Below are 47,483 nucleotides of genomic sequence, written 5' to 3'. Positions count from 1 at the left end.
CCGTAGTAGTCGGCCAGGTCAAAGCGGATGTCGTAGCGGTCTGTCCGCTCGTCGAAGATCAATGCGCCCTGTTTCATGTTCGGGGCCTCCTTGTCAGATTAGATTTTTCCCTCCGCCATATCGTGGGCGACAAGGGCGGTATAGTAACTTCCCATTGTGCTGGGAGCGTTGAACAGCACCGCCAGCAGATATTTCTTGATGTTGCGGATTTTCGTAGTGTTCTCCCGCATACAGTCCATGACAAATTCAATATGGCCGCTGTTCAGCTTCAACAGCTTGGCCTTTACCAGCTCGGCGGGGTAGTCGTCACCAGCGACACGGATAGTCTTACGGGCCGTGCAGACGGTTTCCACCAGCAATTCCACGATGCCGTCCAATTCCTCCGGGTCAATCTTGGAGTGGTGCAGGAGGTGGTCATACTCGATATTCTCTTTGATGATGTCCCGATAAATCTCAACGGCGCTCTGTGTGGCCGCTTCCTTTCCTTTCCGGCGGCGAAGCCGCAACAGCCCCAGCGGGAGGGGGTGAAAGGGAGGGAATGGAATGGGTAATTGATGGGTCAGTAATTCTTGGGTCTTTACTTTGTATATCTTTATTTAATTGCGTTGGATTTTCCAACGTAGGTTTTTCCTGCGTAGGATTATCCAATGTTGGATTTTCCAACGTAGGTAAATCCAATGCAGGCGGCGTCTGCGGCTGTTCATAGATCACATAGTCCGCGCCCCGCAGCCGTCCCCGTTCGTCACGCTCCCGCGAACGGACGATGTACCCCGCCTGCTCCAATTCCCGGATAGCCTGCCGGATGGCGTCGATCTTTTCCCGGTTGATAAGGGCCAGGCCCTTTAACGTATAGTCCCAATCTTCCGGGAGTGACAACATTTGCGACAGCAGGCCCTTGGCTTTCAGGGTCAGGTCTTTGTTCCGCAGGTGATGGTTCGACATCACCGTGTACCCTTTGTTCCTCTCCACGCGGAATACTGGCATGGTTCTCCGCTCCTTTCGGTGTCTGGACATGAAAAAACGCCGCAGACTTTTTCAAAATCTGCGGCGTTCGCCGGGGCGCAGAAACGGGCGGTGTCTTGCCGACATCGCCCGCTTTCTGTGCTGTTGTTCACTTGTTTGCGCCGCCCCGTTTTCCGCTGCCCTTAAAAAACATTGATTTTACTGGGTTTTCTCATGTTTTCTTATGACACCACGGCAAACAGGACGGCCATTTTTTGAAGCGGCTGACTCAGCGCCGCCGGTTGCCCAGAAAGCGCAGCAGGTACAGGAACAGGTTGATAAAATCCAAATAAAGCTGGAGGGCGGAGAAGATGGAGGCCTTGGCCAGCATCTCGGGGGAAGCGGAGTAGTAGTGGTAGAAGGCCCGGATCTTCTGAGTGTCGTAGGCGGTCCAGCCCAGGAAAATGGCAATTCCCACCAGGCAGATCACGTGGTCGAAGGCGTTCAGACCGGGGATAAACATGGAAAGCAGGCCAAAGACAATCAGGAAAATGGTGCCGGAGAACAAAATGGTCCGAATGTTGGACAGGTCCCGCTTGGTGAGAAATCCGTAGGCCGCCAGCGCACCGAAGTACAGCCCGGTGGCCCCAAAGCTCAGCACCAGACTGGACACATCGTAGGCCAGCAGGATGGTGGACATGGACAGTCCGAACAGCGCGGAGAAGGCCACAAACATGGCGATGGCCGTCCCTACCTGCATCCGCTCGATCCGGCGGCCCATGGTAAAGGCCAGCACCAGCGTGGCGATCATCGCCCCCAGATGGACGATCTGGAACATACCGCTGTAAATCAGGTAGAGGGTCAAATTGCTGACCCAGCAGCCCAATGCCACCCCAAAGGTGACCAGCAGGCCCAGCAGCATCCACAGGAAGGTCTTGGCTGTGTACTGCCCTAGCGTGTCCCCTTGGTTGGAGGCATAGCCGCGGTCAAATTCATAGGGATCAAAACTCATAAAAAGCACTCCTTTCAGGCTGAACCGTTTTTAATGATATCCTGCCCAGCTTGGATTATTTTTATTATACTGCAGCCCGGAGAAAAAATCAACTGTTTTCAATTGGCGGCCGCCGCGGTCCTGTGTCATCCAAATACCACGTCATAAAAATCGTTCTCTACAATGAGATATGTGGAGTCCAGCTTGTAGCCCACCAGCTTCTTCATGGCGGAGACGTAGCTGTCCTGCTCCTCAGCGGTCATGGCGACCCCTTCCGCCGGGCTAAACTCGCCGGTGAAGCGGTTGTAGAAGCCCCGGTCGCTCTTCCAGCACCGGGAGGTGAACACCACCAGCCCTTCGCTGTCCGACAGGATATCGCTGCCTGCCAGCATTCGGGAGTCGTACTCCAGCCCCAGCAGGTTGGACACGGTGGGCAGGATATCCACCTGACAGCACACCTTATCCACCTCCACCGGCTCCTCCATGGAGGCCGACCAGAGAATGAGGGAGTTTTTGTACACGTCGAAATCGATGCTGCCCTCCCGCAGACGCTCCAGGTCGTCAGAGCTGCCGAACTTCTTCCCCGCCAGCTCCTCCAGGGTGTCCACATTGAAGTAGGGAATGTGGTCGCCGGTGGCCACAATGAGGGTCTGATCCAGCTTGCCTGCCGCCTCCAGCTTATCCAGCAGCAGCTTCAGGGCCCGGTCCACCTCCATGCAAGTGGCGATATAGTTCTGGGTGGTCTCGCTGTACTGAGTCAGGGCCCGGACTGTCTCCCGGTAGGGGGCCACGGCCCGGTTGTCGGAGTAGGGCATATGTCCGCTGATGGTCAGGTAGTAAACGTGGAACGGCTTGTCGCTGTTGATATAGTCGTCAATGCTTTTCTCCACCATCACCGTGTCCTTCTGGGGCCAGAGCAGCTTGCCGCTGTCGTTGACGTCCAGGCCCTCGAAGCCCGCGCCGAACTGGTGCCAGTCGTAGCCCAGATTGGTGTGGGAGGCCAGGCGCCCGTACATATCCCCGTTGGGGTGGTAGCCCGTCACCAGATAGCCCTGGCGCAGCAGCTGCTGCGCCAGAGAGAAGTAGACATTGGTCTTCTTCTCGCCGGTGCGGGTCATGGTGGCGGTGCCGCCGTTCCGGGGGTACAGCCCCAGCAGGGTCTGGCACTCGCCGTTGGAGGTGCTGGTGAAGTGGAGGGCGGTGTAGTAGTTGTGGAAGACAAAGCCCTCATGGGTCAGCTTGTAGAGGGTCGGGGTGAGCTCTGGGTCGATGGCGTAGCCGGAGAAGCCCTCCAGCACCAGCTGAATCACGTTGTAGCCCTCAAACATGCCGGTATACTCGTTCTTTCGGGTTGGGGTCACGCTGTTGAAGTATTCCGCCAGCCACTTGATATCCTTGTTGCTGGTACTCTCGGCCAGGGCGGCCAGATCCACATCCATCACATTGGGGGAGGTGTCCACCACCGGCTGGGGGTCCGCCGCCTGGGAGGCATCCCCGATGGAGCTGGCGTCCCCCGTGCCGCCGGAGGAGGCCTCGCCGCCGTTGAGGGCGCCCAGGCCGCTGAAGTCGGCGTCCAGGTTGTTCGCCGGCGGGAAGATCATGTGCTTGGCATCCAGCCGGAGCATGGTGGCCAGCCCCAGCTGCTCCACCTGGTCGTCTCCGTTGCTGTTCATATGATAGAGCCGCCCGGGGGTCAGGTCCCCCTTCCAGGGCAGGCGGAGGACCCCCAGCCCCACAATGTGGAACACCACGCAGCCCCCCAGCACCAGCCCGGCAAAGCGGATGTCCAGCCGGTCAAAGCACAGCAGCTGGTCCCCCAGGAGACACAGCAAAATGGCGGGCAGCAGGATCACCAGCAGGATAGGGATGGAGTGGAGGACCGTGGAGATAATCACCTCGGAGTAGTCGGTGAGCTTGTTGCCCGCCGCCATTTTCAGGGCACTGATGCCGTAGTAGGACTGGAGGATGGTTTTGGCCACCAGCTCGGCCCCGAAGATGACGCTGACCAGCACCGCCAGCACCTTGGCCGCAATGCTGTTGACACCCCGTCTCCAGGGCAGTGCCAGCGCAGACAGAAACAGGCCCCCTGCCAGGGAGAACAGCAGATAGACCGGGACATAGGCCAGGGAGTTTTTCATATGGATATGAAGCACCAGCTCCAGATAGAACAGCAGCGCCGGGAAGAGCACCACCCGGCCCATGGTCTGGAACAGCGCCTCATCTCCCCTGCGCCGGGAATATCCCCGCTTTCCTTTATAACCCATTGGAATCGACCTCCAAATCAAAGTACCTTTTCCTACCTTACTTTACTCACTTGCTCCCCGGCAGTCAAGGGATATTTTTTTAAGTTTTCTTAAATTCTTCCAGCGGCAAAAAGGCAGACGCCTTTCGACAGCATCTGCCCTTTTTTGAATATCTTTTGTGCAGCTTACAGGCTCAGAGAGGGGGCGGAATAGGTCCGGCCGGCCATTTCGCTGTTGAGCATGTACAGGCTCTTGGCATCGTCCCCGAAGAGCTTCATCTTCTTCACCATGTCCTCGGCGTTCTTCTCCTCCTCGCCCTGCTCCTTGACAAACCAGTCCAGAAACTGCATGGATCGGAAGTCCCGCACATTGTACGCCGCGTCATAGATGGCGTGGATCAGGCCGGTGACATACCGCTCGTGCTCCAGGCCCAGCTCCAGCACCTGAAGTCTGTCCTTCAGCTCCTTGTCGGGCTTAGCGATGGCCTTCAGCTCCACCTTCTCCCCGTTGTTCTGAAGGTACTGCATCATCAGCAGGGCGTGGTCCCGCTCCTCCTGGGCCTGGATCTTATACCAGTTGGCAAAGCCGTCCAGCCCGACATCCTCATAGAAAATGGAGAAGTCCAGGTAAAGATATGCGGAGTAGAGCTCCTTATTCACCTGGTCGTTCAGCAGTTCACTGACCTTTTTATCCAGCATTGGAATGCACCTCTATCTATGTAATTTCCCGTCACCGGGCACAGTCTATCTTAGCACGAATCTCCCGCCTCCGCAAGAGCAGAAATATCCTGTCTGCGGAAAACAGGAGCGGTACCGCTCTTCCGGCGCCGCTCCTGTCCGTCTCAATTCTATCCGCCGGGGGCTGCCCGGCTGTGACCCGCGGTCCATTCTGCGGGCAGATTCAGGTTTTGGGCTTGGGCTTACAGATCAGGGCCACCAGGAACCCGAAGAAAATGGCGGCTGTAATGCCCCCCGCCGCCGCGGTAGAGCCGCCGGTGAGGGCCCCGATGAGCCCGTCCTGGCCCACCGCCTTTTTCACTCCCTTGGCCAACAGGTGGCCGAAGCCAGTGAGGGGGACGGTGGCCCCCGCGCCCCCCCAGTCCACCAGGTACTGGTAAACTCCAACGCCGCTGAGGATCACCCCGGCGGTGACGTAGGCGACCAGAATCTTGGCCGGGGTGAGAGGGGTCTTGTCAATGAGAATCTGTCCAATAACGCACAAAGCGCCGCCGCAGAGAAAGGCTTTTAAATAATCCATAAAATCACCCTATTTTGATGTGGAAATGGCAATGGCGTGGCAGATCCCGGGGATGCTCTCCCCCTGGAACGCGGAGGTGGGAGAGTGGAGGGCCCCGGTGGGACAGAAGAGGATATTTTTCCATTTGCCCGCCTTCATGTTGTTGAGAATGTGCCCAGTAAGCACCGAAGCGCAGCACCCGCAGCCGGAACCGCCGCAGTGGACGTCCTGGTTCTGGATATCAAAGAGCATCACCCCGCAGTCGGCGTGGTTGTGCAGGTTGACGCCGTCCTTGCGCAGCAGCTCAAGGAGCAGCTCACTGCCCAGCAGCCCCAGGTCGCCGGTGACGATCAGATCGTAGCTGTTGGGGGAGCGGCCCGTGTCGGCAAAGTGGGCGGTAATGGTGGCATGGGCCGCCGGGGCCATAGCCGCCCCCATGTTGTTGGTGTCGGTGACCCCCTTGTCCACAATTTTGCCTACCGTGACGTGGGTGATATAGGGACCTGGACCCTCCCGCGCCAGCACCGCCGCCCCAGCCGCCGTGGCGGTCCACTGGGCGGTGGGGGTACGCTGGCCGCCGTACTCCAGGGGGGTGCGGTACTGCCGCTCCGCCGAGCAGAAGTGGGAGGAGGCCGTCACCGCCGCCCACTCCCCAAAGCCTCCATCCAGCGTCATAGAGGCCAGAGCCAGCCCCTCTCCCATGGTGGAGCAGGCCCCATACAGACCGAAAAAGGGGATGTCCTGTCCCCGGGCGGCAAAGGAGGAGCTGATACACTGGTTCAGCAGGTCCCCGGCAAAGAGCCAGTCCAGCGACGAGGCCGCCTGCCCCGCCTTGTTCAGCGCCAGCCCCAGGGCCTGCTTCTGCATGGCGCTCTCCGACTTCTCCCAGGTAGATTCGCCAAAGGTGTCGTCCCCATCAATATAGTCAAAGGTATCTGCCAGGGGACCCTCCCCCTCCTTTTTGCCCGCCACGTTGGCCCAGCCGGCAAAGGAGGGGGGATTGGCCAGCGCCGCCGTCTGGGTCCCGATTTTTTTGGTTGTCATGTGTTCACTTCCCGTCTTGGAGATTATGGCTAGTTTTCCGCCGGACGGGGAAAATATGTTTGACGTAGAGGATTATTTTTCGTATAATGGGGCTATCCCAACAAAAGGAGACCTGCCTATGGACCATGAAGTCTGCCTGGAGGCCCAGGTAGAGACGCCTCTGGTGGTAGAGGCACAGATCACCCGCTCCGTTCTGGCCGCCCTGGAGGCGGAGGACGTGGGCGTCCCCTGTATGGTGGGGGTATGCGTCACCAACGATGAGGGCATTCACCAGACCAACCTGGAGACACGGGGGGTTGACCGGCCCACCGATGTGCTGTCCTTCCCCATGTTTGAGCTGTCCCCCGGGGAGAAGCCCCGGGCGGCCTGGGCGGAGCCCGACACCCACAAGGTGTATCTGGGTGACATGATGATCTCCCTGGAGCGGGCCCGGGCCCAGGCGGAGGAGTTCGGCCACAGCCCGGAGCGGGAGGTGTGCTATCTGGCCGTCCACTCGGTGCTCCACCTGCTGGGCTACGACCACCTGGACGAGGGCCCCATGAAGGCCCAGATGCGGGCGCGTGAGGAGGCCATCCTGGGCAAGCTGGGCATAACGCGGGGAGCGCCGGATGAGGTCTAGGGCTACGTGCCTGCTGTTGTGTACCCTCCTGCTGGCCGGCTGCCAGGCGGCCCCCTCCGCCCTGCCGGCCAAGACCGCCCAGGAGCTGCTGGCGGAACAGCCCATCGACGACACCCACGACGCCTTCCTGGTGGACACCGGCGGGCAGCTGGGTACTCTGCTGGTGACTCCGGAGCTGGGAACGGAGCGGGAGGGGCGGGAAGTTTCCATGCGCCTGTCCGTCTGGAATCCGGCGGACATGAGCCAGCCCATCCAAACCCAGGACTGGACAACCGTGAGCTTCGGAGTCCATGAGATTGTGGACGTAAATTTTGACGGCTACTCGGATTTCACCTATCTGTATACCCAGGGCGTCCAGGTGGGGGTCTACCACTGTATGGTCTGGGACGAAGAACAGGGCCTGTTTACCGAGGTGCCAGCCTATTTCCAGATCCCCTCCCCCCATTTGGATGCGGAGACGGAGACCATCTCCGGCTGGAGCCGTTCCAGCGGCGCCGGCGACGGCTGGACTCCAATCTACCGGTGGATTGGCGGCGAGCTGGTCTGTGTACGGCAGATTGAGACGTTTCTCAAGGAGCGGAGCGATCCAAATACGCCCTTTGTGCTCACTGTGGAGGACCGGGTAGACGGGCAATTGACAGAGGTATACCGCGCTGAATTTCCCACGGGTTCCAGCGCGTATTTGACGGAACAGTTAAAGTGGGAAGACTTGGACTACCATGGAGCGCCCACTGAACATGAAACAAGAAAGGAGAAATCACCATGAAAAAAATCAAGCTGATCCCTGTGGAGGTTGAGGACGAATTTGACGACTACGAGGAGGAGGCCACCGGGAGGGAGTGGAACTTTGAGTTTGACCTGACCCCCTACCTCACCACCTGCGCCATCGCCTGTGGGATGCTGTTTGCCATCCGCTTTGTGGAGAAGCATTTTTTGAAGCCGTAATCACTGGACCTTGGAGCAAAACAGCAGAAGGGGCACGGCGGACAAGAGGGGCCGCCGGGTACGCCTTTTGGTCCTGACAGCAGTCCTTGCCGCGGCGGCGGCGTGGGCTTACTGCACCTTTTTTCGTGTTCAAAACGTGTTTGACCAGATGTATTACAGCCGTGTTCATTCCGACTTCGTATGGTCCATGCTCAAAAACCCACGGTATCTGTTTGAGGACATTCCCCAGCTGCAAACCCCCGCCCGAGACGCCGACCGCGGTTCCATTTGGATGGGGAACAGTGTATATGAGCACTACGACAGCCGTTTTCTAGAGGAGGGGCACAAAATCATCCTCGACTTTAATATGTCCAACCGCATTCTGTATATTGATTATCTGATTACGGTCGATGGAGCGCAGGAGTGGTACGAGTATGTCTACCGCGTGGACGACAGAACGCTGACCTACCAGACGTCAAACCCCGAGAATACGGAAATGAAAAATTTCCTCTCTGAGCGGGTCTTATCCGATTGGTTTGCTGCAAATCGGAAAAAAACACGCTTCTCCCCCCAAAACTGGGGGCATTATACCTTGATTGACGCAAGCTGAACAGTCCGGGCAACTGCTCACCCCCGGAAAGAAAGTGAGGATCACCTAATGATTCAAAAATCAGGCATTATTACCATCTGCGGCCGCCCCAATGTGGGCAAGTCCACCCTGACCAACGCCTTTGTGGGGGAGAAGGTGGCCATTGTCACCAACAAGCCCCAGACCACCCGAAACCGCATCTGCGGCATCAAAAACCGTGGGGAGTGCCAATTTGTCTTTGTGGACACCCCCGGCCTCCACCGGGCCCGAACCCGCCTGGGGGACTACATGGTCCATGTGGTGAAGGAGTCGGTGGCCGATGTGGACGCGGTGCTCCTGTTGGTGGAGCCCATCCCCAACGTGGGGGAGCCGGAACAGCAGCTGATTGCCCGCATCAAGACCCTGGGCTGTCCGGCGGTGCTGGCTATCAACAAGGCGGATACCCTGGAGCACAAGGAAAAGCTGCTGGAGGTCATCCAGGTCTACAGCGCCGCCCACAGCTTCGACGAGGTGGTCCCCATCTCCGCCAAAACCGGTCAGGGGGTTAAGGAACTGCTGGACGTACTGGAGGGCTACCTCCCCGAGGGCCCCCAGCTCTTCCCCGAGGAGATGACCTCTGACCAGCCCGAGCGGCAGATGATGGCAGAAATCATGCGGGAAAAGCTGCTCCTGCTGCTGGACAAGGAGATCCCCCACGGCACCGCAGTGGAGATCACCCGTTTTGCGGAGCGGGACGACGAGCTGGTCGAGGTGGAGGCCACCATCTACTGCGAGAAGAACAGTCACAAGGGTATTATCATCGGCAAAGGGGGCGCTATGCTGAAAAAGGCATCCACCCTTGCCCGGCAGGACATGGAAAAATTCATGGGGACCAAGGTGTTCCTCAAAACCTGGGTCAAGGTGAAGGAGAACTGGCGAGACAACCCGGCGGCCATTCAGAACTTTGGCTACCGAAAGGAGTAGTATGGATTTTTCAAAGGAGGAGCTCACCGAGGCAAAACGACAGATCGACTCCACCCTGCACAAGCTGCGGGCGGCAATCCGCACCCTGCGGGCCAAGGAGAGGCCGGAGCGGTATCGAGCCCAGATCACGTTGGCAGAACGCAGAGTGAAGGCCTTTGAGCTGGCGGGCGCTCTCATTGACAGGGAGCTGGACCATCGGGCAGACTAAAAATTCCCGCTCATAGTTCCCGGTGAAAACAGCCAGCCTAATCCCAGAAAGAAAGGGAGGGCTGCGCTGTGGAAGAGCGGGGACTTTGGAGATTGTTTTTTGCCACCGGCCTGCCGGAGGTCTATCTGGCTGTCGCGGGCCAGCGTCTGGAGGAGAACGCCCGCTGGAAGGAGCTGGCCAGAACGGCGTTCCGGCCCAGAATAGAGAAGCTGTAGAACAAGGGGGACGCCGGCCCCGCCTGAGCCTTGGGCGGGGTGTCCTCCTGCGCCCCTGTACATTTAGGAGTGTGGCCATGCACATCACCACAAACGCACTGGTCCTGCGGGCGGTGGACTACAAGGAGTCGGACAAAATCCTGACCCTATTAACCCAGGAGCAGGGAGTACTCACCGCATCCGCCCGGGGATGCCGGAAAAAAGGGAGCGCCATCGCCGCCGGCTGTCAACTGCTTGCCTGGTCGGAGATGGTGCTCTACGACTATCAGGGCCGCTGGTCGGTGAAGGAGGCGGCAACTCAGCGGCTGTTTCAGGGGCTGAGGACCGACCTGGAACGGCTGGCCCTGGGCTGTTACTTTGCCGAGGCGGCAGAGCTGCTGGCGGTGGAGGGTCTGCCCAGTCCGGAGCTGCTGTCTCTGACGCTGAACAGCCTCCACGCCCTGGACAAAATGACAGACAAACCCCTGCCCCTAGTCAAGGCGGCCTTTGAGTGGAAGGCGCTGGCGCTGGCGGGCTATGAGCCGCTGATTGACGGCTGCGCAGTATGCGGGGTCACCCCCCCGGAGGCCCCCCGCTTTCACCTGCGGGAGGGAGTTCTCCACTGCGCCCGGTGCAAGACCGAGGTAGGCGAGGGCATCTCTATGCCCCTCTCCCTCCAGGCCCTGTCCGCCCTGGACTACATCCTCCACGGAGACCCCAAAAGGCTCTTCTCCTTCCGCCTGGAGGGGGAAGAGCTCCAACAGCTGTCGGACACCGCCGAGGCCTACCTCCACACCCAGCTGGAGCGGGGCTTTTCCACCCTGGACTACTACAAGAGTCTGAACCCGGGACCATAGATCATTTCAGCGGCAGATCCCAGGGCAGGCAGTAAGGGCTGTCAGGGCGGGTCCACAGCGCCTTGTGGACGGCCCGGCGGCGGTCCGCACCCACGGAGGGGTCCTCCATCCATTGCAGGCAGCGCTCCAGAAAGCTCTCGCTCATCTCCTGCCAGCCGGAGAAGGTAGTTTGAATCAATCTGCCCACCTGGCAGGAGCGCTGGACCATCTCCCTTCTGCTGATCCAGCCCAGACGAAAGGCAATGGCAAGCAGCTGGGTGCAGCGGCACAGCTCCCAAGCCTGATCCGCCTTGGTGCGGCACTTCCGAAATCCGGGACCCACGCTCATGTACTCCACCGTCTCCAGCAGGTCCTCCTTGCTGTAGATCCCCCAGGGACTGTCCAGCATATCCAGAAAGTACTGCCGCTGCTCCCCGCTGTGATAGGGCCCCCGGCGTCCGCCCAGAAGGATGGGGGCTGTTTCATAATTGGGCTCCAGAAGGCTGTGGCCGGGGTCATATTCATAGTTATACAGCGCCCAGTTGGCGTAAGTGCCGAAAATCCACCTCTCCACGCTGTTCCTGGGCTTCAAATCCTGGTCGCGCCTGTGCAGCGTCTGCCGGAGGACGAAGGCCAGGACCGCCAGCAGGAGCACCAGCCCGGGAAGGCCGGTCCGGACAGCGGCGGCCAGGGCAATCCCCAGGAGCAGGGCATACAGGTACATCATAACAATCTCTCCTTTGGTATAGAGTAAAAAGAAGAAGCCCCCCGGCGTCACCGGAGGGCTTATCAAAGGTGCTTACTGCTGGGCCTCGACCTGGCCGAAGGAACGGCCGTTATAGGTCAGGCAATTCTTGCACATACGGTGAGGCAGCCGGTAAGCCCCGCACTTGGGGCAAGTCACGATACCGGGAGTTTTCAGCTTCCAATGGGAGCTGCGCCGCTTATCGCGCCGGGCCTTGGATACTTTTCCCTTGGGGACCGCCATGGGTGACACCTCCTTCGGCTGTGCCGGTCAGGGCACATTGAGTACTCACTCAGCTTCCTTATCCAACAGCTGCGCAAGGGCCGCCAGTCTTGGATCGACATCAGGTCTGCACCCGCAGGGGCCGGGGTTCAAGTCGGCTCCACACTTGGCACACAGCCCTTTGCAGTCGTCTGAGCAAAGGTTTTTGGTATCCATTGCAAGGATGAAGGCAGTCGTAACTGCACCGTCCAGGTCCAGCTCAGTGCCGTCCAGCAGGAGGATGTCATCGTTTTCCTCGTCCTCCAGCTCCTGGGCCACCAGGTTGTCCAGAACTACCACCTTTTCCCGGGAAAATTCCTTCCCACAGCGGTCGCAGACCAGATCCAGCACAGAACAGGCCGTCCCCTCCAGCACCAGAGCGCCGGCATGGTTAGTCACGCAGCCCTCCACCTGAACAGGACGGACAATGGGCCTGTTCCCATAGAACTCCTCCTGGGACAGGTCCAACTGAAACTGGAACGCCTTCTTTGCGTCCGGTACGTGGATGATATCTCGCAGCTCCAGACGCATAGCGCTCCTCCCCGGGGGTACGCTCCCCCATACTCGCAGAATGGTACGCAGGATATTATAAAGAATTTTTCCCAAAATGTCAAATACTTTTCGGAAATTTCTCCACGAAATTTATTGACACGGGGACGGGAATATGGTGAAATATTCTTGGTGATCCCCGGCGCCGTCTTTCGGCGGAGACTTATCTTCCCAATCCCCTCCGCGCCGGGGAACAGAAAGGGCCGCTATGAAAGAATTTACCATTGGAAAAAATGACGCCGGACAGCGCCTGGACCGCTGGCTGGCCAAGACTATGCCCCTCCTCCCCGCCCCGCTGGCCCAGAAGTATATCCGTCTGAAGCGGGTCAAGGTGAATGGAAAGGGCAGCAAGCGGGATGTACGTCTGGTGGCGGGGGATGTGCTCCATCTGTACATCAATGATGAGTTTTTTGACAGGCCAACTCCGGAAAATGCTTTTCTCTCCCTCTACCAGCCCAAGCTGAACATACTCTACGAGGACGAGCACATTATGCTCCTGGACAAGCGGCCCGGCCTGGTGGTCCACCCCGACGAAAACGAGCGGGTGAATACCCTGCTGACCCACATCCAGGCCTACCTCTATCGGAAAAAGGAGTGGTCCCCCTACCGTGAGAACTCCTTTGCCCCCGCCCTGTGCAACCGCATCGACCGGAACACCGGGGGCATCGTCATTGCCGCCAAAACCGCCGAGGGTCTGCGGATCATGAACCAGAAAATTAAGGACCGGGAACTGACCAAGCTCTACCTGTGCGTGGTCCAGGGGAAAATGGTCCCCCCTGCGGGCAAGTTGGAGGGCTACCTCTTTAAGGACGAGAAGAAAAAGCAGGTCTACGTCCGGAAGCGGCCTGAGCTGGGAGCCAAGTCTGCCGTAACCCTCTACAGGACCCTGGCGGTAAGAAACGGCCTGTCTCTGGTAGAGTGTGATCTGATTACCGGACGGACCCACCAGATCCGTGCCCAGTTCGCCGCCGCCGGCAATCCCCTCCTGGGAGACGGTAAATACGGAAGTGAACGGGAGAACCGCAAGTATGGCCGCCACGGTCAGGCGCTGTACTCCTACAAGCTCACCTTCCGCTTTACAACCCCCGCCGGACCGCTGGAGCACCTCAGCGGAAAAACATTCCAGGTGGAGCACGTGGATTTTGTGGAAGAATTTTTTCCGGCTATTGAGCAAAAGGACTGAACTATGGTAGGATAGAGACACAATGTTACAAAGGAGGCTATCTGCGAATGAAACAGGACATGATTGTAGTACTGGACCTGGGCAGTGAGGAAAACCCTAAAATTGCCCGGGAGATCCGCGCGCTGGGGGTCTACTCCGAAATCCACCCCCACGACATTACACTGGCCCAGCTGAAGGCCCTGCCCAACGTAAAGGGCATCATCCTCAACGGCGGCCCCAACCATGTGGTGGACGGGGTTGAGATTGATGTGGCGCAGGAGATTTACGACTGTGATATCCCCGCCCTCCTGGTGGACCACCGGGGAGACGCCCCCTGGCCCGCCGGCGACGCCCAGCGGAAAACCGCCCTGGAGAACTTCGTCTTCTCCATCTGCGGCGCCGAGGCCAACTGGAATATGGACAACTTCATCGCCGACCAGGTGGAGCTTATCCGCCGCCAGGTGGGGGACAAAAAAGTGCTGCTCGCCCTCTCCGGCGGCGTGGACTCCTCTGTGGTGGCCGCCCTGCTCATTAAGGCCATCGGCAAACAGCTCACCTGCGTCCACGTGAACCACGGCCTGCTGCGCAAGGGCGAGCCTGAGCAGGTGGTGAAGGTCTTCCGGGATGAGATGGATGCCAACCTGGTCTATGTGGACGCCGTGGATCGCTTCCTGGACAAGCTGGCCGGTGTGGCCGACCCGGAACAGAAGCGAAAGATCATCGGCGCTGAATTTATCCGGGTGTTTGAGGAGGAGGCCCGCAAGCTGGACGGCATCAAATTCCTGGGCCAGGGCACCATCTACCCCGACATCATCGAGAGTGGTACCAAGACCGTCAAGGCCGTCAAGAGCCACCATAATGTGGGCGGCCTGCCCGAGGATTTGGACTTTGAGCTGGTGGAGCCGCTGAAGATGCTCTTTAAGGATGAGGTCCGCGCCTGCGGCAAAGCTCTGGGTCTGCCCGACAGCATGGTGTACCGCCAGCCCTTCCCCGGCCCCGGCCTGGGGGTGCGCTGCCTGGGGGCCATAACCCGGGACCGCCTGGAGGCCGTCCGGGAGTCGGACGCCATTTTGAGAGAGGAGTTCGCCAAAAATGGCCTGGAGGGCAAAGTCTGGCAGTACTTTACCGCTATCCCCGACCTGAAATCGGTGGGCGTCCGGGACAACCGGCGTACCGACGAGTGGTGCGTGATTATCCGCGCTGTCAACACCGTGGACGCCATGACCGCCACCGTGGAGAACGTGCCCTTCGACCTGCTCCAGCACATTACCGCCCGCATTACCAGCGAGGTCAAGGGAGTCAACCGGGTTCTCTTCGATCTGACCCCTAAGCCCACCGGGACCATCGAGTGGGAGTGAATTTTCAGCTCTTGAACCCGTTGCGGCACAACGGATAGACGGTTTTGTACCCCTCCCTTGATAACAATTTGATAACGCTTCCCATAGGCCGTATCACTCTGTATCTCCGGTGGATTGCAGGTGAAAAGTGCTCCTTTGCGGCTTGTGGATTACAAAATCCATATTAAAAAGCCCTTACCGATGGAAACGTTGGTAAGGGCTTTTTACTGTAATACCGTTGGACACATTGTCCCGGTCCGCTTGGTCAAAGTAGGTTTCCATAGCGTGGCTCAGGGTATCAAAGGCTTTGGACATGACCTTCGCAAAGGGAACAGACATGGTATCGTCCGGGTCCAGCACAGCAAAGCGGGGGGGCGGCGGCAAAAATGCCGGTTTTAATTTTCTTTTCCCCATGGGTTATCACCGCGCCGCCGTTCATCTCGGCCCCGGTGCCAGAGGCGGTGACCACCGCTCCCATGGGGATGGGCGGCAAGTTGAGGATTAGCCTCAACCCGCCCGCTGCATGGAAGAAGTTGAGCTACACTCTGCTGTGGAGGGGACAAAAACTGAATGTGACCGTCACACCTAGCAAAAGGGTTTTGAACCCTTTTTTCCTTCGGCGGTGGCTATCACAAAACGGATTCCCTTGTCACTGGAAAATTCTACACCGAAAATAACACCTGTGTCCTCTGAAAATGCTTCTTCAGTCAATGGATTTACAAGTTGTTCAATTAGGTCTAAATGATACAAATCATCGCCTGCAATAATCAAAAGAACGGTAAGCAGTAGCACACGGTTTGGCGCTGGCCTCATCTTCTTCACCGCTCTTTTTACCATTGCTATCGCTTCTTCCGCAGATGCGGCAAGAGGGCTTTCATAGAGGAACACGGCCTCGCCGCATTTCAATTGCAGTATGTCTGATTCGTCCACATAGATGGGACCGGATTGTTCCAGTATCCTGAGCGCATGAAGCAGATATTCATAATCTTTTTCCTTGCTCATGTTGATCCGGCGTTTTCTCGGACGCTCTCTAAAAAGCGATTTCAACTGTTTCCACATAATTCCAATCAATCCTCTCCGGTGGATTTTTTAGCTGCCGGTAAGCTCTCCACATCATGTCCGCAACCAGTTGGGGGCGCACCCCGCCCGTTGAACCGCCAAACATGGGAATAACGATACTTTCGATATTGTGCTCCGCTGCACACATTAGAGTCGCTCGCATACATTGATAGATGACCCGCGGGTCTAAAACCCGCTGAGGTGTGCGCATGGTGGGCGTATGGATCAGCGACTGGCCGTCTTTTCCTGCGTCAATCAAAAAGCTGGTCCCCACCGGCTGTTCACCGTAAAAATGATGGATGATATGCTGCTGTACTCGCTCTTGCAGCTGGTCCCCAAACCACTCGGTAATCGCCAGGTCATACCCGCCGTCCATCAGTCCGAAAGCATTGGCTGGAGATACCACACACTGCACCTGACACGTCTTCATAAAATGCTGGAAATCATCGCAAACAATTTCCACCCCCGGCGTGGAATCAAAATACAACTCCAGCAATTTGCATTTTCGCAAATCACGTTCCAGCAGGCAAATCTTTGACGGAATCGGGCCGCCTGGGATGGGATACAGCTGTTTGAGAAACAGGGGAATATACTCCATTCCCAATACTGTAAGAAGTCCCTGCCGCTTGCGGTCCATCAACAGATCGGACAATAGCCGTTCCGTTTCCGGTTTTCCGCCGATGCTCTGGACTTCCGACAGCGTGAAATACGGAACCGTACGCATACGCGCCAGGAACGCGCCGTTGTCATCTTTCCGGATGTCCTGTATGATCGCCATCATAAAATCGCTGGCGCTTTGGAAGTTGTCCATTTGCTGTTCCCGCTCCAGCCGGGTTCCACCCACCAGCAAGGTCAGGCAATCAATGGTAATACGCCGCATAGAAACGCCTCCACATTTCGGGTTTTCCGCTGATCTGTTCCAAGTATAGCACACTCCCCTGTACCAAAATAGGTACAGGGGAGTGATTGCTATTTGTGCTGGGGACTGGTAGAATAGGCTATCAGGAAAACGGAGGTATTTTCATGGTCAATCTTCACATCTTTCACAGTATTTCCGCGCAGGAGTTACTGGCAGGAAACAATATCCCCTTGGAGGCCAGCGGCCTGGGCGTATATTTTCACGTCTATCAAGATGCGGAGCGGCCCTTTTATATCGGCATTTCTGACGATATGGCGGACAGGAACCGGAATCACCTGGTCAATTACCGAGAAAAGAACTATTGGATGGTCAAGAATCCCCACCGACTGACCGATCTACGCTGTTTCGTGGATGACGATTTTTATTCCACTTATGACTTTTACGCACCTGGGAGAGACGCGGTGTGCGGGGAGTGGGACCAAGCCGTGGAGTGCCTATTCAGCCATATGACCATCCTGTTCGGCAAAGTCACTCTGCTAAGGGATGGGACCCCGATAAAACAGTCCTCAGAAGAGGCCCGCCGTACGGTGGAACAGGTAGAACGGCAGCTGCAAGACAATATGGTCCTGCGGCTCAGCCTTGACCCCAGCTGGATTGGCCGAACCGGAAGCAACCGGGGCGGAGGATTGGATGATGTGGCCCACCGGCTTTCCTTGACTTATGCGGACAATATCTCTGTGCGGCTGGATGAAAGGATTTTGCTGTGAACCTTCCGCCCTTCCGCGTCTATTCAGATTCTTTCTGAATACACCGACGGAGACCATGCCCTGGCTATGGAGGAGTTACTACGCCTGTTGCGGACAGAATATGGTCTGCGATGCGACCACTGGGCGGTATATGCCGCCTTGGACAAACTTCGGGCCGTCGGGTGTCTCATTCCGGAGTACCAGGACGACGGCGAGGGCTACCGTCTGCTGTCCCGTTCTCTGGAGCTATCTAAAGATCTGTCTGCTGTTTTCCTGCAAATACATAAGCGTCTTTGCCAGCTCTTTGAGGTTGAAAATCTTGCCCACCACTCAAAAATGTCAATCAGCAAATTGGGCTTGGATTGTGCCGCCGCTTTTGCTTTGGGAGCGACTGCCCACTGCCATCCTGTACCGTTATTAACATCAAAGACCTGTCCTACCACCTAAAGGAATGAAAAGAATTTATGCGCCAGAAACAGCAAATCGTAAACACACTATTTCAGCAAGGCCGGTGAAACCACGCCTTCATCGTGTCAAAAATCTTCACCAGCTCCTCCTCCTGAATGATGTAGGGGACCATGGAGTACATATATTTCAGGAAGGGGCGGCTGAATACGCCCCGTTCATAGGCAAATTGTTGAAATCCGTCCAGAACACTGCTGTCAATCACCTCCACACAGGTGCATCCACCCATAATGCGGACCTCTTGAATACACGGGTCGGAGAATCCCCCCATCTCCCGGCGGGAAATCTCCTCAATATGGCGGATCTTCTCCATATAATTCTCCCGCTCAAAAATCTCAATCCCCTTCAGCGCGACAGCACAGGCCAGGGCGTTGCCCATGAAGGTAGGGCCGTGCATCAGAGCCATACGGTCATCGTCACTGTAGAAGGCCTGGTAGACCTTGCGGTTGGCCACTGTGACCGCATGGCCGATGCAGCCCCCGGTCAACGCCTTGCCCAGCACCAAAATGTCGGGCAGAACCAGGTCGGCCACAAAGCGGTTTCCTGTACGGCCAAAGCCGGTGGCCACCTCGTCAAAGATCAGCAGTACGTCGTACTGGTCACACAGCTGCCGCGCCCGCTTCAAAAAGGAGATGTCATACATCCTCATGCCGCCCGCGCCCTGGAGCAGCGGCTCCACAATCAAGCAGTTCAGCTGGTCATGGCAGCGCTCAAAGACATCCTCCAGGGCGGACAGCTCTGTGGGAATGTGAACCACATCCCGCTTCTGTTCAAAGGCAAAGTGATAGTCCTCGTCATCCCCCACCTCCATAGCCCGGAAGGTATCGCCGTGGTAGGCGTGCTCCAGCGCCAGCACGGTGGGACGTCTGCGGCCCAAATTGGTGTTGTATTGCAGCGCCATTTTCAGGGCGACCTCCACCGCCACACTGCCCGAGTCGGAAAAGAAGCAGTAATCCAAATCGCCGGGCAGAAATTCCTCCAGCTTTTTCGCCAGTCTCTGCACCGGTTCGTGGGTCAGGCCGCCCAGCATAACGTGGCAGAAGCGGCCCGCCTGCTCCTGAATGGCAGCGGTCAGCTCCGGGTTCTTGTAGCCGTGGATGGTACACCACCAGGAGGAGACCGAGTCAATCAGCTTCTGGTCCTGGGTGTACAGGTATACGCCGTCTGCATCTACGATTTTGTAGGGCGGCCGCAGGGTTTTCATCTGCTGATAGGGATACCAGATCATATCCTTCTCTCCTTTATTCGTATAACGCACACAGCACGTCTGCGTCCATCTCCAGTTCGGCGTCTCCGTCCTTCACCCTTGCCAAAATAGGCAGGCCGGTCCTGAGCTGGCACATGGCAAGGTTGTCCTCCTCCATTCTGTCACCTGGGTGAAAGTGGTTGAATATCATACCTTTGACCGGCAGTCCCTGCGCCCTCATGTACTCCGCCGTCAACACCACGCTGTTGATAGTCCCCAGCCCCGCGCTGGCCACAATAACCGACGACAGGCCCAGCTCTTTTACAACATCCTCCAGCCATAGCTGGGTTTCGTCAAACCGGATGGGGCAGAGGATCCCGCCGCTGCCCTCCACGGTCACATAGTCATACCGGGCACACACCGCCCCATAGCCCCGCTTCACCACATCCAGAGAGACCGGATTGCCCTCTGCCCGGGCGGCCAGGTGGGGCGACCAGGCGTTTTCATAGACATAGGGGCACATCTCCTCCAGCGGTTGGGCAATGCCGGATACCTGCCGCACATACAGGGCGTCCCCAGGGATGAGGCTTCCGTCCTCCTGGCGGGCATTTCCGCTCATAGCCGCCTTATAGTAGCCCGGATTTCTCCCGGCCTGGGCCAGCTTTTTCACCATCAGGCCAGTAACATAGGTCTTTCCCACATCCGTCCCTGTTCCGGTGATAAACAGCGCACGTCCCATGTTACACATCTCCTTCCCTGTACGTCCGGGGCACTTCTCGCCCCAGCCCCTCAAGCATCTCCCTGTCACTGCGGATGGTGGCGCAGGCGGCGGTGGTCAGCATATTGCCGGTGATGGTGGCAGACGCTCCCGACTGAAAGGCAAACTCGCCGTCGCGAGTCAGCAGAGCCCGGCCCGCCGCCAGCCGAATATCGGCCTGGGGGTTGATATAGCGGAAGCAGGCCACGGTCCGCAGAATTTCCTCCTCCTTCAGCCTGGGCAGCTGCTCCATCGGTGTCCCCTTGATGGGCATCAGCACATTGATGGGAATGGAGCGGATACCCAGCTCAGCCAAGCTGACCGCCATGTCCAGACGATCCTCCCAGGTCTCCCCCATGCCGATGATACCCCCGGAACAGACGTAAAGCCCCTCCTCTTGGGCCCGCTTTATCATCTCAATCTTCTGGTCGTAGGTGTGGGTGGTGCAGATATTGGGAAAGTTCCGCCGGGAAGTCTCGATGTTGTGGTGATAGCGGGTCACACCGGCCCGGCGCAGCCGGCGCAGCTGCTCTGTATCCAAAAAACCCATGGAGGCGCATAGGCCGATTTGGCACTCCCGGCTCATCGTCTCATATGCGTGAATAGCCTGGTCAAATTCCGAGCCTGTCAGGGCGCGGCCCGACGTAACGATAGAAAACCGGGACACGCCTTCTTGCTCATTCAACCGGCACAGGTCCAGAATCTTCTCCTCAGGCAGGAAGTCGTACACCTCACAGCAGGTGGGGTTGTGCGCCGACTGGGCGCAGTATTTGCAGTCCTCCGGACAGCGGCCGCTGCGTCCATTTATTATGGAACACAGGTCCACCCGATTCCCGATGAAGTGGGCGCGAATGCGGTCGGCCCCCTGGCACAACTGCCGGAGATCCCAGGTGAGGAAACCAGACAGGTCGTCCTCTCTTATGATTCTCCTGCCATCGATGATTTCTCGGGCCAAGGTCAGTGGGTCCATATGTAGTCCTCCCTATATCAGTTTGCCGCTGTGCGGCTGGTCGAAAACTGCTCCAGCAGTTTTTCCATCAGCTTTGTCATCATTGGCGCTGTTACTGCGGTAAAGACCATACCGGGCGCCGCAAACAGAAGCAGCGCTCTCACGTCAGTCTGCAAAAGCAGTCCCAGCACCACCCGGCTGGCAACAGAGCCGCAGGGCCCGCTCACCGCCACAGCCGCCTTGCTGTTGGGAAAAAGGGCGACAACAGCCCCCGCCACCACCCGGTACACCATAGCGGTAATCACGTTGTAGATGTTCTGCATCCCCAGGCAGAGGCCCACAGCGCTGGCCGCAATGCCGATCAGGAGGTACCTGACAAATCCCCGGGTCTTGGCAATGGCCACCGCATAGGGCGCGGAGAGCTGAAATTCTGTCCCCGGAAGAAAGGATGGGAGCTTAAAAAGGCCCACCACGAACAAAACTGCGGCCATCATACCGTCGATAGCCAAATTTTTAACCCGCAAGCTGTCCTTCTGTTTCATGCCGCACCGTCCTTTACAACAACATTTTTTCCCGCAGTACGCCGGCAATGGCGTCTGCCGCGGCCTGAAGCTGCTCCCGGGTGTGGGTTGCCATCAGCGCCGCCCGCAGTCTGGCGCCCCCCTTTTCCACTGTGGGATACCGGATGGCGGAGAGGAAAAAACCCGCGTCAAACAGAGCTTGGGAGACCTCCATCGCCGTCTGCTCATCCCCGATGAGAATGGGGACAATGGCGGTCTCCGAGCAGGCATTTACCCCCTGCTGCTTGAGACAGCCGCAGAAAAATTTAACGTTTTCCTGTAGTGCCCTGACTCGCTCCGGGTGCTCCTCTATGTACTCCAGGGCCTTAATGGAAGCCGCTATGGTGACAGGCGACAGGGCGGTAGAAAAGATAAAACCCCTCGCCCGATTGACCAGATAGTCGATGAGCGTTCTGCTGCCACAGACAAAGCCGCCCTCGCTGCCCACGGATTTGCTCAGCGTCCCCATCAGTATGTCAGGTTTACAGCTGCCGCCGTAATACTCCACAATCCCCCGCCCCGCTGCGCCGATGACCCCAGTGGAATGGGCCTCGTCCACCATGGACAGCAGACCATACCGGTTGGCCAGCTCCACAAACCGGGGCAGGTTTAAAATATCGCCGTCCATGCTGAACACACCGTCGCTGACCACCATGCCCCTGCCGCAGGGATTTTCCCACAGCTTCCGCTCCAGGTCGTCCATATCGTTGTGCCTGTAAACCACTACCTCCGCCCGGCTCAGCCGGCAGCCGTCAATGATGCTGGCGTGGTTCAGCTCGTCGCTGAAAATCACGTCGCCCCGGCCCATCAGGGAGGATATAGCGGCCAGATTGGCAACATAGCCGCTGTTGAAGACCAGCGCAGCCTCGGTGCCTTTAAATTCGGCAATCCTCTGCTCCAGCAGCTCGTGGAGCTCGGTATTCCCCGTGGTCAGGCGGGATCCGCCCGAACCCGCGCCGTACTGCCCCAGGACCTGCGCGGCATAAGACTTGACCTCATCCACGCAGGCCATATCCAGATAGTGGTTGGAAGCCAGCATCAGCAGCTCCCTTCCCTGGCAGCACACAGTGGCCGATTGGGCCGACTGAAGAGGCGTCATCCTTCGGTACAGGTGATTGTTCTGGATACGCTCCAGCGCCTCGTCCAGAAAAGCAAGCTTGCCGCAAAGGGGCTGCGGCGGCGCGAGTACGGGGACATTTCTCACAATGACCGGCTGCTCCTGCAAAAAGGATATGGTCCGGTCCACCTGGCTCTGATCGCCCCGGTACAAAAAAATTCTTCCGCCCTGTTCGCTGCCCAGTGGCTTCAGCTTGGTGATGCGGAGGTATCCCGTTGTCAGAGAGGCCGCATACCCTGTGACATACTCTGGGTCGTCGGAGATACACAGCTCCCCTATGATGTTCGGCGCGTGGGCGACCTTGGTGGCCAGCACAATGGCCTCCGCAAAATGATTCTTCTCTGCTCCAGCTGGCAGACCCGCCCGCTGAGCATCCATGCAGGTGGCGCGAACGCCCCGCTCCCAGTCCGGCTCCAGACGCTCCAGGGTGTCCACATCCAGCAGCATAGCCCCACGCATGGCATAGGTCTTGGGGAGCAGCGCAATGATCTCCTCCACCCGGGAGATTTGCAGCCTGCGGAGAAACTCCCGGACCTGTTCCAAGCCGGAGCGGCAGTTGTCCACCTCTAGGGTACGCACAGGGAGGGCGTCCAGAAAAAGAATACCCGCCTCCTCCAGCTTCTCGATTTTTATGTGGAGCTGGTCCGGTTCCCCCTTGGCATGGCTCATGGCCCGCTGAATCAACCGGGCCGCACAGGGGGCGATCTGGTGGGGAGGGACGATCTTCTCCGCCCCTGAGATGTGTTGATCGTCTGCGCTTGCGCGCATTTTTACGCTATACAGCGGCATGGCAACCCGTCCTTTCTTGCGCAGCTCCACCCCGCTGGAGCGGCTTACAAGGTCCATTATAATCCTCAGACGACAAATGTCAACTATTCTTTTTTATGGTTTACAATGCGAAGAAACGTACCCTGCCCCACTGCGCCCTGTGTGCCATTTGACTGTCAGCCCTGGGCAATATATATTTTTGTCGGCCCCCTCTGGCACCGCAGTCTTTCGCCCAGCATAGACTAAGGCGTAAATTTGTTAACATGGAGGGTCGTTTATGACTGCTTTACCACATATTCACTACTTTCTGGGGGCCAACTCCCCCACCGGCTTTTACTCCCTGTACGACCACCTGCTTTCCCCCGAGGAGGCCAGAGCCATCTACATTTTAAAGGGCGGCCCCGGGTGCGGAAAGTCCACCCTGATGCGAAAAATCGGCGCCTGGGCTCAGGAGGCCGGACTGGAACCGGAATACATCCTCTGCTCCGGCGATCCGGACTCTCTGGACGCCGTCGTCCTCCCAACCCTGAGTGTGGCCATCGTGGACGGAACCGCGCCCCACGTGGTGGAGCCCAAATATCCCGGGGCGGTGGAGCGCTATGTCAACATGGGAGACTGCTACGATCAGGATGCCCTTTGGCCCCTGCGCCAGGAGATTATGGACTGTATGTCCGGCTACAAGGGCTGTTATCAGAGGGCCTACCGCTGCTTGGGGGCGGCGGCGGAAATTATGGAGGACCAGCGCTCCGCTCTGCTCACCGAGGCCCTGTCCCAGAAGCTGGCTAAGCGGGCCCAGGGCATTCTGGTCCGAGAGATCCCACGGCGCAAGTCGGAAATCCCGGGCCGGGTGAAGCTGCGCTTCCTGGATGCGGTCACCCACAAGGGATTTGTCAGTCTATACGGCACAGCTCTTGCCCAGTGCAGTCGGATTTACGCCCTGTCAGACAGCGCCGGTCTGGCTCACGAGCTGCTCATCCATCTGCTGGCTGGCGCCACCGCCAACGGCTATGATGTGGTGGCCTGCCCCGACCCCATGGCGCCTGACCGGCTGGCCCATCTGCTCATTCCCCAGTTGGACCTGGCCTTTCTCTCCGCCTTCGGGACCCAGCCAGAGAAGGCCTACCGCCGGCTTCGACTGGACGCTGCGGCGGACAGCGAGCTTCTGCGGCGTAATCGTCCCCGGCTGCGGTTCGCCAAAAAGGTATCCGCCGCCCTGGTGGAAGAGGCGGTTTCCTCACTGGCTCTGGCCAAGGAGATGCACGACGATTTGGAGGCTATCTATAATCCCCATGTGGACTTCGGTCTGGTGGATGGGATGGCCCAGGATATCTGGGAGGAAATTGTCGCACTTTAATTAAATTTTCCTAAAAAAGGAAAAAGTGCTTGTTGTCCGGCAATTGCGGACAGCAAGCACTTTTGTTTGGCTTTCATCAGGCGGTTGTGTTGGAAATATAAATGGCGGTAAGTTCCGGCCTGAGGCTGTTTCAGGTCTTTTCCTTGAGAAGCTCAGCTTCCTAGATAGCCGCCGTCCACGGGGATAACGGCCCCGTTCAGATAGGCGGAGGCGTCACTGGCCAGGAACACGCAGGCGCCCTTCATGTCCTCACCGCTGCCCCAGCGGCGGGCGGGGATCCGCCTCACCACCTCGTCATAGAAGGACTGGGAGGCACGGGTGTCCACGTTCATGTCGGTGGCCATATAGCCGGGGGCGATGGCGTTAACGGTGATCCCGTGCTGAGCCCACTCATTGCTCAGCGCCTTGGTCAGCTGAGCGACTCCGCCCTTGGAAGCGGAGTAGGCTGGGACATTCTGGCCGCCGAAGAAGGAGTTCATAGAGGCGATGTTGACGATTTTGCCATAGCCCTGTTTGACCATCTCCCGCCCCGCCAGCTGGCACAGCTGGAAACAAGCCGTCAGGTTGACCTCCAGCACGGTATCCCAGTCCTCCATGGGGAACTGGGTGATGGGGTGCCGCCGCTGGATTCCGGCGGCGTTGACCAAAATGTCGATCCGGCCCCCCAGGAGCTCCAGGCTTTTCTCAAAGCCCGTTCTCAGGCTGTCCCGGTCCTTCAGGTCCGCCGCTATGCCGTGACAGGCAAAGCCCCTCTGCCGGAAGGCGTCCGCCACCTCTATGGCCCGCCCGGTGGTGCCCCAGATGACCACCTCCGCGCCGGCCTCCAGCAGTCCCTCCGCCATAGCGTGGCCAAGGCCCCGGGTTCCGCCGGTTAAAATTGCCTTTCTGCCGGTCAAATCAAACATAGATGTCATAGAAATGAACCCCCACAATATATTTCCCAAGAAATTATGGTACCGCGCGTTAATAGCGCCGGACCACCGCCACAACCCTGCCGATAATCTCGGCGCGGGCGCCGTCAATGGGCTGGTAGTCCGGATTCTCCGGCATCAGCCACACGTGGCCGTCCTTCAGGCGGTAGGTTTTCACGGTAGCCTCGTCCTCGAAGAGGGCCACCACAATCTCGCCGCTGTAGGCCTCCTGCTGGCGGTGGACCACTACCAGGTCGTCAGGAAGGATCCCAGCGTTGAGCATGGACAGTCCCCGCACCCGCAGGGCAAAGTGCTCACCGGAGAGGCCCTGGGTGTCGAAGGTAAGGTAGTCCTCGATGCACTCCTGGGCCAGGATGGGGGAGCCGGCGGCCACATTGCCCACAATGGGCACCTGATTGGCGCGGGCATTCTCCTCCTCGGCCACCTGGTGCAGGGCGGCCCGGGGCAGGGAGATGGCCCGAGTTTTGCCCTCAGCCTTGACGATGACCCCAGCCTCCTCCAGCCCCTTGATGTGGAAGTGAACGGTGGAGGGGGATTTCAGGCCCACAGCGGCGCCAATCTCCCGTACGGAGGGGGGGTAGCCGTGTTCAGTGGTGAAGGACAGGATGTAGTCATAAATCTGCTGCTGTTTGCGGGTCAGGTTAGCCATAAGCGGCTCCTTTCAACGGGTGGTGGCCTGGGACGGTTTCGTTGTTCCTATTGTAGCATAAAAGCTTGCAATTGTCAAACTAACGTTCCAAAAACTTGAAAAAGCTGGGCACTCTGAACGATCAGTCCAGCAGGGTTGTCCAGTGGTCCGCGTGATATGCATCGAAGCACATTTTGATCTGCTCCTCCGTGACCTTGTTTGTGGACAAAGGGGGCAGCGCGTCCAGGGGAAAATATCCGCTGTCCACCGTCTCCAGATTGGGCTGGAAGGAGCCGCCTACCAGGGAACACAGCACAAACACCTTGCAGATGCCGTAGAGGTAAGGGGGCTCGTTGTGCAGGTCCCGGTTCTGGAGGGCGATCACAAAGTCGGCGGTGACCTCCAGCCCGGCCTCCTCCCGCACCTCCTTGACGGTATTTTCGCCCACGGACAGGTCCACATCCACCCAGCCCCCGGGCAGAGACCAGCGCAGGTCGCTCTCCTGGACCAGCAGGATCTTCTCGCCCTGGAAGATAGCGGCCCGGGTGTCCAGCTTCGGGGTTTGATAGCCTGTCTCGTTGCAGAACAGGTCCTGGACTCTCTCCAGGGGCAGGCCGGTGTGGAGGGCGGCCATCTCAGCGGCAATATCCCGAATACGCTGATAGCGCTCCAGGTCGAACTTGTCGCGGCCATAGAAGAGTCCGGCCTGGGCCAGGGCCTGGAGCTCCATGGCCCACTTCTGCCACTGTGCCCGGTCTGTCATGGCGGTATTCCCTCCTTTACAGCGGGGGCAGCTGCCCCTGCTGGGAGGCGGCCAGTATCCGGGCGTCATAAAAACCCGCCCGGGCTGTAGCGCGGTAGGGCAGCAGCCACAGATCAATTGGCACGGTGACCAGGGTGCTGAGGATGACCACCGGTACGGAGTTGACGATCTCCAGACACTGGATGCGCCATGTGGGGTCGGTCAGGCTGGCCGCCGAGAGCAGACCAGCCCGGAAGAGGAAGAAGATCATGACAGCCGTGGACAGGGCAATGTTAACGGCGTCGTAGCCAATGAAGGAAAATTCCAGCTTGAACAGCTCCATTTTCCACCCCTGCATCAGGGAAACGCTGCGGTAAACGGGGAGGGTTGGGCCGTCGTCAGGCCGGTCGGCCAGCAGGTAGGGGGCCATTGCGTAGCGCAGCTGGAGAATGATAAGGGCGGTCAGCAGGGCGATGGAGTAGCAGAGAATGATCACCATCCCCAGTGCCCCTCCGGCGCCGGACAGGAGCAGGACAAAGACGGGGATGGACAGGCCCAGCGCGGTGAGGAAGTACCACCCCAGAACCCGAACGTAGACGTTCAGCTGCATGAGAATGACCCGGCCCGCCACCGAGAAGCCCTGCATCAGGGAGTTGACGCCCGGGTCCAGCTGGCGGTAGGTCCACAGAGCCCACAGACACAGGCCAAACTGGACCACGGTGGTGTACAGGTTCAGCAGCAGGCGGAGGAAGAGCTGGATAGTGTCAATTTCCGGGACAGGGGAGGCCCCCGAGGGCAGAGGGATCAGGCTGATAACCCAGGACACCCCGGTGGTCATGGCAATGTAGGTCAGAGCCACGACCCAGAATTTGGGGTCGGTGAGGGCCATGCGCTCCCGGGCCTGTAGCTTCAGTTCCTTGCGGTCGATTTCCATAGATGTTCTCCGATCTTGAATTTGGCGGAGGGGACCTCCGCTGACAACCATTATAAGTCAAAAAGCCGGCGGGGGCAAGCCCCCGCCGGATGAAAATCAAGCCCACTTTTCCATGATCTGTCGCAGCTGGTCGGCCAGCTTGGACAGATCCTTGTTGGGGCGGCCCCGGCTGCGGCCAATGAGCTCCAGCAGCTCCTCGGACACATCCTGGAGCTTGGCATAGGCAGCGGAGGGGACGGCGGCAGAGCCGACCGTTTTCTTGACCTCCAGCACCACGCCCTTGGCCAGCATACAGTTGGTGGACAGGTCATAGACCTCCTCATAGAGGGGGGCGTGAGCGGGGATGCCCCGCATATTCAGGTCGTGAGCAAAGAGCTCGGTGACCTCGCTGTCTCCATGCACCACAAACACCTGCTGAGGCCGGGGGGAGAAGTGTTCGATCCACTCCAGCAGGTGGTCCCGGTCGGCGTGGGAGCTGAGACCCTTGAAATTGACGATCTTAGCCCGGACGGAGATATCCTCCCCAAAGAGCTTGACGGAGCGCGCCCCCTCCAGCAGGTAGCGGCCCAAGGTGCCCTCCCCCTGGTAGCCCACAAAGACCACGGCGCACTCCGGACGCCACAGGTTGTGCTTCAGGTGGTGGCGGATGCGGCCCGCGTCGCACATACCGGAGGCGGAGATGATAACCTTGGGGGTCCTGTCGTCGTTGAGGGCGCGGGACTCCTCGGTGGACTGGGTGAGGGTGAGGCCGGGGAAGGTGAACAGATTCTCGCCCCCCTGAATCAGGCGGATGGCGTCGTCGTCCAGGTAGCCCTTCAGGTTGCCGGAGTAGATTTTGGTGGCCTCGGAGGCCAGGGGGGAGTCCACATAGACCTTGAAGGAGGGCAGAGACTGGACCAGGCCGTCCCGCTTGATCTCCCGCAGGTAGTACAGCAGCTCCTGAGTGCGGCCCACGGCGAAGGAGGGGATCACCACATTGCCGCCCTTGGAGAAGGTCTCGTCAATGAGGGCGGCCAGCGCCCCGGTGTAGCTCTTGGGCGGCTCGTGGTTCCGGTCGCCGTAGGTGGACTCCATCACCACATAGTCCGCTTCGTCCACGAAGGAGGGGTCGCGGATAATGGGCTGGGAGCAGTTGCCCAAGTCGCCGGAGAAGACGATCTTTTTGGTCACGCCCTCCTCGGTGGCCCAGACCTCCAGGATGGAGGAGCCCAGCAGGTGGCCCGCGTCACTGAAGCGGATGCGGACCCCCTCGCACAGATCAAAGAGCCAGCCGTACTCCACCGACTCCAGCATTTGGATGGCCTCCTCAGCGTCCATCAGGGTGTACAGGGGTTCCACCGGGGGCAGGCCGGCGCGCTTGCCCTTCTGGTTGTGCCAGTTGGCGTCCCCCTCCTGGATGTGGGCGGAGTCCCGGAGCATTACCGACATAAGCTGGGCGGTGAGGCCGGTGGTGAGGATGCGACCGTTGAAGCCCTGCTTCACCAGCAGCGGGATACGTCCGGAGTGGTCGATGTGGGCGTGGGTGACCAGTACATAGTCGATGTAATTGGGGGCGAAGTCCAAAACGTTTTCGTCGTGCTCGTCCTTACCCTGCTGGAGACCGCAGTCTATGAGAATCTTTTTTCCGTTGACCTCCAGGCAGTGGCAGCTTCCTGTAACTGCGTGGGCGGCGCCGAAGAATGTCAGCTTCATGGGATGTCCTCCTTTGTGTAGGGATTCTTGTCCCTATTGTACACCATTCCCGGAAAAAAAGCTATACCAATTTGTGAATAATGTGTAAAGCCGTGGAGCTATATCAGGCCGAAGTGGAGCAGAGCGGTAAGGATGCCGTCCTCGTCCACGCTGCCGGCAACATAGTCGGCCTGGCTTTTCACCAGCTCGTCGGCATTGCCCATGGCAACTCCGATGCCGGCGTGGCGGAGCATGGGCAGGTCGTTCTCTCCGTCGCCAAAGGCCATGGATTCCGACAGATCAAAGCCAAAATGGTCCAAAATGGCGTCTATGCCCCGGTCCTTTCCTCCGTTCGGGGCGATGACGTCCACAAAGGCGGGATGCCAGCGCATGACCTCCAGCCCCGGAAAGAAGCGCTCCCCGGCGGCCTGCTCCTCTTCCTTGGTGAAAAAGGCGGTCATCTGATAAATATTTTGCCCCAGTACCTGTTGGGGCAGGATGGGGGCGGGCAGAGGAAAGGCCAGCTGATTGGGGAAGATCTCAGCCCGGGGACCTGGATTGACATAGAGGTTGCCCGTCTCGTTCAGAAACAGACAGGGGGCGCCGGTGGCCTCCAACAGCGCTACCTGCTCCTTCACGGTCTCCTGGGGGATGGTGCAGCTGCGCAGGACCTTGCCGCCAGCGAAGCAGTACTGCCCGTTGATGGTGACAAAGCCGTCAAAGGGGAAGACGTCGGCGGCAATCCCAATGGAGGCCCGGTGCCGCCCCGTGGCAATAAACAGTTTCACTCCCTTCTCCCGCAGACGGCGGAGGCCGTCAAGCACCCCCGGGGAGATGCAGTGGGTCTTGAAGCTGACCAGAGTTCCGTCAATGTCAAAAAAGATTGCTTTTATCATAGGTGAACCTCCGAAAAGCCGAAGCGGCAGATATCGGCTCTGAATTTTCCTAAGTCTGGGAATCGCTCTTGCAATAACGACGAATTTGTGATATAATCGACAGGAAAACAAAAAGCGGGGCTTACGGGTGTTGGCGCACCCGCAAGCCTGCACAGGTGAAAGCACCACCTATACAACGGCCTAAGACCGTTTCCGCAGGAACATTATACGATATTTCCGCTTTATAATCAAGGTTTAATTTTCTGTCGTAAAATTTAGCGGAGAAAGTCTTTATTGTATCTGTTTATGCGATCGTTTTTTGTAAGGTGGAGTCTGTTTTCACGTTGTGCGGGTTTGACTGCGCAACGTTTTTTGTTTCCCCCAGCAGCCTGGGGGCGGCAGCGCCCCTGGGTTGTTGGAAGTCTCAATGGCAAGGATTATATATCTAAATTTAGGGGGCCTTGGACATGAATGGACTGACAGAAAACACAGGAAAAGTGATAGCAATTATAAAAGCTAAGCGTGGATTGATTAGTTCAGTGCTTTTGATAGCGTTGATTGTGATAGCGGTTTTGGCAGTACAACGTACGTGGAATTATTCAAAACTCGCAAAGGAAAATAAAGTGTTGCAGGAATCGTTGTCAGAGGCAACAAGCAAATTGGATGAATTAGCAAAAACTCAGGAGGAGTTGGCGTATTCGGAAGGACAGGTAAAACTGTTAAAAGAATCTACCAATGCCTTAAAGGAGCAGGTAAGCAGTCTGAACGTAGAAAAGGAAGAACTCAACAATAAGCTGGAAGAACTGCTAAATGTAAAAGAAACCGTTCCTGTTATAACGAGGGAACTTTTAGACCAAGAAATCAGTTCTCTTAGTGAACTGGTAACCAAAAAATATTGGTATAGAAACGCGACTCAAAAAGATGAAGCCAAAGAATGGCTCTGGGGAACTGCTATGCCTTTTAGTGATATCCAGTTTGTTGCTTTGTATGATGGCTATATCAAAGCAGGTATAGACCTGCAAGATGTTAAATTCAACATAGATCAATCCTCCAAAACAATTACCATAACCATGCCAAAAAGCAAAATTCTTGACCATAATATTCCACAGGAAACAATCAATGTTTTGCAGGTAAAAAACAACTTGTTTAATTCGGTTAGCTTTAATGATTACAATAGATTTATAAGCGCAGAAAAGAGTGTGATGGCAGAAACTGCCGTTGGGCAAGGAATTCTTGAAGAGGCAGACAAGGAAGCCAAAATGGTTATAGAATCCTTTCTTGAAAATGTACCAGGAATCGAGACCTACACACTGAAATTCAATTGATTTTTTAATGGAACAACCCTGCTAACGAGTTTGGGAATTGTAGTGAGAACGGCGATAGAGAAACAAGGGCCTTCTATCGACAAATATAATGGTTAATCCCCCGCCTTCTGGTTACAAAAGGTGGGGGATTCTTACAAATATTCCTTGGTTACCCCAGTTCAACTGAGGATTCTGATTAAGAGGGAGCCTGAAGGACAATTTCTGCAACGAGCAAGAAGAACAGACCAGTTCTATACCGCTATGTTTTGACCATCACGTCCAATGTCTGGGAAACACTATAAAACGTCTTTCAAGTGTAAAGTTTCGGGTTGTCTTTTTGCTCGAATTATGATACATTGCTTATTAAGTAGGATTTACCTTGAAGTGGAGGTGCTCCGGTGTCTGATCGCGGCCCTGTTTATGGCACCGGCGGGCGGTCAGCTGCCACCGGGACAACCGTGTTCCACTGCCGCGGGCGCAATATGTCGTGCGGCTATTTTTGCATATGGCGTGGAATAATTGGTAGATTTTAATTCAAAAGGAGTGAAAACCGCCTATGAAGCTGCTGCATACCTCTGACTGGCACTTTGGAAAGCCGGCGGGGCTGGGGACCTATGAGGAGAACCAGCGTTGCTTTTTAGACCAGCTGTATGAGCTGATCCAGCGGGAAAAGGTGGACGCCGTTTTGTGCGCCGGGGACGTGTATGACAGCGGACTGGCCAACGCCGCTGCTATTGAGCTGTACAACGACGCGGTGACTCAGCTCTGCGGCCGTTTGAAGGTCCCCATGGTCCTCATCGCCGGCAACCACGACAGCGCCCCCCGTCTGTCCGCCTGCCGGGAGCTGCTGCGTGGGGCGGGGCTCTATGTCACCGGGCGGCTGACGCGGGATGTGGAGCCAGTACTGCTGGGGGACGATGTGGCTGTCTACCCGCTGCCCTGGTTCAATCGGGACGAGGTGTGCGCTCTGTTCCCGGAGCGCCGCCAGGAGATCCGCTCCCTGGAGACCGCCTTTCAGGTGGTGTGCGGCCACATCCGGGAGACCATGGACCCCAACCGGCGAAACATAATCCTCTCCCACGCCTACGTGGTGGGGGCGGAGCTGTCCGAGTCCGACCGGTCCGCCCGGGTTGGCTTCGCCTCCGCCGTGTCCAAGGATGTGTTTGAGGGCTTTGACTACGTGGCCCTGGGGCACATCCACAAGCCTCAGGCGGTGGCCCCCCACATCCGCTACAGCGGCAGTCCATTAAAGTACTCCTTCGGGGCGGAGGAGCGGCAGGAGAAGGGGGTCGTACTGCTGGACACCGATACCATGGAGCAGACCTTTGTCCCCATTGTCCCCCGCCGGGACCATATCACTCTGCGGGATACTTATGAAAACATCATCTGCCGCACCGACCTGACGGAGCACTATCTCTTTCTGGACGTCACCGACCGCTATGCCGGGCTGGAGCTGATGGCCGACCTTCAGGAGCGGTTCCCCTGGATGCTCAGCGTCCGGGGCAAGTCCCTGGAGGAGACCGGCGAGGGAAAGGCTCTACTGGTGGAGGAGCTGGAGCGCATGGATGAGATGGACATTATGAAGAAATTTATGGCGGAGAACTTTCAGTATGAGCCTACGCCAGCCCAGACGGCCCTGTTTCAGGAGATACTGGCCTGGAGTGAAGAGGAGGATGGACAATGAGACCGGTAGAGCTGCGCTTTCAGTGCTTCGGGCCCTATGTGGAGGAGCAGGTCATTGACTTTACCAATCTGACCGAGAGCGGCCTGTTTCTCATCTGCGGCGAGACGGGGGCGGGCAAGACCACCATTCTGGACGCCATGTGCTGCGCCCTCTACAACAAGTCCAGCGGCGGACTGCGGGACGGCCTGGAGCCCATGCGCTGCAAGCTGGGGGGCAAGGAGGACGAGACCCGGCTGGAGTTCACCTTTGACGTGGACCGCCGCCGGTACCGCTTTACCCGGTCCCTGAAATACGCCCGGAAGAATCTCAACGATTTCCACAACTGCATGGTGCTGGAGGACGGGGTCTATGTGCCCCTGCTGACCAACCCCACCATGACCAAGGTGAACGAGCAGGCCCAGAAAATCATCGGCCTGACCTATGAGCAGTTCCGTCAGGTCATGATCCTCCCCCAGGGGCAGTTTGAGAAGCTGCTAGTGTCGGAGGACGATGAGAAAGAGGCGGTGCTGGTGAGCCTGTTCCACGCCCAGCGGTGGCAGCGGCTGACCGACGAGCTCCAGCGCCGGGTTGGCGAGCGGGACCGGGCACTGAAGCAGGAACTGGCCGCCATCCAGACCAAGCTGGAGGAGTACAGCTGCGGGAAGCTGGACGAGCTCTCCCAACTGCTGGCGGAGCAGCGGGAGGAGGCCGCCCGGCAGGAGACCCTCCACGCCGGGGCCGCCGTCCAGGCCGGGGAGGCCCAGAAGGTCTACACCGAGGCGCTGCTGGAGGACCAGGAGTTTCAGGAGCTGCTGCGCCGCCGCCGGGTGTTGGAAAAGCTGTTGCAGCAGGAGCTGGCCCAAAATCAGGAGGAGGCTCTTCTGGTCCAGGCCGCTCAGGCGGAGACCATTGTTCCCGCCTACGAGCTGTGCCGGGAGAGGCGGACCCGGGCCCGGGAGGCGGAGAAGCGGGTCCAGCAGGCCGCCGGCAAGGAGCAGACCGCCCGGGCGGCCCTGGAAAAGACGAAGGGGGAGCAGGCGGCCCACGACGCCCTCCGCCCTCAACAGGATGAGAAGCTGGCCGCTCTGGCCGTCCGCCGCCAGGCTCAGGGGCTGTACCGAAACCTGGCCGAGAAACGGCGGGAGGCACAAAACGCCGCCCAGGCCCTGACCCAGGCGGAGGGGAGCTGGAAAAAGGCGGAGGAGGATTATCAGAAGGGGGACCACCGGTGGCAGGCGGCTCTCCAGGGAAAGGATGAGGCAGCCCGCGCCCTCCAGGAGGTGCAGGAGCGCAGCCCTCTGCCCCAGTGGCGGGAGACCCGGCCCCTGTACCAGTCCCTCCAGCAGCGCCGGCAGGAGGCGGAGGCGGCCAAAACCGCCCTCCATAAAGAGGAGCAGACCTTTTCCACTGCAGAGAAGGCGTATCAGAAGGCGGATCAGAACTGGAAGCGGGCAATGGAGGAACAGGCCCAGGCTACAGAGGAGTATCAGCGGGCCCAGAGGGACTATTTGCAGGGCATTGGCGGCGTGCTGGCCCGGGAGCTGAGGCCGGGCTGTCCCTGTCCCGTCTGCGGCAGTCTGGACCACCCCGCTCCTGCCCCCGACGGCCAGGTGCAGGTGACGGCGGAGGACCTGGACCGGCTGAACCAGACAGCGGTGGCCCTGGGCCAGCAGGTGAACCGGGCGGCAAAAGCGCGCAGTCAGGCGGAGGAGCAGCGTAACACCTGCCAGGCCCGGCGGGAGGAGTGCCGCCAGCGGGATGCGTCCGCCCGGGCCGGTTATGAGACGATCCTCCAGCGGAGACTGGCTGGCATTGAGACACTGGAGGAGCTGGACCGGCACATCAAGGCCGGCGAGGAGGAGCTGGAGCGGGCGCGTCAGGCGGTGACCCAGGCGGAGGAGCGCATTGCTGCCAGCGCCCAGGTCCGGGCCCAGGCCGATGATCGCCGGCAGGAGACCCAGAGGTGGTATAACAGCCGGGTCCAGGAGGAGGCCGCCGCCCGTGCCTCTCTGGAGGAGCTGACCAAGGGGAAAATCCCCGGCATTGAGAATGAGGAGCAACTGCACGCCAGCCTGAATCAACTTCAAAGGGAGACAGAGGCCTACAAGCAGGCTGAGGCCGCCCTGAGCCAGCGGCGGCTGGAGGCCGAGGGAGACGTCAAGGGGGCCCGGACCGAGCTGGCCGGCGCCCGGGCGGCCCTCCAGGAGGCGGGAGAAGCCCTGGAGGAGGCATCCCAGCGCTGGCAGGAGGCCCTGAGCCAGTCCGGTCTGCCCGACGAGGCCCAGTTCCTGGCCGCCCGTATGGACCACGCCCAGCTGGACCAGCGCCGGGAGGCCCTTGCCGCTTACCGCGCCGACCTGGCCCGGGCCCGGCGGGACTGGGAGGAGCAGCAGGAGAAGCTGGCCGGGCGGGAGGCTCCGGCGCTGAAGGAGCTGGAGGCCCAGGCCAGCGCCGCCAAGGAGCGGGAGGCGGAGCTGGCCAAGGCTCTGGCCCTGGCCCAGGACGCCCTGTCCCGGATGGAGGGGGACCACGACGCCCTCACCAGGCGGAAGGAGGCCCACGACGCGGCCAGAATCGAGGCGGATGCAGACCTGGAGTTTGCTGCCCGCCTGGGGGGCCGCACCGGCGTCAGCTTGCAGCGGTATGTGCTGGGGGTGATGCTCACCGCCATTACCACCGAGGCCAACCGTATGCTGGAGAGCGTCCACGGAGGGCGCTACCGCCTGTTCCGCACCGACAAGCGCACTGGGGCCGCCCGCAAGCGGGGGCTGGGGCTGGAGGTGCTGGACGCCCAGAGCAACGAGTGCCGCAGTGTCAGGACTCTGTCCGGCGGCGAGAAGTTCCTGGTGGCCCTCAGTCTGGCCATTGGGCTGTCTACGGTGGTCCAGGCCCAAGGGAGCGGCATCCACCTGGAGGCTATGTTTATTGACGAGGGCTTCGGTTCTCTGGACCAGAATTCCATTGGAGATGCCTTCGAGGTGCTCCAGGGAGTCCAGCGCAGCCACGGTCTGGTGGGCATTATCTCCCACGTGGACCAGCTGAAGGAGACCATCTCCAGCAAAATCGAGGTGGTAAAGAGCAGCCGGGGCAGCAAGTGTGTCATCTCCACATAACAATACCCTCCGGAATTCCGGAGGGTACTTTTTAAGCCGTTTTAGGCAGTACATCCCCCACTGGCAGAGAGGGGGGCGCCGCTTTTATATCTCACCGCTCCCAGGGCGGAATGGGGTCAAAGAGAATCCATTCGTTGTCGATCAGCACCACCAGCCCCTCCGGGATTTGGGCGTACTGGGCACTCAGATCCTGGGAGAAGTTGGTCTGACCGTCCATCTGGGGCACGGTGTTGATGTAGGAGTTAACGGTGCGGATATCCCTCTCCTCCACCTCCACGGAGGCGGGGGTGCCGGTGGACCAGTAGAGGGTCCCATCCACCATAATGGCGGCGCAGTAGTCCATATCGCCCCCTTCGTTGGGGGGCTGGAGTTCATAGTTTGGGGGTGCTTCCGGGGCGGGCGACTCGGTCCCGTTGAACTGGGGGTGGTAGAAGGAGCTGTCAGCGGGCGCGGAGGCCGCCCCGCCGCTGTTCTCCGCCCCGCCGCTGTTCTCCGGCGCGGCGCTGTTCCCACCGCCCATGCCCATGTGGGTCAGGCCGTAGCCCAGGACCATGACCACCGCGAAGCAGGCAGCCAGGGTCATCCAGGGTCGGAGGGACGGGCGGCGGCTCCGGGGACGGTAGGCCTCCGCCTCCTGGATCAGCTGGTCATCCAGCAGGCCCATGGCGTCCAACAGGTGTTCTGCATTCATACCGCAATCCCCTCCCGCTCCAGCTCCAGCTTGAGCCGCTGGCGCATCCGGTGAAGCCGGGATTTGACCTGTCCCGTGGTCATCCCAAACTGCTCCGCCAGCTCCCCCAGGGGGGTCAGGGAGAAGTACCGGCGGACAAAGAGGGCCCGGTCCTCCGGGGTCTGGCGGCGGAGGAAGGCGGAGATGAGGGCGGCGGTCTCCGCGGCCTCCAGCGCCTCATCGGGGCGGCGGCGGTCGGGGAGACAGTCCTCCAGCTCGTGGAGGGCCACCTCCACCTGACTGCCGCCCCGCTTGGCCGCCTTGGCCCGCCGCCACCGGTCCAGGGACAGGTTCCGGGTCAGCTTGCCGAAAAAGGCGGACAAGATGCCGGGGCGCTGGGGCGGTATGGCATTCCAGGCCCGGAGCCAGGTGTCGTTGACGCACTCCTCCGCGTCCTCCTCCCGGTCCAGAATGCGCCGGGCAATGGTGTGGCAGTAGGGGCCATATTTGCGCTCACTTTCTGAAATGGCCTGCTGAGACCGGGCCCAGTACAGGTCGATGATCTTGCCATCCTCCATAGGTGAAGCCTCCTTCTCTCTGTGCGCTGCTGTTTCTTCCTTTTTTGTAAAAAAGGAAGCGAAAAAACTCTTTCCTCGCTCTGACGGTCTGACTGATCCTTGGCCCGGCTGGCCGCTGATTGATATGTAATATAGAGCCGCTGGGACCTTCTCCACTATATAGACGCAGAACCGCGCCAAAGGGTTTCCACTTTGGCGCGGTTTTTTGGAAAAATTTTTAGGCCAGGGGCTCAAAGTCGGAGGCGGGGTGCTTGCACAGGGGGCAGATATAGTCCTCGGGGAGGAAATCCTCCTCGTAGACGTAGCCGCAGACCTTGCACACCCAGCGCTTTTTCTCGCTGGCGGGGGCGGCGGCAGGCTTGGGCTTGATGTGGGCCTGGTAGTAGGCGTAGGTGGCGCTGGGGGCGGAGGAGAGCACCCCGCCGTCCAGCACGTCGGCCAGAAACAGGGTGTGGGTGCCCAGGTCGGTGGCGGAGACCACCTTGCAGCTCAGCCAGGCGTTGGTCCCCTGGGTCACGTAGCGGACTCCGTCGGCGTCCTTGGCGGTGTGGACCTCAAAGCCGGCGAACTTGTCCGCGTCCCGGCCCGACTGGAAGCCGAAGCGCTGGAACAGGTCAAATTTGGCCTCCTCCGACAGAATGGAGACGGTGAATCGTCCAGTCTCCTTCACCATGTCGTGTGTGTAGTTGCTTTTGTTCACTGCGATGACAATGCGGTTGGGGTCGGTGGTCACCTGGATGGCGGTATTGGTGATGCAGCCGTTGTCCTTCTCCCCCTGGCGGGCGGAGAGAATGAACAGGCCGTAGCTCAGGGAATACATGACCTTATTGTCCATAAAAAGCTCCTTCTCATTGTGTGGATTGGAATAAAATCAGTTTACCACAGTTTTTCCCAAAAGTCCACCGGATATCCGGGAAAACTTTCCTGAGCGCTCCAGGTCTGTTCCGCCCTGCGCCACCAATGCAGCCCCCACAAGCGGCAATAGCCTGTCTGTCATCGAAAATCCGAAGCCCGCAGCACATGGCTGGGCGAAAAGCTGCCTGCTGTCCGGGGAAATCCGGATCAGATCATTGACGCCGCTCCGACCGGTTGTAAAGACCTTGACAATTTCCCAGCGGCGCTGAACGCGGCTGGGCAGGAGGTCAAACAGGGCAAGTACCTGGCGTTCAAAACAGCCCGATATCAGACTTCTTTACATTGGGCTCTGGTGATGCTATAGTGTAAATATTCTAAACCAGGAGGAGATCGGAACAAAATGAAATATCTTGCGCATATTTCCCAAGATAATCGCAAACAAACGATTCCAGAGCATCTGAGCGGAACGGCGGACCTGTGCGCCGGTTTTGCCGCAGCCTTTGGCGCAGGGGATCAGGGACGGCTTACCGGTCTGGCTCACGACTTAGGGAAGTATTCCGCCGGGTTCCAACGCCGGCTTCAGGGGAGCGCAGAACATGTGGATCACGCCACTGCCGGGGCGGCAGAGTGCTGCAAGTTGAATCAAAGCAGCGCCGCCTTTGCCGTTGCGGGGCACCACGGTGGCTTGCCCGACGGCGGAAGCCAGGGAGACCACTGGGAGGATAAGACCTTCTGCGGCCGCATGAGGAAAGCCGCCTTGGGAAAGCTGGAGCCCTATGAGGCCTGGCAGGAGGAGATCAGGCTGCCGGCAGTTCTGCCGCCGGTATTTTCCGGCCAGCCAGAGGAGATGTTTTTCACTCGGATGCTCTACTCCTGTTTGACCGATGCGGATTTCCTAGACACCGAAACCTTTATGGCAGGTGCAAAACAGGACCGGGGCGGCGGAGACCCGATGGAAGTCCTGGAGAACAGGCTCCAGGGCTATATTTCCGGTTGGTTTCCAGCCAAAACAGAGTTGAATCAGGAGCGGTGCGCAGTGCTGGAGCGGTGTATGGAGCAGGGAGAGAACCGCTCCCCGGGACTGTTCACCCTCACCATCCCCACCGGAGGCGGCAAGACAGTGGCCTCTCTGGCCTTTGCCCTGCGTCATGCCCGGGCCCGCGGTCTGCGCCGGGTGATCTATGTGATTCCATATACCTCCATCATTGAGCAAAACGCCCAGATTTTTCGGGATATTCTGGGAGATGAGAACGTGCTGGAGCATCACTCCGGCGTCTTGTATGACATAGAAGACGAGGCAAGGCCGGAGAATGCCAGGCTGGCCAGAGCTACCGAAAATTGGGATATGCCAATCGTAGTGACCACGGCGGTGCAGTTTTTTGAGTCCCTCTTTGCCAACCGGTCCTCCCAGTGCCGTAAGCTGCACAATCTGGCCAAAAGCGTCATTATCTTTGATGAGGCACAGATGCTTCCTGTCCCTTATCTCCGCCCCTGCGTCTTTGCCATTGCCCAGCTGGTGAAGCGCTATGGCGTCTCCGCCGTGCTATGTACCGCTACGCAGCCGGCACTGGATGGCGTGTTCCGGAAATTTCTGCCGGACAAGCCCGCTGTAGAGCTGTGTCCACCGGAAGTATTCCATCCAGAGATTTTCAGGCGCGTCACCTTCCGGCAGGAAGGAAAGCTGTCTTGGGAAGCTGTGGCAGAGCAGATCAGCGGGCAAACACAGGCCCTGTGCATTGTCAATAGCCGGAAAAGCGCGCAAAAGATATACAGCCTGTTGGACCCGGAGGGGGCCTTCCATCTGTCTACCCTCATGTATCCCGCCCACCGGAAAGCTATCCTGGAGGAAATCCGGAGGCGTCTGAGAAGCGGCTTGCCCTGCCGGGTGGTGTCCACCTCTCTGATCGAGGCCGGAGTGGACGTAGACTTTCCTGCGGTGTTCCGGGAGGAGGCGGGGCTGGACTCCATCCTCCAGGCAGCGGGCCGGTGCAACCGGGAAGGAAAGCGCTCCGCCGGGAAGAGTATCGTCACCATCTTCCAGAGCGAGACCCCGCCGCCCTCCCTGTTTGAAATTCCGGTGGCTGCGGGGCGTCAGGCGCTGAACCGCTATGACCAGCCGGACAGCCCGGAGGCCATCCGGTGTTATTTCCAGGAGCTGTTGGACCTGAAAGGCCCGGAAGCACTGGACCAGAAGAACATCCTTCCCATGATGGAGCGGGAGTACATGCCTTTCCGGAAAATTGCGGAGCGGTTCCACCTGATCGACAGCGAGACCAAAACCATTTACATTCCTCGAAAAGACGGAGAGGAGCTGGTCCGGCGGCTCCGCTCCGGCGAGCGCAGCAGGGCTCTGTTCCGGGCGTTGGGCCAGTACGGCGTGTCTGTCTATCCCCAGCATTTTGAAGCGCTGGATCTGGCGGGAGACTTGGAGGTGCTGGAGGGTGGAGCGGCAGTTTTGACCAACCCGGCAATGTATGATAACGACATAGGACTGTCGTTGACGGCAGACAGCGGAAAAGCATTATTTATCTAAAAATATTCCCCTAAAGTACGAAGGTACTTTAGGGGAATACACTTTACTGATACATTCTTTGTTTCAATCCTCACTTTTTAAAGTGACATTTATGAATTATATCACAATTTTATGAAACATCAATCAAAAAAGTTTCACTCTATTTTACTAATACTTTCTTTGAAATCTATATTGACTTTCGACGCAGTATAGCATATAATAACAATTACCATACGGAAAGAAGGGATTTCAATGCTGCTTTACTGGCGTTGCGAGATTGCCTTACAAGCACAGGGCGGATTATTGTCCGCCACATGGGCAGTGAAGAGCCGGGAATATAGAATGATCTAAACAGGGCCTTAAATGTCCGTTTTATTGGACAGATTGTATGCTATTATCATTCAAATTGAGGAAAGGAGTGAACGCCATGCCAATTTCATTGGAGGTCTGGGGAGATTATGCTCTTTTTGTCAGGCCAGAGCTTAAGACAGAACGGGTCAGCTACGATGTGATGACCCCCTCCGCTGCCCGGGGACTACTGGAAAGCATTTACTGGCATCCTGGAATGCGCTGGGTTATAGACCGTATCCACGTCTGCGCCCCCATCCGTTTTATCAACCTGCGACGCAACGAGGTAAAGTCCACCGTCAGCGCCCGGTCGGCCCGGATGGTGATGGAGCGCGGAGAGGGCGAGCTGTATCTGGTCACCTCCCAGGACATTCAGCAACGGGCCGCCATGCTGCTGCGGAATGTGCATTATGTCATTGACGCCCATTTCGACATGACGGACCAGGCGGCGGACAGCGACAACTCCGGAAAATTCCAGGACATTATCAAGCGGCGGATCAAGCGGGGGCAGTTTTACAGCCAGCCCTATTTCGGGTGCCGGGAGTTCCCCGCGCAGTTCAAGGCCTGCGAAGCCCTTCCGCCCTGCCCGGAGGAGCTGCGCGGAGTGCGGGATCTGGGCTATATGCTCTGGGATTTGGACTACGCCGACCCTGAGAACATTGCCCCCCTCTTTTTCCGGGGGGTTCTCCGGGATGGTGTGCTGGGGGTTCCCGCCCGGGACAGCGGGGAGGTGATCGGATGATTTTACAGGCGCTCGTGGAGCACTACGAGGACCTGGCCGCCCAAGGCAGGCTGGACCGCCCCGGCTGGAGCGGCGCCAATATCTCATACGCGCTGTACATCAGCGATGCCGGAGAGCTGGAACAGGTGGTTTCTCTCAAACAGGAGGAGGAGCGGGGAAAGAAGAAGGTCTGGGTCCCCCGTACCATGTCCCTGCCCGCTCCGGTCAAGCGGTCCAGCGGAGTGGCCTCCAACTTTTTGTGGGACAACTCCAGCTACATCCTGGGCATAGACGAGAAGGGGAAACCCCAACGGAGCCTGGAATGCTTCGCCGCCTGCAAGGCACTGCACCACCAGCTGCTGGACCACGTGGACAGTTCGGGGGCCCGGGCGGTGCTGGCCTTCTTCGACCACTGGGACCCGGCGCAGGCCAGAGCGCACCCCGCCCTGGCGGACAAGCTCCAGGACATTCTGGCGGGGGCCAATCTGGTCTTTCGGTATGACAGCGGTTATCCCCAGGACGACCCTCAAATTCGAGCGGCCTGGCAGGAGCATTATGATTCCGCCGGGGACGGTCCGGAGCTGGTGTGCCTGGTCACCGGGAGGAAGGGCCCGGCGGAGGCGGTCCACCCCGCCATTAAGGGAGTCGCCAGGGCCCAGTCCAGCGGCGCGGCATTGGTCTCCTTCAACGGCGACGCCTTCTGCTCCTACGGACGGGAGCAGAGTTACAACGCCCCCACCAGCAAGTACGCCGCCTTTGCTTACACCAGCGCGCTGAACCACCTGCTGGCGGAGCGGGATTATGTGGGAAAAATCGGCAACATTACAGTTCTATTCTGGGCGTCGGGCGGACAGCGGGCCTATCAGAGCTTCTCCGTGGCCAGCCTGTTCGGCGCACCCACCAGCTACTCCAGCTCCGACCTGCAAAAAATGATGCTGGACCTGTGCCAGGGGAAGCCTGTCCTGTTTGAGGAGACCCAGCTGGACCCTGGAACCCCATTTTATATCCTGGGTCTGTCCCCCAACGCAGCCCGGCTGTCGGTGCGCTTCTTCCTGAAAAATTCCTTCGGCGCTTTTATTCAAAATATTCAGGCCCACCAGGAGCGGCTGGAGATCGTTCGCACCTCCTTTGACAAGTTTGAAACACTCCCCCTCTGGAAGCTGTTGGACGAGACAGTGAACCCAAATTCCAAGGACAAGTCCCCGGTTCCCGGAATGGCCGGTGAGACCCTCCGCGCGATTTTGAACGATACACCCTATCCTGCTACCCTGCTCAACGGTGTCGCCCTGCGTGTTCGCGCGGAGCGGGAGATCACCAGAGGCCGGGCGGCCATCTTAAAAGCCTACTATCTGAAAAATCCTCATCCTGACGTACCAAAGGAGGTCTTGACCGTGTCCCTGAATCCGGACAGCACCAATATCCCTTACACCCTGGGGCGGCTGTTCTCCGTGTTGGAGGCCATTCAGTCCGCCGCCAATCCCGGCATCAACACAACCATCAAGGATAAATACTTCAACTCCGCCTCCGCCACACCCAGCCGGGTATTTCCCACCTTAATCAACCTGGCACAGAAGCATTTGCGGAAGCTGGACAAGGGCTGGAGCATCTCCTTCAGCAAACAGCTGACCGAGCTGACGGCCAAACTGGAAGAAGAATTTCCTGACCGCCTGAGTCTGCCGCAGCAGGGCGCGTTCCAGCTGGGTTACTACCATCAGACCCAGGCCCGCTATCAGAAAAAGGAGGAGAACAACAATGCCTGAGCCTATCAAGAACCGCTACGAATTTGTGATTTTGTTTGATGTGGAGAACGGAAATCCCAACGGCGACCCTGACGCGGGCAACATGCCCCGGGTGGACCCAGAGAGTAGCCTGGGGCTGGTGACTGACGTGTGCCTGAAACGGAAGATCCGCAACTATGTGGAGACTGTCAAGGAGGACGCCGAGGGTTACCGGATTTACATCAAGGACGGGGTTCCCCTCAACCGCAGTGATGCCACGGCCTACGCCGCGCTGGATGTGACGGACAAGACCGTAAAGGAGCGGAAAAAGGCCGACCCCAAGCTGGACGAGAAAATCCGGGACTGGATGTGCGCCAATTTCTACGACATTCGTACCTTTGGCGCAGTCATGACCACCTTTGTCAAGGCGGCACTCAACTGTGGCCAGGTTCGGGGCCCGGTGCAGCTGGGCTTTGCCCGCAGTGTGGAGCCGGTGATGCCCCAGGAGGTGACCATCACCCGTGTGGCCATCACCACCGAGGCCGACGCGGAGAAAAAGGGCACCGAGATGGGCCGCAAGTACATTGTCCCCTACGGCCTCTACCGCTGTGAGGGCTATGTCTCCGCCAATCTGGCCCGCAAGACCACCGGATTCTCCGAGGAGGACCTGGAGCTGCTGTGGCAGGCGATCCTCAATATGTTTGAACATGACCGCTCCGCTGCCCGAGGCAAGATGGCGGTACGGGAGCTGATTATCTTCAAGCACGATTGTGAACTGGGCTGCGCTCCTGCTTGGAAACTATTTGAATCAGTGAAAGTGGAGCGTACAGACAAGGACGATCCCGCCCCTGCTCGCTGCTATCAGGACTACCGGGTCATGGTGGATGAGTCTTCCCTGCCGGTCGGCGTTACCTGCCGGCGCATGGGATGAGCTGGCCTGAAGAGGATTGGCTCCAGCTGTCCGGCTTGCAGCACTTTGCCTTCTGCCGCCGGCAGTGGGCGCTGATCCATATTGAAAATCAGTGGGCGGAAAATTACCGCACGGTGGACGGTCATCTCATGCACGAGCACGTCCACGACCAGGGTTTTCGGGAGAGCCGGGGAGACTGCCTGATTGTCCGTGGATTAGCTATCCATTCGGCGGAACTGGGTATTTCTGGGCAGTGCGACGTGGTGGAGTTTCACAAGGACTCCGCCGGGATTCCCCTTCAAAACCGGGAGGGGCTGTGGCAGCCCTATCCGGTGGAGTACAAGCGGGGCAAGCCCAAGGCGAACAACGCGGACGAGCTTCAACTCTGCGCCCAGGCCATGTGCCTGGAGGAGATGCTCTGCTGTACCGCCTCGAAGGGAGCTCTCTACTATGGGGAGCCCCACCGCCGGACGGTGGTCCAATTTACACCAGAACTGCGCAGCCAGGTCCAGGATAATTTGACAGAGATGCACGAGCTGTATAAAAGGCGATATACCCCCAAAGTGAAGCCCTCCAAGGCCTGTAATGCCTGCTCTTTGAAGGAGCTGTGCCTCCCAAGGCTGATGAACCGCAAAAAGGTCGCGGACTACCTGGCCGCCGCCATGGAGGAGTTGAAATGAAACATCTGCTCAACACCCTTTACATCCTCTCGGAGGATATTTACCTGTCCCTGGACGGGGAGAACGTGGTGGCCAATCGGGACAAACAGGCCGTTGCCCGCTATCCCCTGCACACCTTGCAGAACATCATCACCTTCTCCTACGCCGGGGCATCCCCCGCACTGATGGGAGCCTGCGCCCAGCGTCAGATTGGCTTGGCATTCTGTACGCCCCGAGGGAAGTTCCTGGCACGGGTGTGCGGGGAGGGAAATGGGAACGTCCTGCTCCGCCGGACACAGTACCGAACTGCGGATGTCCCCGACCAGTGCTGCCAGATTAGCCGCGCCATGATTTTTGGCAAGCTGTTCAATGCTCGCTGGAGCATCGAACGCACTCGGCGGGACCACGGTCTGCGGGTGAACGGCGAAAAACTGGCCTCCGCCTCCAAGCAAATCCACGGGCTGCTGTCTCAGGTCAAGGAGGTGACCGCTCCGGAGGAATTGCGGGGCCTGGAGGGCGTGGGAGCCTCCGTCTACTTCGGCGTTTTTGACGAGATGATTCTGGGGGATAAAGAGACATTTTTCTTCCAGGGCCGCAGCCGCCGGCCTCCGCTGGACGCGGTCAACGCCATGCTCTCCTTTGCCTACAGTCTTTTAGCCCATGACTGCGCTTCCGCGCTGGAGAGTGTGGGGCTGGATTCCTATGTGGGATTCCTGCACCGGGACCGTCCGGGCCGCGCTTCCCTGGCGCTGGACCTGATGGAGGAGCTGCGCCCCTGTATGGCGGACCGCTTTGTGCTTACCCTCATAAACAACCGCCAGGTCAAGGCGGCGGACTTTCAATATATGGAGAGCAGCGCGGTACTGCTGACTGACAGCGGTCGAAAAACATTTCTGAAACATTGGCAGGAAAAGAAAAAGGAGACACTGACCCATCCTTATCTGGGGGAAAAGCTCCCGTGGGGGATGATCCCTTATATCCAGGCACTGCTGTTGGCCCGTTACCTTCGAGGAGACTTGGACGCTTATCCACCGTTTTTATGGAAGTGATTCAGATGCTGATTTTAATCACCTACGACGTGAATACTGAGGACGCTGCCGGGCGCAAGCGTCTGCGGCAAATTGCCAAGCAGTGCGTCAATTATGGTCAGCGGGTGCAGAACTCTGTCTTTGAGTGTCTGCTGGATGCGGCCCAGTGCCGGATGTTGCAGGCCAAGCTGTGTAAGCTCATGGACCCGGAAAAAGACAGCCTGCGCTTTTACTACTTGGGCAACCGCTATGAGAACAAAATCGAGCATTTTGGAGCAAAGGTATCTTACAGCCCAGAGGATGTATTGATGCTTTAGGTGCGAAGTGCAAGCGAACAGAAAACCCCCGCGGGTTCGCACTAAGTTTTTTGGCGTTTTCTGTAAGTATATGCCCCTGTTTTCGAAAATTGAGTGGGTGTATGGAGGGGATATTTGAAAGAATTGTCTACTTGTTGTAAAAACAGCTTGAGATTTTGGCTGTTTTTGCTGTCGCCCCCCTCGCGGGGGGCGTGGATTGAAATGCCTCCCAGCTATAGAGGGCACGGTCGGATGGCGTCGCCCCCCTCGCGGGGGGCGTGGATTGAAATCTAATAGCTTCCCTCCTTTAAGAAGCCCGCCATAGTCGCCCCCCTCGCGGGGGGCGTGGATTGAAATTTTCACGGTGTCTGCAACTGCTACTGGCAGAAAAGGGTCGCCCCCCTCGCGGGGGGCGTGGATTGAAATCTAATAGCTTCCCTCCTTTAAGAAGCCCGCCATCGTCGCCCCCCTCGCGGGGGGCGCGGATTGAAATTTTCACGGTGTCTGCAACTGCTACTGGCAGAAAAGGGTCGCCCCCCTCGCGGGGGGCGTGGATTGAAATTTTTTCTCTTAAAAAAACTTGGCTGGGGGGTCGTGTCGCCCCCCTCGCGGGGGGCGTGGATTGAAATGTTGCTGCACTTGATCCGGTACCAGAGCCGCATC

At 58.6% G+C, this 47,483-nt stretch carries 48 protein-coding genes, 1 pseudogene and 1 CRISPR repeat array; of the genes and pseudogenes, 23 read left to right on the top strand and 26 right to left on the bottom strand.

Annotation, left to right across the window (positions count from 1 at the left end; translation table 11 throughout):
- Positions 1–98 precede the first annotated feature (98 nt).
- From D1646_RS11620 to spoVAD, 6 genes and pseudogenes are all read right to left on the bottom strand, one after another.
- Positions 99–984 (bottom strand): annotated as a pseudogene (locus D1646_RS11620) (DUF6017 domain-containing protein).
- Positions 985–1,231: 247 nt separating this feature from the next.
- Positions 1,232–1,954 carry a Bax inhibitor-1/YccA family protein gene (locus D1646_RS11615; protein ID WP_160636613.1) on the bottom strand — a complete coding sequence of 241 codons (723 nt, stop codon included), beginning with the start codon at positions 1,952–1,954 and terminating at the stop codon, positions 1,232–1,234.
- Between the two features lie 125 nt (positions 1,955–2,079).
- Positions 2,080–4,197: an LTA synthase family protein gene (locus tag D1646_RS11610; protein ID WP_160636612.1), complete on the bottom strand. Its 2,118-nt coding sequence runs from the start codon at positions 4,195–4,197 to the stop codon at positions 2,080–2,082.
- Between the two features lie 164 nt (positions 4,198–4,361).
- Positions 4,362–4,874: a ferritin gene (locus tag D1646_RS11605; RefSeq protein ID WP_160636611.1), complete on the bottom strand. Its 513-nt coding sequence runs from the start codon at positions 4,872–4,874 to the stop codon at positions 4,362–4,364.
- Positions 4,875–5,076: 202 nt separating this feature from the next.
- The gene (spoVAE, locus tag D1646_RS11600) at positions 5,077–5,433 is read right to left on the bottom strand and encodes a stage V sporulation protein AE (RefSeq protein ID WP_160636610.1); all 357 of its coding nucleotides are present in this window, start codon (positions 5,431–5,433) and stop codon (positions 5,077–5,079) included.
- Between the two features lie 9 nt (positions 5,434–5,442).
- Positions 5,443–6,456, bottom strand: coding sequence for a stage V sporulation protein AD (spoVAD, locus tag D1646_RS11595; protein ID WP_160636609.1), 1,014 nt, complete (start codon positions 6,454–6,456; stop codon positions 5,443–5,445).
- A 118-nt stretch (positions 6,457–6,574) separates the two neighbouring features.
- On the opposite strand from spoVAD, the gene ybeY reads away from it, so the two are divergent.
- From ybeY to recO, 8 genes are all read left to right on the top strand, one after another.
- Positions 6,575–7,075 (top strand): rRNA maturation RNase YbeY, encoded by a 501-nt coding sequence (gene ybeY, locus D1646_RS11590; RefSeq protein WP_160636608.1) that lies wholly within the window; start codon positions 6,575–6,577, stop codon positions 7,073–7,075.
- The gene (locus D1646_RS11585) at positions 7,065–7,841 is read left to right on the top strand and encodes a hypothetical protein (RefSeq protein WP_160636607.1); all 777 of its coding nucleotides are present in this window, start codon (positions 7,065–7,067) and stop codon (positions 7,839–7,841) included. The genes ybeY and D1646_RS11585 overlap by 11 nt, the downstream gene beginning before the upstream one ends.
- A complete protein-coding gene (locus D1646_RS11580) occupies positions 7,838–8,020 on the top strand; it encodes a hypothetical protein (RefSeq protein ID WP_160636606.1) in 183 nt (60 codons plus the stop codon). Before D1646_RS11585 ends, D1646_RS11580 begins: the two co-directional genes overlap by 4 nt.
- Positions 8,021–8,087: 67 nt before the next feature.
- Positions 8,088–8,609 (top strand): hypothetical protein, encoded by a 522-nt coding sequence (locus D1646_RS11575; RefSeq protein ID WP_160636605.1) that lies wholly within the window; start codon positions 8,088–8,090, stop codon positions 8,607–8,609.
- A gap of 48 nt (positions 8,610–8,657) precedes the next feature.
- Positions 8,658–9,551 carry a GTPase Era gene (era, locus tag D1646_RS11570; RefSeq protein ID WP_160636604.1) on the top strand — a complete coding sequence of 298 codons (894 nt, stop codon included), beginning with the start codon at positions 8,658–8,660 and terminating at the stop codon, positions 9,549–9,551.
- 1 nt (position 9,552) lies between these two features.
- Complete coding sequence (locus D1646_RS11565; RefSeq protein ID WP_160636603.1) at positions 9,553–9,759, top strand: hypothetical protein; 207 nt, start codon at positions 9,553–9,555, stop codon at positions 9,757–9,759.
- A 68-nt stretch (positions 9,760–9,827) separates the two neighbouring features.
- Positions 9,828–9,974 (top strand): hypothetical protein, encoded by a 147-nt coding sequence (locus D1646_RS11560; protein ID WP_160636602.1) that lies wholly within the window; start codon positions 9,828–9,830, stop codon positions 9,972–9,974.
- A 77-nt stretch (positions 9,975–10,051) separates the two neighbouring features.
- Positions 10,052–10,810: a DNA repair protein RecO gene (gene recO / locus D1646_RS11555; RefSeq protein ID WP_160636601.1), complete on the top strand. Its 759-nt coding sequence runs from the start codon at positions 10,052–10,054 to the stop codon at positions 10,808–10,810.
- A gap of 1 nt (position 10,811) precedes the next feature.
- Here the strand turns inward: recO and D1646_RS11550 are convergent, their stop codons facing one another.
- The 3 genes from D1646_RS11550 to D1646_RS11540 all read right to left on the bottom strand — a co-directional run bounded on the left by D1646_RS11550 (position 10,812) and on the right by D1646_RS11540 (position 12,326).
- Entirely contained in the window at positions 10,812–11,516 is a 705-nt protein-coding gene (locus D1646_RS11550) for a DUF1266 domain-containing protein (protein ID WP_160636600.1), read from the bottom strand.
- Positions 11,517–11,588: 72 nt separating this feature from the next.
- Positions 11,589–11,777, bottom strand: a complete 189-nt coding sequence (rpmF, locus tag D1646_RS11545; RefSeq protein ID WP_160636599.1) for a 50S ribosomal protein L32 — start codon at positions 11,775–11,777, stop codon at positions 11,589–11,591.
- A 45-nt stretch (positions 11,778–11,822) separates the two neighbouring features.
- Positions 11,823–12,326, bottom strand: a complete 504-nt coding sequence (locus tag D1646_RS11540; RefSeq protein WP_160636598.1) for a DUF177 domain-containing protein — start codon at positions 12,324–12,326, stop codon at positions 11,823–11,825.
- Positions 12,327–12,552: 226 nt separating this feature from the next.
- Between D1646_RS11540 and D1646_RS11535 the strand changes: the two genes are divergently transcribed.
- On the top strand, positions 12,553–13,527 hold the full coding sequence (locus tag D1646_RS11535) for an RluA family pseudouridine synthase (RefSeq protein ID WP_160636597.1): 975 nt from the start codon (positions 12,553–12,555) through the stop codon (positions 13,525–13,527).
- Positions 13,528–13,574: 47 nt separating this feature from the next.
- Positions 13,575–14,864 carry a glutamine-hydrolyzing GMP synthase gene (guaA, locus tag D1646_RS11530; RefSeq protein WP_160636596.1) on the top strand — a complete coding sequence of 430 codons (1,290 nt, stop codon included), beginning with the start codon at positions 13,575–13,577 and terminating at the stop codon, positions 14,862–14,864.
- 174 nt (positions 14,865–15,038) lie between these two features.
- Here the strand turns inward: guaA and D1646_RS11525 are convergent, their stop codons facing one another.
- The 3 genes from D1646_RS11525 to D1646_RS22710 all read right to left on the bottom strand — a co-directional run bounded on the left by D1646_RS11525 (position 15,039) and on the right by D1646_RS22710 (position 16,782).
- Positions 15,039–15,257, bottom strand: coding sequence for an iron-containing alcohol dehydrogenase (locus D1646_RS11525; RefSeq protein WP_347565198.1), 219 nt, complete (start codon positions 15,255–15,257; stop codon positions 15,039–15,041).
- Positions 15,258–15,428: 171 nt separating this feature from the next.
- Positions 15,429–15,902 (bottom strand): hypothetical protein, encoded by a 474-nt coding sequence (locus D1646_RS11515; RefSeq protein WP_160636594.1) that lies wholly within the window; start codon positions 15,900–15,902, stop codon positions 15,429–15,431.
- Entirely contained in the window at positions 15,874–16,782 is a 909-nt protein-coding gene (locus D1646_RS22710; RefSeq protein WP_201754647.1) for a macro domain-containing protein, read from the bottom strand. The genes D1646_RS11515 and D1646_RS22710 overlap by 29 nt, the downstream gene beginning before the upstream one ends.
- A gap of 143 nt (positions 16,783–16,925) precedes the next feature.
- Here D1646_RS22710 and D1646_RS11505 point away from each other — a divergent pair, with 143 nt between their 5' ends.
- Together D1646_RS11505 and D1646_RS11500 are read left to right on the top strand one after the other, a co-directional pair.
- Complete coding sequence (locus D1646_RS11505) at positions 16,926–17,528, top strand: hypothetical protein (RefSeq protein ID WP_160636593.1); 603 nt, start codon at positions 16,926–16,928, stop codon at positions 17,526–17,528.
- A 66-nt stretch (positions 17,529–17,594) separates the two neighbouring features.
- Positions 17,595–17,954, top strand: coding sequence for a hypothetical protein (locus D1646_RS11500; RefSeq protein WP_160636592.1), 360 nt, complete (start codon positions 17,595–17,597; stop codon positions 17,952–17,954).
- Between the two features lie 52 nt (positions 17,955–18,006).
- Here D1646_RS11500 and bioA read toward each other — a convergent pair whose 3' ends face one another.
- From bioA to bioF, 5 genes are read right to left on the bottom strand one after another with little or no spacing between them, the layout of a single operon-like run.
- Complete coding sequence (gene bioA / locus D1646_RS11495) at positions 18,007–19,200, bottom strand: adenosylmethionine--8-amino-7-oxononanoate transaminase (protein ID WP_160636591.1); 1,194 nt, start codon at positions 19,198–19,200, stop codon at positions 18,007–18,009.
- 13 nt (positions 19,201–19,213) lie between these two features.
- Complete coding sequence (gene bioD / locus D1646_RS11490) at positions 19,214–19,897, bottom strand: dethiobiotin synthase (RefSeq protein ID WP_160636590.1); 684 nt, start codon at positions 19,895–19,897, stop codon at positions 19,214–19,216.
- 1 nt (position 19,898) lies between these two features.
- Positions 19,899–20,885: a biotin synthase BioB gene (gene bioB, locus D1646_RS11485; protein WP_160636589.1), complete on the bottom strand. Its 987-nt coding sequence runs from the start codon at positions 20,883–20,885 to the stop codon at positions 19,899–19,901.
- A gap of 17 nt (positions 20,886–20,902) precedes the next feature.
- A complete protein-coding gene (locus tag D1646_RS11480; protein WP_160636588.1) occupies positions 20,903–21,406 on the bottom strand; it encodes a hypothetical protein in 504 nt (167 codons plus the stop codon).
- 13 nt (positions 21,407–21,419) lie between these two features.
- Complete coding sequence (gene bioF, locus D1646_RS11475; protein ID WP_243154139.1) at positions 21,420–23,387, bottom strand: 8-amino-7-oxononanoate synthase; 1,968 nt, start codon at positions 23,385–23,387, stop codon at positions 21,420–21,422.
- Positions 23,388–23,586: 199 nt separating this feature from the next.
- Here bioF and D1646_RS11470 point away from each other — a divergent pair, with 199 nt between their 5' ends.
- Positions 23,587–24,663 carry a hypothetical protein gene (locus tag D1646_RS11470; RefSeq protein WP_243154138.1) on the top strand — a complete coding sequence of 359 codons (1,077 nt, stop codon included), beginning with the start codon at positions 23,587–23,589 and terminating at the stop codon, positions 24,661–24,663.
- Positions 24,664–24,815: 152 nt separating this feature from the next.
- On the opposite strand, the gene D1646_RS11465 is transcribed toward D1646_RS11470, so the two are convergent.
- The 6 genes from D1646_RS11465 to D1646_RS11440 all read right to left on the bottom strand — a co-directional run bounded on the left by D1646_RS11465 (position 24,816) and on the right by D1646_RS11440 (position 30,466).
- The gene (locus D1646_RS11465; RefSeq protein WP_160636587.1) at positions 24,816–25,577 is read right to left on the bottom strand and encodes an SDR family oxidoreductase; all 762 of its coding nucleotides are present in this window, start codon (positions 25,575–25,577) and stop codon (positions 24,816–24,818) included.
- A gap of 49 nt (positions 25,578–25,626) precedes the next feature.
- Positions 25,627–26,244 (bottom strand): transcriptional repressor LexA, encoded by a 618-nt coding sequence (gene lexA, locus D1646_RS11460; protein ID WP_160636586.1) that lies wholly within the window; start codon positions 26,242–26,244, stop codon positions 25,627–25,629.
- A gap of 121 nt (positions 26,245–26,365) precedes the next feature.
- Complete coding sequence (locus tag D1646_RS11455) at positions 26,366–26,986, bottom strand: NUDIX hydrolase (protein WP_160636585.1); 621 nt, start codon at positions 26,984–26,986, stop codon at positions 26,366–26,368.
- Positions 26,987–27,002: 16 nt separating this feature from the next.
- Positions 27,003–27,899, bottom strand: a complete 897-nt coding sequence (locus D1646_RS11450) for a DUF975 family protein (RefSeq protein ID WP_160636584.1) — start codon at positions 27,897–27,899, stop codon at positions 27,003–27,005.
- A 96-nt stretch (positions 27,900–27,995) separates the two neighbouring features.
- Positions 27,996–29,591 (bottom strand): MBL fold metallo-hydrolase, encoded by a 1,596-nt coding sequence (locus D1646_RS11445; protein WP_160636583.1) that lies wholly within the window; start codon positions 29,589–29,591, stop codon positions 27,996–27,998.
- 98 nt (positions 29,592–29,689) lie between these two features.
- Positions 29,690–30,466, bottom strand: a complete 777-nt coding sequence (locus D1646_RS11440) for a Cof-type HAD-IIB family hydrolase (protein ID WP_160636582.1) — start codon at positions 30,464–30,466, stop codon at positions 29,690–29,692.
- 446 nt (positions 30,467–30,912) lie between these two features.
- Between D1646_RS11440 and D1646_RS11435 the strand changes: the two genes are divergently transcribed.
- The 3 genes from D1646_RS11435 (at position 30,913) to D1646_RS23715 (ending at position 36,525) form a co-directional block, all read left to right on the top strand.
- Positions 30,913–31,770, top strand: coding sequence for a DUF4230 domain-containing protein (locus tag D1646_RS11435; RefSeq protein ID WP_160636581.1), 858 nt, complete (start codon positions 30,913–30,915; stop codon positions 31,768–31,770).
- Between the two features lie 535 nt (positions 31,771–32,305).
- Positions 32,306–33,433 carry an exonuclease SbcCD subunit D gene (locus D1646_RS11430; RefSeq protein WP_160636580.1) on the top strand — a complete coding sequence of 376 codons (1,128 nt, stop codon included), beginning with the start codon at positions 32,306–32,308 and terminating at the stop codon, positions 33,431–33,433.
- On the top strand, positions 33,430–36,525 hold the full coding sequence (locus tag D1646_RS23715; RefSeq protein ID WP_160636579.1) for an SMC family ATPase: 3,096 nt from the start codon (positions 33,430–33,432) through the stop codon (positions 36,523–36,525). Before D1646_RS11430 ends, D1646_RS23715 begins: the two co-directional genes overlap by 4 nt.
- Before the next feature lie 91 nt (positions 36,526–36,616).
- Here D1646_RS23715 and D1646_RS11420 read toward each other — a convergent pair whose 3' ends face one another.
- The 3 genes from D1646_RS11420 to D1646_RS11410 all read right to left on the bottom strand — a co-directional run bounded on the left by D1646_RS11420 (position 36,617) and on the right by D1646_RS11410 (position 38,608).
- Positions 36,617–37,216: a hypothetical protein gene (locus D1646_RS11420; protein WP_160636578.1), complete on the bottom strand. Its 600-nt coding sequence runs from the start codon at positions 37,214–37,216 to the stop codon at positions 36,617–36,619.
- The gene (locus D1646_RS11415; RefSeq protein WP_160636577.1) at positions 37,213–37,773 is read right to left on the bottom strand and encodes a sigma-70 family RNA polymerase sigma factor; all 561 of its coding nucleotides are present in this window, start codon (positions 37,771–37,773) and stop codon (positions 37,213–37,215) included. The genes D1646_RS11420 and D1646_RS11415 overlap by 4 nt, the downstream gene beginning before the upstream one ends.
- 217 nt (positions 37,774–37,990) lie before the next feature.
- Positions 37,991–38,608, bottom strand: a complete 618-nt coding sequence (locus D1646_RS11410) for a flavin reductase (protein WP_160636576.1) — start codon at positions 38,606–38,608, stop codon at positions 37,991–37,993.
- A 420-nt stretch (positions 38,609–39,028) separates the two neighbouring features.
- Between D1646_RS11410 and cas3 the strand changes: the two genes are divergently transcribed.
- From cas3 to cas2, 7 genes are all read left to right on the top strand, one after another.
- Complete coding sequence (cas3, locus tag D1646_RS11405; protein WP_160636575.1) at positions 39,029–41,161, top strand: CRISPR-associated helicase Cas3'; 2,133 nt, start codon at positions 39,029–39,031, stop codon at positions 41,159–41,161.
- 406 nt (positions 41,162–41,567) lie between these two features.
- A complete protein-coding gene (gene cas5c, locus D1646_RS11400) occupies positions 41,568–42,230 on the top strand; it encodes a type I-C CRISPR-associated protein Cas5c (protein WP_160636574.1) in 663 nt (220 codons plus the stop codon).
- The gene (gene cas8c, locus D1646_RS11395; RefSeq protein WP_160636573.1) at positions 42,227–43,969 is read left to right on the top strand and encodes a type I-C CRISPR-associated protein Cas8c/Csd1; all 1,743 of its coding nucleotides are present in this window, start codon (positions 42,227–42,229) and stop codon (positions 43,967–43,969) included. The genes cas5c and cas8c overlap by 4 nt, the downstream gene beginning before the upstream one ends.
- On the top strand, positions 43,962–44,858 hold the full coding sequence (cas7c, locus tag D1646_RS11390; protein WP_160636572.1) for a type I-C CRISPR-associated protein Cas7/Csd2: 897 nt from the start codon (positions 43,962–43,964) through the stop codon (positions 44,856–44,858). Before cas8c ends, cas7c begins: the two co-directional genes overlap by 8 nt.
- Positions 44,855–45,517, top strand: coding sequence for a CRISPR-associated protein Cas4 (gene cas4 / locus D1646_RS11385; RefSeq protein WP_160636571.1), 663 nt, complete (start codon positions 44,855–44,857; stop codon positions 45,515–45,517). The genes cas7c and cas4 overlap by 4 nt, the downstream gene beginning before the upstream one ends.
- The gene (gene cas1c, locus D1646_RS11380; RefSeq protein WP_160636570.1) at positions 45,514–46,545 is read left to right on the top strand and encodes a type I-C CRISPR-associated endonuclease Cas1c; all 1,032 of its coding nucleotides are present in this window, start codon (positions 45,514–45,516) and stop codon (positions 46,543–46,545) included. Before cas4 ends, cas1c begins: the two co-directional genes overlap by 4 nt.
- Before the next feature lie 5 nt (positions 46,546–46,550).
- Positions 46,551–46,841, top strand: coding sequence for a CRISPR-associated endonuclease Cas2 (gene cas2 / locus D1646_RS11375; protein WP_160636569.1), 291 nt, complete (start codon positions 46,551–46,553; stop codon positions 46,839–46,841).
- A gap of 170 nt (positions 46,842–47,011) precedes the next feature.
- A CRISPR array of direct repeats spans positions 47,012–47,449; the repeat unit is 33 nt; unit sequence GTCGCCCCCCTCGCGGGGGGCGTGGATTGAAAT.
- Positions 47,450–47,483 lie beyond the last annotated feature (34 nt).

The sequence above is a fragment of the Pseudoflavonifractor sp. 60 genome, from assembly GCF_009911645.1.
Lineage (GTDB): Bacteria > Bacillota > Clostridia > Oscillospirales > Oscillospiraceae > Lawsonibacter.
Note: the sequence above shows the minus strand (reverse complement) of the source record. Positions and strands in the feature narration are given on the sequence as shown.

Coding starts and splice junctions, on each gene's coding strand:
- D1646_RS11615 (WP_160636613.1), bottom strand. CDS start 1,954: ATGAGTTTTGATCCCTATGAATTTGACCGCGGCTATGCCTCCAACCAA.
- D1646_RS11610 (WP_160636612.1), bottom strand. CDS start 4,197: ATGGGTTATAAAGGAAAGCGGGGATATTCCCGGCGCAGGGGAGATGAG.
- D1646_RS11605 (WP_160636611.1), bottom strand. CDS start 4,874: ATGCTGGATAAAAAGGTCAGTGAACTGCTGAACGACCAGGTGAATAAG.
- spoVAE (WP_160636610.1), bottom strand. CDS start 5,433: ATGGATTATTTAAAAGCCTTTCTCTGCGGCGGCGCTTTGTGCGTTATT.
- spoVAD (WP_160636609.1), bottom strand. CDS start 6,456: ATGACAACCAAAAAAATCGGGACCCAGACGGCGGCGCTGGCCAATCCC.
- ybeY (WP_160636608.1), top strand. CDS start 6,575: ATGGACCATGAAGTCTGCCTGGAGGCCCAGGTAGAGACGCCTCTGGTG.
- D1646_RS11585 (WP_160636607.1), top strand. CDS start 7,065: ATGAGGTCTAGGGCTACGTGCCTGCTGTTGTGTACCCTCCTGCTGGCC.
- D1646_RS11580 (WP_160636606.1), top strand. CDS start 7,838: ATGAAAAAAATCAAGCTGATCCCTGTGGAGGTTGAGGACGAATTTGAC.
- era (WP_160636604.1), top strand. CDS start 8,658: ATGATTCAAAAATCAGGCATTATTACCATCTGCGGCCGCCCCAATGTG.
- D1646_RS11565 (WP_160636603.1), top strand. CDS start 9,553: ATGGATTTTTCAAAGGAGGAGCTCACCGAGGCAAAACGACAGATCGAC.
- recO (WP_160636601.1), top strand. CDS start 10,052: ATGCACATCACCACAAACGCACTGGTCCTGCGGGCGGTGGACTACAAG.
- D1646_RS11550 (WP_160636600.1), bottom strand. CDS start 11,516: ATGATGTACCTGTATGCCCTGCTCCTGGGGATTGCCCTGGCCGCCGCT.
- rpmF (WP_160636599.1), bottom strand. CDS start 11,777: ATGGCGGTCCCCAAGGGAAAAGTATCCAAGGCCCGGCGCGATAAGCGG.
- D1646_RS11540 (WP_160636598.1), bottom strand. CDS start 12,326: ATGCGTCTGGAGCTGCGAGATATCATCCACGTACCGGACGCAAAGAAG.
- D1646_RS11535 (WP_160636597.1), top strand. CDS start 12,553: ATGAAAGAATTTACCATTGGAAAAAATGACGCCGGACAGCGCCTGGAC.
- guaA (WP_160636596.1), top strand. CDS start 13,575: ATGAAACAGGACATGATTGTAGTACTGGACCTGGGCAGTGAGGAAAAC.
- D1646_RS11525 (WP_347565198.1), bottom strand. CDS start 15,257: ATGGGGAAAAGAAAATTAAAACCGGCATTTTTGCCGCCGCCCCCCCGC.
- D1646_RS11515 (WP_160636594.1), bottom strand. CDS start 15,902: ATGTGGAAACAGTTGAAATCGCTTTTTAGAGAGCGTCCGAGAAAACGC.
- D1646_RS22710 (WP_201754647.1), bottom strand. CDS start 16,782: ATGCGGCGTATTACCATTGATTGCCTGACCTTGCTGGTGGGTGGAACC.
- D1646_RS11505 (WP_160636593.1), top strand. CDS start 16,926: ATGGTCAATCTTCACATCTTTCACAGTATTTCCGCGCAGGAGTTACTG.
- D1646_RS11500 (WP_160636592.1), top strand. CDS start 17,595: ATGGAGGAGTTACTACGCCTGTTGCGGACAGAATATGGTCTGCGATGC.
- bioA (WP_160636591.1), bottom strand. CDS start 19,200: ATGATCTGGTATCCCTATCAGCAGATGAAAACCCTGCGGCCGCCCTAC.
- bioD (WP_160636590.1), bottom strand. CDS start 19,897: ATGGGACGTGCGCTGTTTATCACCGGAACAGGGACGGATGTGGGAAAG.
- bioB (WP_160636589.1), bottom strand. CDS start 20,885: ATGGACCCACTGACCTTGGCCCGAGAAATCATCGATGGCAGGAGAATC.
- D1646_RS11480 (WP_160636588.1), bottom strand. CDS start 21,406: ATGAAACAGAAGGACAGCTTGCGGGTTAAAAATTTGGCTATCGACGGT.
- bioF (WP_243154139.1), bottom strand. CDS start 23,387: ATGGACCTTGTAAGCCGCTCCAGCGGGGTGGAGCTGCGCAAGAAAGGA.
- D1646_RS11470 (WP_243154138.1), top strand. CDS start 23,587: ATGACTGCTTTACCACATATTCACTACTTTCTGGGGGCCAACTCCCCC.
- D1646_RS11465 (WP_160636587.1), bottom strand. CDS start 25,577: ATGACATCTATGTTTGATTTGACCGGCAGAAAGGCAATTTTAACCGGC.
- lexA (WP_160636586.1), bottom strand. CDS start 26,244: ATGGCTAACCTGACCCGCAAACAGCAGCAGATTTATGACTACATCCTG.
- D1646_RS11455 (WP_160636585.1), bottom strand. CDS start 26,986: ATGACAGACCGGGCACAGTGGCAGAAGTGGGCCATGGAGCTCCAGGCC.
- D1646_RS11450 (WP_160636584.1), bottom strand. CDS start 27,899: ATGGAAATCGACCGCAAGGAACTGAAGCTACAGGCCCGGGAGCGCATG.
- D1646_RS11445 (WP_160636583.1), bottom strand. CDS start 29,591: ATGAAGCTGACATTCTTCGGCGCCGCCCACGCAGTTACAGGAAGCTGC.
- D1646_RS11440 (WP_160636582.1), bottom strand. CDS start 30,466: ATGATAAAAGCAATCTTTTTTGACATTGACGGAACTCTGGTCAGCTTC.
- D1646_RS11435 (WP_160636581.1), top strand. CDS start 30,913: ATGAATGGACTGACAGAAAACACAGGAAAAGTGATAGCAATTATAAAA.
- D1646_RS11430 (WP_160636580.1), top strand. CDS start 32,306: ATGAAGCTGCTGCATACCTCTGACTGGCACTTTGGAAAGCCGGCGGGG.
- D1646_RS23715 (WP_160636579.1), top strand. CDS start 33,430: ATGAGACCGGTAGAGCTGCGCTTTCAGTGCTTCGGGCCCTATGTGGAG.
- D1646_RS11420 (WP_160636578.1), bottom strand. CDS start 37,216: ATGAATGCAGAACACCTGTTGGACGCCATGGGCCTGCTGGATGACCAG.
- D1646_RS11415 (WP_160636577.1), bottom strand. CDS start 37,773: ATGGAGGATGGCAAGATCATCGACCTGTACTGGGCCCGGTCTCAGCAG.
- D1646_RS11410 (WP_160636576.1), bottom strand. CDS start 38,608: ATGGACAATAAGGTCATGTATTCCCTGAGCTACGGCCTGTTCATTCTC.
- cas3 (WP_160636575.1), top strand. CDS start 39,029: ATGAAATATCTTGCGCATATTTCCCAAGATAATCGCAAACAAACGATT.
- cas5c (WP_160636574.1), top strand. CDS start 41,568: ATGCCAATTTCATTGGAGGTCTGGGGAGATTATGCTCTTTTTGTCAGG.
- cas8c (WP_160636573.1), top strand. CDS start 42,227: ATGATTTTACAGGCGCTCGTGGAGCACTACGAGGACCTGGCCGCCCAA.
- cas7c (WP_160636572.1), top strand. CDS start 43,962: ATGCCTGAGCCTATCAAGAACCGCTACGAATTTGTGATTTTGTTTGAT.
- cas4 (WP_160636571.1), top strand. CDS start 44,855: ATGAGCTGGCCTGAAGAGGATTGGCTCCAGCTGTCCGGCTTGCAGCAC.
- cas1c (WP_160636570.1), top strand. CDS start 45,514: ATGAAACATCTGCTCAACACCCTTTACATCCTCTCGGAGGATATTTAC.
- cas2 (WP_160636569.1), top strand. CDS start 46,551: ATGCTGATTTTAATCACCTACGACGTGAATACTGAGGACGCTGCCGGG.